Genomic DNA, 56897 nt, shown 5'->3' with positions numbered 1-56897 from the left:
GGGCGACGACCCGCTTCGTCGCCTCCGACGACCTGCGCCACGACATGCACGTCAACATCGTCAGCATGCGCCCGGGCGCCTCGATCCCATTCGAGGAGACCCACGTCATGGAGCACGGACTGTTCGTGCTGGAGGGCAAGGCGGTCTACCGGCTCAACCGCGACTGGGTCGAGGTCGAGGCGGGCGACTTCATGTGGCTGCGCGCCTTCTGCCCCCAGGCCTGCTACGCGGGCGGGCCGGGCCCGTTCCGGTACCTGCTGTACAAGGACGTCAACCGCCACCCGGCGCTGGCGCCGCGCGGGCTCGGCCGGTGAGCGCGGGCGCCCGCACGGTCGTCGCCCGGCCGCTGACGGCCGAGGCGTTCGCGCCGTTCGGCACGGTGATCGACGCCGCCGCGGTGGCGCCGCGGCCGATGAACGGCGGGATGGCGCGGCGCTTCCACGATCTGGCGGCGGTCGAGGTCGTGGGCGAGGAGTCGCGGGTGGTGATCGGGCTGGTCGAGGCGCAGCCCTACCCGGTGCCGCTGCGGCTCGGCCTAGTCGAGCGGCACCCGCTGGGCGCGCAGGCGTTCCTGCCGCTGAGCGCGGCGCCGTTCTTGGTGGTGGTCTGCCCGGACGCGGAGGGCCGTCCCGGCCCGCCCCAGGCCTTCGTGACGGCGCCGGAGCAGGGGGTCTGCTACGCGCGCAACACGTGGCACGGGGTGCTGACGCCCTACGGCCAGCCGCAGGACTTCGTCGTGGTCGACCGCGGCGGCCCGGGCGTGAACCTCGAGGAACACACCTTCGAGGAACCCTGGACGGTGCATCTGCCCGGCCGGGACTGACACGGGCCGCGCCGTTGCCGCGTCGCCACGGTCTCGCGCGGAGGGGGCCGCCTCAGGCCGCCCCGTATCAGCGGCGGCCGGATGCAATCATTCCCGGGGACGCGGCCGCGAAAGTCCGTTGACTGGCACCGGTCAGCGGCTATCGAGGCCGCAATCAGGAGTCCGCACCAACGCGGACCCGAGGAAACGCCGGGCCCCGCGCCCGCACCGGAAAGGCCGCCATGTCCCCGTACCGCACGCCCCTGTCCCGCCGCCGATTCCTGGCGACCGGCTCGACGGCCCTCATCGCCGGTACCGTGGCGGCACCGCACGTGGCGCGGGCGCAGAAGGCGGAATTCACGTACAAGTACGCCAACAACCTGCCCGACACGCATCCGATGAATATCCGCGCCCGCGAGATGGCGGAGGCGCTGCGCACGGAGACCGGCGGCCGGTTCGACCTCAAGATCTTCCCGACGAGCCAGCTCGGCTCCGACACCGACACGCTCAGCCAGCTGCGCTCGGGCAGCGTCGAGTTCTTCACGATGTCGCCGCTGATCCTCTCGACGTTGGTGCCGAACGCGTCGATCAACGGTATCGGCTACGCCTTCCCGAGCTACGACGCCGTCTGGCCGGCCATGGACGGCGAGCTCGGCGCTTGGGTCCGCCAGCAGATCGCCAAGGCCGGCCTCGTCGCCATGGAGAAGATCTGGGACAACGGCTACCGCCAGACCACCTCGTCGACCAAGCCGATCGCCACGCCCGACGACTTCAAGGGCTTCCGGATCCGCGTCCCGGTCTCGCCGCTCTGGACCTCGATGTTCAAGGCTTTCGACGCCGCCCCCGCGTCGATCAACCTGAACGAGACCTACTCGGCCCTGCAGACCAAGATCGTCGAGGGCCAGGAGAACCCGCTGGCGGTGATCTCCACGACGAAGTTCTACGAGGTGCAGAAGTACTGCTCGCTCACCAACCACATGTGGGACGGGTACTGGTTCCTGGCGAACCGCCGCGCCTGGGAGCGCCTGCCGGCGGACCTGCGCGAGACGGTGGCCCGCCACATCAACGCCGCCAGCATGAAGGAGCGGGCGGACGTCGCCCAGCTCAACGCAAACCTGCAGGCGGACCTGTCGAAGAACGGGATGGTCTTCAACAAGCCCGACCCGGAGCCGTTCCGCGACAAGCTGCGCAAGGCCGGTTTCTACGCCGAGTGGAAGGGCCGGTACGGCGACGAGGGCTGGTCGCTGCTCGAGAAGGCCTGCGGGAAGCTCACCTGATGAGCGCCGCGGGGGCGCCGCGCGGCGGGGTCGCGCCGTGCTCCCGGCGGGTGATGAATCTCGCCCATTTCCTGCGCCGCGCCGCGCGCCGGTTTCCGGACGCGGTGGGGCTCGCCTGGGGCGAGCGGCGCTGGACCTGGGCCGAGCTCGACGCCAGGGTCGACGCGATGGCGGCGGCGCTCGCCGCCCGTGGCGTGACCAAGGGTGATCGCGTCCTGGTCCAGGCGCGCAACAGCAACCAGCTGTTCGAGTCGATGTTCGTCTGCTTCCGGCTCGGCGCCGTCTGGGTGCCGGCCAATTTCCGGCAGACGCCCGCGGAGATCGCCTATCTTGCCCGTGCCAGCGGCGCCTCGACGCTGATCTGCGGCGCGGGTTTCCCGGAGCACGCCGCCGCGGTGCGCGAGGCCTGCCCGGATCTGGACCGCATCGTGGCGATCGGCGACGCGGCCTTCGGGGCCGGCTACGACGCGCTCGTCGCCGACCATCTGGGCGCGGCCGCGCCCGTTGCCGATGTCGAGCACGACGATCCGTGCTGGTTCTTCTTCACCTCCGGCACGACGGGCCGCCCCAAGGCGGCGGTCCTGACCCACGGCCAGATGGCCTTCGTCATCACCAATCACCTCTGCGACCTGATGCCGGGCACGACGGAGGCCGACGCGTCCCTGGTCGTGGCGCCGCTCTCGCACGGCGCCGGCATCCACCAGCTCGCGCAGGTCGCGGCCGGCACCAAGACGGTGCTGACCGCCGGCGAGCGGCTCGATCCCGAGGAGGTTTGGGCCCTCGTGGAGGCGTGGCGCGTCACGAACCTCTTCACCGTGCCGACCATCGTCAAGCTGCTGACCGAGCACCCCGCGGTGTCGACGCACGACCATTCCAGCCTGCGCCACGTCATCTACGCGGGCGCGCCGATGTACCGGGCGGACCAGCAGCACGCGCTGCGGGTGCTCGGGCCGGTGCTGGTGCAATACTTCGGCCTCGGCGAGGTGACGGGCAACATCACGGTGCTGCCGCCCCGCCTGCACGCGGCCGAGGACGGGCCGGACGTCAAGGTCGGCACCTGCGGATTCGAGCGCACCGGCATGCAGGTCCAGATCCAGGACATGCAGGGCCGCGAGTGTCCGCCGGGCGTCACCGGCGAGATCTGCGTCTGCGGCCCGGCCGTGTTCGCGGGCTACTACGACAATCCGGAGGCCAACGCGGCGGCGTTCCGCGACGGCTGGTTCCGGACCGGCGATCTCGGCCATCTCGATTCCGAGGGCTTCCTGTTCATCACCGGCCGCGCCTCGGACATGTACATCTCCGGCGGCTCCAACGTGTATCCGCGCGAGATCGAGGAGAAGCTCCTCACGCATCCGGCGATCACCGAGGCCGCGATTCTCGGCGTCCCGGATCCCGCCTGGGGCGAGGTCGGCGTCGCGGTCTGCGTCGCGCGTCCCGGGGCCGCGGTGCAGGAGGGAGAGCTGATCGCGTGGCTGTCCGCGACTGTCGCCCGCTACAAGTTGCCTCGGCGCGTGTTCTTCTGGGAGGCCCTGCCGAAATCCGGCTACGGCAAGGTGACGAAGCGCGCGATCCGCGAGGGACTTGAGGCGCGGGGCGACCTGCCCTTCGACGGGCAGGCGAGGCCGCAAACCCGATAGGGCTGTCGCGATCCCATCCGGTTGATGCGGCGCCCCGTCTTGGCGAGCGGAGCGAAGCAATTTAGTCGGCGCCCCGATCTCAGTGGACGCGCCGCCCTGAATCGCTTCACTTCGCTCTCGAGGACGCCAGCGGTGGAATCGGCCTCCATATGCGGGATGCAGTTTCAGGGAGCCGCGTCGACCTAAGGGGGTCCGATTGGTGGCAGACATTCCGAGCGGAAAGTCGGGGTCGGTCCACATCCCTCCGCGCACATCATGATCTCGTTGCATGACAGCTCCGAGATGCAGACCCTGACATGTCCCCGGAGCTGCGCGCATATTGCAGTGCAGCACGCCGGGCCCCCGCCCGGCCACGACCGGGATCTCGGCACCATGACAACCCTCGCGAATTTCGTCAGCCGGCTCGAGGGTGCAGTGCGGCGCGCCGCGGCCGAACGCTACGCCGAGCAGCGCGAGCGGATCGCGCGGACCGGCGGCGCCGGCATGATCTGATCGCGCGCGGCGCGTCCCCGCGGTAGAGATCGTCAGAGGAAGCCGATCGAGAACCAGGGGACGAGGATGATGGCGAGCAGCCCGACCAGCAGGGCCACGATGTAGCCGACGATCGGGCGCATCCCGGCATCGGGATGGATCCGGCTGATGGCGCAGGCCGCGTAATAGCCGACGCCGAAGGGCGGAGCGAACAGGCCGATGCCCATCGCGAGGATGACCACCATGGCGTAGTGGACCTCGTGCACGCCCACCGCCCGCGCGATCGGGAACAGCAGCGGCCCGAACAGCACGATCGCCGGTATGCCTTCCAGCACCGAGCCCAGGATGATGAAGGCGAAGGCCGAGACGAACAGGAACCCGAGCGCGCCGCCCGGGAGGCTCTTCATCACCTCGGCGAGCGTCTGCGAGAAGCCCGACTGCGTGAGCGCCCAGGCCATCCCGGTGGCCGCGCCGATGATCAGCAGGATCGCCCCCGACAGGGTCGCGGTGGTCACCAGCATCGGGTAGAGCCGCCGCCACTCGAACTGACGGTAGATCAGCAGGCCCGCGAGCGCCGCGTAGACGATACCGATGGTCGAGACCTCGGTGGCGGTGGCGATGCCCTCGACGACCGCGAAGCGGATCACGAAGGGCAGCGCCAGCGCCGGGATCGCCACCAGGAAGGCGCGGCCGATGACGCGGCCGGACGGGCGGGCGACGTGGCTCAGGTCCTCGCGGCGGTAGCGCCACCAGACCAGCGCGCAGAGCGTCGCGGCGAGGACGAGGCCCGGCACCAGGCCGCCGGTGAACAGGGCGGTGATCGACACGCCGGTGACCGAGCCGATGGTGATCAGCACGATCGAGGGCGGGATCGTCTCGGTCTGCGCGCCGGTGGTGGCGAGCAGCGCCACGAGGTCGCCCTCCTTGGCGCCGCGGGCCTTCATCTCGGGGAACAGCACGGGGGCGACGGCGGCCATGTCGGCGGCCTTGGAGCCGGAGATGCCCGAGACGAGGTACATGGCCCCGACCAGCACGTAGTGCAGGCCGCCGCGGACGTGGCCGAGCAGCGAGGCCAGGAAGCCGACCATGGCTTTCGCCATGCCGGTCATCTCGATCAGCAGGCCGAGGAACACGAACAGCGGCACGGCGAGCAGGATGAGGTGGCTCATGCCCTCGTCCATGCGACCGACCACCACCATGGAGGGCGCGTCGGTGGTCAGCGTGATGTAGGCGAAGGTCGACAGGCCGAACGCGAAGGCGATCGGCACGCCGGAGAAGACCAGCGCGCCGACACCGACGACGAAGAACAGCAGCAGGTTGAGGTTGCCGAGGTTGGCGAGCCACGGCTGCAGCGCCAGGAGCGCGGCGGCAACACCGCCTCCCAGGATCAGCGCCCCCGCGGTCAGTTTCCAGTCGGCGGTCTCCAGGAGTCGGGTTAGCGCCACGATCAGCATGAGGCCGAGGCCGATCGGCAGGGCGGCGGCGCGCCACGCGTTGTTCAGCTCCAGCGCCGGCGTCTGCACGAAGGTCTCCTCGCTGGCGAACTCGAAGGCCGGCTCCAGCAGCAGGGCGACGAAGATCAGGCCGGCGACCAGGGCGACCGTCTCCAGGAAGGCGCGCAGGCGCGGGCCGCTCATGGCCACGAAAGCGGTCATGCGCATGTGCTCGGCGCGCCGGAAGGCGACCACGGCGCCGAGCATGGCGAGCCACAGGAACAGGATCGAGGCGAGCTCGTCCGACCAGATGATGGGATCGCGGAACACGTAGCGGCTGACGACACCGGCGAGCAGCACCGCGATCTCGGCCAGGACGAGCAGTGCCGCCGGGATCTCCACGAGGTGGCCGAGCCAGGCATCCACCCGGCGCAGCCAGCCCCGGGCGCGCAGCGGCGGTCCCGAATATTCAATCCCCGCCGTCGACTCGACGGCCGCAACATCGATCTGCATGGCGCCCCTCCGTCGGGGCCGCTCCCGATGCCGCTGGCGGCGGGATCGACCCCACATGCGTCTTCGCGTGTGTCTTGCGGTGCGTCTCGGCGCGCCTTCGTTCTCCGATACCGTTATCCGATCCTGCGGAAAACGCTCCCGGTCAGTTTGCCCGACGCATCCTCACGATGCGACCGCGCCCCGTCGCCGTACTTCGTTTTCCAGTCCTTGTGGAATCTCTGCCGTTCAGCGGCGCGCGAATCCGCGCCAGCAGGTCGGCCGGCTCGCGGATGCGGGCCGCCCGAGCGGGTCGCGGAGCGGCGTGACAGTTTCCGGACCCTGCGGCATCCGCACCGGACCTTCGCCGCGGGGCAGTCCTGAGACGTTGTCGGCGTCGAACGCGTCGGTGATGAGGCGGGCATAGTCCATGCGGGCGGCGAGCCGCACCCCGAAATCCGGATGGGCGCTCAGGAATCGCGCCAGCCGCAGCGCCACGAGGTCGAAGACGCGGTTCGACTCGGCGGAGGCGCGCCCGACATGGTCGCACAACGCCTCTCCGGCAGGGGTCCGCGGGATGCCCTGACCCACCTGCTCGAACAGAAGTACGCCCAGCGTCTCTTCCGTCCTGCGCGATGCCCGACTGACCGCGCTCGGGGGAGAGGTTGAACGGCGGAGAGGGGTACGGACGGCCTTATCCGGAACAGGATAGGCCGCGACCGGTGCCGCTGGGATCGGGCCCGGGCCGGCGATACGCCGGTCGCGGCGCGCCGGGATCAGGCCGACCGGTGGCCGCGGACCCGGACCGGCGCGGCGACCGGGACGATCTTGCCCTGCTGGGCAACCTCGCAGAGGACCGCCACCATCGCGTCGGCCTGCGTCTCGAGGTCGGGCGGCCCGACATCGTCGCGCGTGTTGCGCCACGCGATGAAGATGCAGGCGAGGATGGCCGACGCGCTGGCTGCCAGGGGTGCGATGATCAGCGCGGCGAGGGCGCTCACCGGCGCCAGGATCGTGGCTGTCGCGAGACCGCTGACGATGGCTGCGGCTATCAAGACGATCATCGGAGCCTCGCCCGATCTGCGTGGCCGGATCCCGTGCCCGCCCACCGTCCTAGGATCACGTCACAAAGGTTTACGCTTCGTTAACGGAAAGCTTCCATCCGCTAATTCCGTGGCATCTGTCCCGCCGATTGCTTGACGATCGCCCGTTCAGCGCCCGCGAGGACAGGTCGGGGCGCGGATTCGTGCCCCCGGCTCCGGTCAGCCGGGTCGCGCAACACGACGAGCTGCGCCGTGGCCGGCCCGATCGCGGACGCCGGCACGCCGGTGGCGCCGGACTGTGCGGAGACTGTTCACGCCTTCGTGAGGTTACGCGCTGCAATCCGCTCGCGCAGCGTGTCGACCACATGCCCAGAAATGTTCAAACTGATACGATCGGATCAGGCCTAGTACAGGGCGATCCCTTGCTGCTCAGGGTTGGGCAATGATAGCCCTTGCGCGTCCGGCGTGTAGGAATTCTGTCTCCAATGGCCATCGATGTTCGAGCTGTCGCGCGCCTGCGCGAGATCGCAGCCGTCATTGGCTGTCCGGTCGAGGCCTTCTACGGACCGGATGGCGAGGCCGTCGACCTCGGCATGACGCACGAACTCTTTCACCTCTGGCACGCGATACAGGATCCGAATGCGCGTCAGCGGGTCCTGAACAGCGCGCGGCGTGAGGCTCTCGGCGACGCGGTCCCCGGGACGGCCGCCGAATAGCCGCCGCGCCGTCAGCGTCCCTGTGCGATCCAGCCCAGGACCGTCGCGCAGCGCTCGGCCTGCTCGCGGGTCAATCCCGACGCGACGGCGGCGCCGTTGCGGTAGACCACGAAGGTCCCGTCGTCGGTCGCGCGGATCTTGACCGACGCCATCACTCGGCTCCCGACGTGAGAGCCCGGAGCTGGGAGAGTCCTGCCACGGTGATCTGCCAGACCGCCACCGGACCACCCGGATCCTCGAGCGGGTCGATCCGCCGGAGATGGCCGGTGCTCTCGAGCGCCGTCAGCCGGCTGTGGTCGCCGGGCCAGGACGCGTCCGCCCTCTGACGGATCGTGATCTGGTAATCCCGTGCCTCCGCTGCCTTGTTGAGGAGACGGCGCTGGTGGTTCACTCGCATCGGCACTCCGGCTCAGCTCGGGTCGGTACGCAGTAACTACGGACAGGCTGGCCGATACGGTTAAGCTTGGCAACCCCGCGGTCGCAACGGGCTCTGGATCGTCCTGTTCAGAATGCGTGCGGCGCGAGGGCCGCCTTGCCGCGTGGATTCTCCGCGGCGCTCCCTCGAGCCGGGGCGGTTGCCGGCGCGACGTCGGCTTCGGATGCCGGGCTCCACGATCGCGGGCGCGGACATAGAGAGAGGCCGACCGGGTTGCCCCGGCCGGCCTCTGTCGCTTCGCGGTGCGTGTCGCTTACCGCAGGAGCTGGAGGACGCCCTGCTGGGCGGAGTTGGCCAGCGACAGGGCCGAGATGCCCATCGACTGGCGGGTCGACAGCACGTTGATCAGCTGCTTGGAGAAGTCCTGGCGGTTCTGAACCACCGACAGGTTCGAGCCCAGGGAGCTCGCCGCGGAGGTCAGCGAGTTGCCGGCGCTGGTCAGGGTCGCCAGGGTCTTGTTGACGTCGGCGTTCAGCAGGAAGTTGCCGAGGCCGTTCTGGCTCGACGAGTTGTTCGAGCTGGTGATCGACGACAGGCCCAGGCCGCTCGCCGTGGCGTCGACCGAGGCGACGTTGAGGGTCGAGCTGCCGGTGTCGTTGAACTTGATGTTCAKGTCATTGCCCTTGCCGGCAATGAGGTTGACGCCGTTGTAGCTGGCGTCGCYGGCGAGCTGCGTGATCTGGTTGAGCAGGTTGTTGTACTGGTTGGCCAGCGAGGCGCGCTGCGTCACGCCCGAGATCGACAGGTCGCTGGACACGACGGGGTGCTGGCGGCGGTGCCGTAGGTCGAGGCRGTGGTGGCCGAGGCGGTGAAGCCGAGCGCCGTCTGGCTGCCSGAGTTCTGGAATTCCACGTCCGCCTGGGCGTTCAGGACGATCTTGGTGCCGGTGCTGTCGGCCGAGAAGATCGCGCCGGCGCCGAAGGCACCGCTCGACGCGGTCGAGGCCGAGCTGACCGCGGCGTTGAGGGCGGCCACCGTGGCGCTGATGCTCGAGGAGGCGGCGACCGTGGCCGAGACCGAGCTGCCGTTGATGGTCAGGAGCACGGTCTGGGAGGCGGTGCTGGCGCTGTAGGCGTTGGCGGCGGTGCCGGTGGTGGAGAGCTGGGTCGAGAGCGCCTGGCTGGCGATCGACTTGGCCTGGCTGACCAGCTTCTGGATCGAGGTGATGCCCTGGTTAGCGGCCTGGATCGACTGGATGCCGTTGGAGATGCCGTCGAGGAGCGAGTTCAGGCTCGAGGAGCGACCGTCGAGGGCCTGGGAGGTGAAGAAGTTGGTCGGGTTGTCGAGGGCGGAGTTGACGGTCTTGCCGGTCGCGAGCCGATTCTGGGTGGTCGACATCAGCTGGGCGGTGTCCTGCAGCGAGAGCAGGTTCTGGCGCGTCGCGGCCGACAGGGTGATCGAAGACATGGATCGCTATCTTTCTGACTCAACGCGCCGCTTTTTCGGCGGGCTCATGGACAACGGCGCTCGAGCCGGGCGACGTCGCCGACGATCAGGTCCGAATTGATCAAGCTCGACTCGGAAACAATGCAGAAATTAAATTACCGAAGTGAACAGAAATATAACGACGCGCGTTGCCGGCGACTATACTTTTCATGGAACTGAGACACGTCGAGTCGCCCAAGGGTTGATTCTGAAGTGACGTGCCGCGTCAGGAGAGGGCCGAGGGTTTCCACCGCCATGCGCAGCATCGAGCCCTTCTCGCGCTTGGCCCCATTGTAGCCCGCTCGTTCGCCGCTCTCGGGCGAGGAGCGCGAGGTCCGGCCGTCGAGCATGGTTGCGGTCGGCTCCGGCGCCCGACCCGCGGCGAGGTGCAGCACCGCGCGCGGATCCTCGGCCCGTTGCTCGAAGCAGCCACCTGATAGTCCGCGCTGCGCCTGCCGATACACGGCAAACCAGGGCGGCAGGTCGTGCGGCCTCAGCCGCCACGGGCAGCCGGTCCTGACGATGTGGCGCAGCGCGCTGAACACCTCCCGCAACGCATGCTCGCGCTGACCGGCATCCTCGCGCAGCAGCGTCAGTTCGGGCGCGACCGGCGCCCGCTCCTCATCGGAAACGTCGGACTGATACGGCTCGCGGGCAGGGCTCATCCCCACCCATCCGAGCATCAGCCCCAATCAGGACCCTAACAGCCTGAGAGCGCGTCTGAAGAGCAGAACGCACAATAGCCCCGCGCGGCGGTGTCGGCGGGGCAGAAGATGATGCTCTGGAAGAGCCGGAGCGGGTGTCGCATACCGCGGACTAGATTGCCAAACCTGATGTGTTGGGTCCAGCAGTTGCCGGCGCCAGCGGCTGAGCTATTCTCATTCTTATGCGCACAGTCTTCGCTGTACTTAGTCTCGTCGCTGTCGGACCGGCCGCTGCTGCGGACGTCTACCTGTTCGATCTGCTGCGCCGACCCGACTACAGGCACGCCTATAATGCGATGTTGAGAAGTGGTCCTTCAGTGACGAAGTGGATGACCGCCTATAGCCGCACGACGAACGGACCGTCCCAACCTTCCAGAGAAATCAAAGCGGACGGCGAAACCTGCCTGCTCGCTGACGTGTGCAAGGTCCACGACTGCCTCGACCATAAGCTTCAGGTGATATTCGCGCCGGGCGGGCGGCGCGCGTGGGGCCGGCTGTACGAGAACGGCAGCACCAGCTGGATAGGCAGCCCATCGCCGGCGCTCAGGAAGGCGGCCGATCGGATCGGATTCTGAGGCGGTCGCATAGGCTAAGTCGCGACGTCCCGATCGGCTCACCGGGCGGAGGGCCGGCTGTTCAGCCTCAGGCGCGCTCGGCGGTCTTCTGCACCAGTTCCAGGAGCCTGCGTCGATCCTCAGGATCACGGACCAGGTTGAAAGCGGCCAGCAACTCCGCGCACTCAGCGTCGCTGGCGACCGGGGCCACCGGAATGGCCGCGGCGGACGCTCCCGCATCGACGGCGTTCGGTGGCCTGTAGAACGCAGAGGGCGGCACCTGCACCGCTTCCGCGATACGACTCAGGAGCCGTTCCGTTCTCTGTTGCCGAAGCGTCGAGACCCAGCATTCCTCCTCATGATGAAGGGCGCTGGGGGGCGGCGTCTTGCTGCTCATAGGCCTCCGTCTCGGCGTCCCGGACGCGCCGTGTACACTGTTATACCGTTTCAAATTCTATTTGATTGCGTGTGAAGCGCAACGGTTGTGCTAGCGCAAAGCTTGCCCTTTGTGGTTGTGTCGTGCGACAGGTCACACGGGTGTGAGCGAACAGCGAGAGCAGGTACGGCGTGCCGAAGCCCCGATCCCTTGGCGGTCAGACGTGTCCGAAGGCATTTCAGTCGGCGCTCGATGAACTCGACGTCATCGGCCAGTGGGAGTGGGACGCGGCGACGGACTGCGCGCGCTCGGACGCCTTCGTGGCGCTGCTCTTCGATGTCGACCCGCAGCAGGCGGAGGCGGGCGTTCCACTGACCCAATACGTCGAAGCCATACACCCCGAGGATCGGGTGCGGGTTCTCGATCTGATCCGGCGCAGCGCCGGCGAAGGTAGCACCTTCCTGACCGAGTACAGGGTCATCTCGGTCGACCGTCAGACCCGCTGGGTTCTGGCGCGAGGCCGCTTCACCGCTGATCATCAGGGGCGACCGGTCGGCGGTGGCGGCATCCTCGTGGACATCACCTCACTGCGGATGAGCGAGGGCACTTTCGCGGAGGTCACGCGCTGCCCCGATGAAACCGCGCTCGACCGGGCCGCCGATCGCGCCATCGCCGCACAGGAGGCGATTGTGGAGTTGCGAGATCCGGCTCTGAAAGCGCTGGCCGACGCGCTCTTGATATCGCTGGGCCGGAAGCTTGCGCAGCAAGAGGTGCAGGACCGGCGCCGGAAGATGAACTGATCGAGCGGCGCTCTTGCCCCCTCACGACGCGGAGGCGCGCCCGACGTCACCAGCATGTGAGCCGCGACGCGAGGCCGCTCATCGGCAGGATGGCCGGCGGCTACCACGCCATCTCCACTGACGGGTGAGCCGACGATCGATAGACTCGCGGCCGATGTACCGAATCTCGCCTGCAAGCCTCTGCCGGCTCCGCACGCTCGCTCAGACCGACGCCGCTTCTATCAGGTGAGCGGTTACCTGCGTGGCCTGTAGGTGGTCGGCTTGGTCGTCGCCACCGGGTCGTCTGATCCCGAGAACGTCGAGTACGGCGTCACCGATACCGGTCGAGCCGAGTTCGAGGGGCAGCCCGGTCTATCCTCGTCCAGCTTGTACGGCCTCATGGATTTTCGCGCGACCCGTCCCCGGATCCGCAACGCGTCCAGAAGGGTGGGCGTGCGAGGAACGCGACGACCGTGTCGGGCTGCCGGAGCCGGTCCTGATTGTCCGCTCAGGATGGCAATCGGATGTCGCGCTTTCGTCTCGAAGCGGACGTGCTGCCTCCGGTTCGATCCTGCTGATTGGACCGATGCGCGCTGGTTCCCGGCGGACAGAAGGGGGAGCGGTCCGATAGGTGTTGCTTCGACCAAACACTGGCGCATCATCTCATGCGGGAGGTGCCCCTATGGAATGCCTAGACCCTCAACCCAGAAGGCGACCGGTCATAAGGCGAGTAGGGCATCGTGACGCGTTATTCATTGTCGCGGATGCAGTCAGCGCAATAAGATCAAGCATCGTGAGGAAACTGCTCGCAAATGGGCGATATGATACTCTCATCAAATGGGAGACTTTAAGATAGCGTCATGGCTTCGGATCTTCCTTTGTCCGCGTTCCGCATCTTCGAGGCAGCGGCGCGACGTCGCTCTTTCAAGGAGGCTGCCGGCGAGCTGAACCTCTCGGCCAGCGCTGTCAGCCACGCCATGAGCAAGCTCGAGGAGTCGCTCGGCGTGCCTCTCTTCGAGCGCGTCGGGCAGGGTATCGCGCCAACGACAGCGGGAGAGGCGCTCCTCGACCACGTCAGCCGGGCTTTCGCCGAGCTGCATCGCGGGCTCGACATGATCTCGACGCGCGGCTCGCAATTGCTGCGCCTGCATTGCGCCCCGAGCTTTGCCGCACAGTGGCTGACGCCCAGGCTGGCGGGTTTTCTGCGCGACCATCCTGGGATGGAGGTGCGACTAGCCGCAGGCATGGACTACGCGCGCTTCACCAACGACGAGTTCGATGCCGATATCGTCTATGGCCCCCCGCGCGGCGAGGGCTTGCTGCGCATGCCTCTCGGCGTTGAAACGGTGACGCCGCTCTGCGACCCGTCGCGAGCAGAGCAGATCAAGAAGCCGTCCGATCTGTTCCGGCACCCCTTGATCCAGAGCGACACGAAACTGGTGCGCTGGCCGCACTGGTTCGACAAGAACGGCCTGACGGCGCCCGCATCCGCAGCCCTGCGCTTCGACCGCAGCTTCCTGGCATTGACCGGAGCGGCCGACGGCCTCGGCGTCGCCCTGGAGTCGACGCGTCTCGCGGAACGGGAAATGACGATCGGACGCCTCGTGGCACCGCTTGCAGGTCGTTCAGTGGATATCCACTACACCGGTCACCATCTCGTCTTTCCGCCATCATCGCGACGGCGCGAACCTCTGAGGATCTTCGCGCGCTGGCTCGCTAGAGAACTTTCTGTATCGCCGAGCTCGGAGCTGGAATAGCGTTTAATGAATTTCATTCATGTTTGAATGCAATCTTCGCGTTTGTTCATTGCCTCTCGGGCAGCCATAAGGGCGTCAACGATAGGACGCGAGGAAACGGCTCGGACGCTGACGCCCGTCAGAGCGCGGCCCAAGAGGGTGAGCTGGCTTCATGCCACGCTTTCTCCGCCTCCCATCGCAGAAGAAGCCGGGTTCGGCCGGTTTGCAGGGAGGGTCTACATGCTTCTCGAGAACAAGGTCTGCGTGATCACCGGGGCGGCCTCCGCCCGCGGCATCGGCAAGGCCACCGCCCGGCTCTTCGCGAAGCAGGGCGCCCGCGTCGTTATCCTCGACCTCGACGCCGGCCAGGCCGAGGCGGCCGCCCGCGACCTCGGTGACGGCCATCTCGGCCTCGCCTGCAACGTCACCGACCGGGGCGCATGCCAAGCTGCCGCCGATGAGACGATCGCCCGCCTCGGCTCGATCGACGTGCTGATTAACAACGCCGGCATCACCCAGCCGCTCAAGCTGATGGATGTGGGACCAGAGAACTACGACGCGGTCACCGACGTCAACCTGCGCGGCACGCTCTACATGAGCCAAGCCGTGGTCCCGCAGATGCGGAAGCAGAAATCCGGCTCGATCGTCTGCATGTCGTCGGTCTCGGCCCAGCGCGGCGGCGGCATCTTCGGCGGTCCGCACTATTCCGCGGCGAAGGCCGGCGTCCTCGGCCTGCAGAAGGCCATGGCCCGCGAACTGGGCGCTGACAGCATCCGGGTCAATTCCGTCACTCCCGGTCTGATCCAGACCGACATCACCGGCGACAAGCTCACCCCCGAGCTCAAGGTCGAGATCGCCAAGGGCATCCCGCTCGGCCGCCTCGGCGTCGCCGACGACATCGCCAATGCCTGCCTGTTCCTGGCCTCCGACCTGTCCGCGTACATCACCGGCGCGGTGATCGACGTGAACGGCGGCATGCTGATCCACTGAGAGGGAGGACCTCATGTCAACCGAACGGCCCCACGAGGGTTCGAACATCTCGCTGGCCGACCGGGCCTACAATATCCGCCGCCACGCCCTGCTGATGGGCGAGGTCCAGGGCCAGGGCTACATCGCCCAGGCGCTGGGGATCTCCGATGTGCTGGCGGTGAGCTACTTCCACGCGATGACCTACCGTCCGGAGGATCCGGAATGGGAGGGCCGCGACCGCTTCTGCCTCTCCATCGGCCACTACGCCATCGCCCTCTACGCGGCGCTGATCGAGGCCGGGATCATCCCGGAGGACGAGCTGACAAGCTACGGCGGCGACGACAGCCGCCTGCCGATGTCCGGCATGGCCGCCTACACGCCCGGCATGGAGATCACCGGCGGGTCGCTCGGCCACGGGCTCGGGATCGCGGTCGGCATGGCGCTGGGCCTGAAGCGGAAGAACGCGAAGAGCTTCGTCTACAACCTGTTCTCCGACGGCGAGCTCGACGAGGGCTCGACCTGGGAGGCCGCCATGTCGGCCGGGTCGTTCAAGCTCGACAACCTGATCGGCATCGTCGACGTGAACGGCATGCAGGCAGACGGCCCCTCGCACGGGGTTCTCAACTTCGAGCCGCTGGCGCCGAAGTTCGAGGCGTTCAACTGGTTCGTTCAGCGGGTCGACGGCAACGACCTCGACGCGCTCGTGAAGGCCTTCGATGCCGCCCGGCACCATCCGGGTCCCGAACCCCGGGTGATCATCTGCGACACGAAGATGGCCAAGGGCGTGCCGTTCCTCGAGGAGCGCGAGCGCAACCACTTCCTGCGGGTCGAGCCGGCCGAGTGGACGCAGGCGCTGGAGATCCTGGACGAGGGGAGGGTGCAGTGAGACGCTCGAAATATGAGAGGCCCGCGCCGCGCGTCGGCGGCGGCGCCAAGACCTCGGCGATGATCGCCTCGCTGGCCGCCCCTGGGCAGCGCACGAAGCCCGCCCCGTTCGGCCACGCCCTCGTGGAGCTCGCCAAGACCCGGCCCGACATCGTCGGCCTCTCGGCGGATCTGGCCAAGTACACGGACCTGCACATCTTCGCGCAGGCCCACCCTGACCGATTCTACCAGATGGGGATGGCCGAGCAGCTCCTGATGAGCGCGGCCGCCGGCCTCGCCCGCGAGGGGTTCGTCTCGGTCGCCACCACCTACGCGGTGTTCGCGGCGCGGCGCGCCTACGACTTCATCTGCCTCGCGATCGCGGAGGAGAACCTCAACGTCAAGATCGCCTGCGCGCTGCCCGGCCTGACCACCGGCTACGGGCCCAGCCATCAGGCGACCGAGGATGTCGCGATCTTCCGCGGCATGCCGAACATGACGATCCTCGACCCGTGCGACGCGCAAGAGATCGAGCAGATGGTCCCGGCGATGGTCGCCCACCAGGGCCCGGTCTACCTGCGGCTGCTGCGCGGCAACGTCCCGCTGGTGCTCGACGAGTACGGCTACCGGTTCGAGTGGGGCAAGGCCAAGACGATCCGCGATGGCCGCGACGTGCTGGTGATCTCGTCGGGCCTGATGACGATGCGCGCCCTGGAGGTGGCCGAGGCCCTGCGCGAGGATCGGGTCGACGTGGCGGTGCTGCACGTGCCGACGATCAAGCCGCTCGACGCGGCGACGATCCTGGCCGAGGCCCGTCGCGGTGGGCGCCTCGTGGTCGTTGCCGAGAACCACTCGGTGGTCGGCGGCCTCGGCGAGGCGGTGGCGGGATTGTTGATGCGCGACGGTACCCTGCCGGAGCGCGGCTTCCGTCAAGTCGGCCTGCCGGACGAGTTCCTCGACGCCGGAGCGCTGCCGACCCTTCACGACCGCTACGGCATCTCGACCGAGGCGATGGCTCGAAGCATCCGCGGTTGGCTGTAGGCGCAGCCGTCGCTCGCGACAACAAGCGACTACTCGCACCCACAACTGAGCTGAATTGAGATGATCGCGGATCTCCGCGTCCGCGATCATGCTGTGCCGTAGAAAGATTTCTCTATTCATTCGGTCGCATCGCGCGCTCTGAGCGATGATGCGTGCCTGAAAACAATTAACGACTTCAATAATCGATCAAAATAATAAAAACGCTCAGCAAAAGGGCGACCTGCACGCATGGGCAGAGGCCGGCGATCTCAAAGACCGTAGCAGGCGGGATCGCGCCACCGAGCATCATCAGGGAGTGAAATCGTGAGCACATTCAACATAAGCCGTCGGACACTTCTTGCCGGCGCCGCGGCTGTCCCGATCTTCGGCATCATCACGCGCCGGGGCGAGGCCGCCGAATTCGGCTACAAGCTCGCCACCGGGCAGGACCCGACCCATCCGGTCAACGTCCGGGCGCAGGAAGCGTGCGACCGGATCCGCGAGGCGACGAGCGGGCGCGTCGACATCAAGTTGTTCCCGGCCAATCAACTCGGCTCGGACACCGACCTGCTGTCGCAGGTGCGGAACGGCTCGGTCGAGTTCTTCAACCTCTCACACTCGATCCTGTCGACCTTCGTGCCGGCGTCCAGCCTGCCCAACACCGGCTTCGCCTTCAAGGATTACGATGCCGTCTGGAAGGCCATGGACGGGGCGCTCGGCGACTATGTCCGCGCCGAGATCGCCAAGACGCCGATCACGACCATCTGCAAGAGCTGGGACAACGGCTTCCGTCAGATCACCTCCTCGACCCGTGAGATCAGGACGCCCGAGGATCTGAAGGGCTTCAAGATTCGCGTGCCCCAAGCACCGATGTTGACCTCGCTCTTCAAGGCCCTCGAAGCCGGGGCCGCGCCCATCAATTTCAACGAGCTGTACTCGGCGCTCCAAACGAAGGTCGTGGAGGGCGAAGAGAACCCGCTGCCGATCATCGCCACGACGCGCCTCTACGAGGTGCAGAAGTCCTGCAGCCTGACCGGCCACGTCTGGGACGGCTACTGGATCCTCGGAAACAAGCGCGCTTGGCAGAAGCTGCCCGAGGACCTGCGCGCGATCGTGACCAGGGAGTTCGACCGCTCGGGTCAGGATCAGCGTGCGGACGTGGCCAGGCTCAGCGACTCTCTGCGCACGACCCTGTCAGAGAAAGGGATCAGGTTCATCAATGTCGACCGCGAGCCTTTCCGTGCCGCTCTCGCCAAGACGAGTTTCTACAAGGACTGGAAGGCGAAGTTCGGTGAAGTCGGCTGGAGCCACCTCGAAGCCGTATCCGGCAAGCTCGGTTGAGGGTGGGGTGTCATGCACGTCGATATCGCTGCCGCCGCCTCTGTCGAGGCAACGCCCAGTCACGGCCTGCACGGGCCCCCGCTGAGCGGTCACCCATGGCTCGGGACCGCCGATCGGTTCCTCGGTCATCTCGTCGAGATCCCGGCCGCCCTGCTGGTGCTGGTCGAGATCGGGGTGCTGCTCGCCGGCGTCGTGAGCCGCTACGTCTTCCATGAGCCGCTCGTCTGGTCGGACGAACTCGCCGGCATCCTGTTCCTGTGGCTCGCCATGCTGGGCGCCGTGGTCGCCTTCCGCCGCGCCGAGCACATGCGCATGACGGCGATCGTCGCCATGACCGGACCCCGCACCCGCGCCTTTCTGGAAACAGTCGCGCTGGTGGCCGGCCTGATCTTCGTGAGCCTCGTCCTGCACCCGGCCTACGAGTTCGCGGCCGAGGAGATCTACGTCCAGACGCCGGCCCTCGATCTCAACAATGCGTGGCGCGCCGCTGCCTTGCCGATCGGCCTCGGCCTGATGCTGCTGGTCGCCGTCATCCGCCTCTTCGAAACGGCCGATTGGCGGATGACGGCCGGCGCGCTGGGGCTCGGCGTTGCGGTCGCGGGTGGGCTCGTCGCCCTCCAGCCTTGGCTGGCGGGGCTCGGCAACCTCAACCTGCTGCTGTTCTTCGTCCTCGGCGTCGGCGCGCTGGTCTTCTCCGGCGTGCCGATCGCCTTCGCGTTCGGCCTGTCGACCTTCGCCTACATCACGCTGACCACCAACGCGCCCTCCATGGTGGTGGTCGGCCGCATGGACGAGGGCATGAGCCACCTCATCCTGCTCGCCGTGCCGCTGTTCGTGTTCCTCGGCCTGCTGATCGAGATGACCGGCATGGCGAAAGCCATGGTCGGCTTCCTGGCCTCGCTGCTCGGCCACGTCCGCGGCGGCCTGCNTGTTCGTGTTCCTCGGCCTGCTGATCGAGATGACCGGCATGGCGAAAGCCATGGTCGGCTTCCTGGCCTCGCTGCTCGGCCACGTCCGCGGCGGCCTGCATTACGTGCTGGTCGGGGCCATGTACCTCGTCTCGGGCATCTCCGGCTCCAAGGCCGCCGACATGGCCGCCGTGGCGCCCGTGCTGTTTCCCGAGATGAAGGCCCGCGGCGCCAAGGAGGGCGACCTCGTGGCCCTGCTCGCCACCACGGGCGCGCAGACCGAGACGATCCCGCCCTCGATCGTGCTGATCACCATCGGCTCGGTCACCGGCGTGTCGATCACCGCCCTGTTCACCGGCGGCCTGATGCCGGGCCTCGTCCTCGCCGCGACGCTCTGCGCGCTGGTCTGGTGGCGCTACCGCCGCGAGGACCTGAGCCACGTCGCCCGGCCGTCCGGCCGCGTCATCGGTCGCGCCTTCCTGGTGGCGATCCCGGCGCTGGCGCTGCCGTTCGTGATCCGCTTCGCCGTGGTCGAGGGCATCGCCACCGCCACCGAGGTCTCGACCATCGGCATCGTCTACGCGGCGCTGGCCGGCCTGCTGATCTACCGCCAGTTCGAGTGGCGGCGGCTCTACCCGATGCTGGTGACCACCGCCGCGCTGTCCGGCGCGATCCTGCTGATCATCGGCGCGGCCACCGGGATGGCCTGGGCGCTCACGCAGTCGGGCTTCTCGGAGACGCTCGCCGAGGTGATGAAGGGCCTTCCGGGCGGTGCGCTCGGGTTCCTGTTCGTCTCGGCCTTCGCCTTCATCATCCTGGGCTCGGTGCTGGAGGGCATACCGGCGATCGTGCTGTTCGGGCCGCTGCTGTTCCCGATCGCGCGGGCGGTGGGCGTGCACGAGGTGCACTATTCGATGGTGGTCATCCTCGCGATGGGCATCGGCCTGTTCGCCCCGCCCTTCGGCGTCGGCTATTACGCGGCCTGCGCCATCAGCCGGATCAATCCCGATGCCGGGATGCGCCCGATCGTCGGCTACATCGTGGCCCTGCTGGTCGGGCTGCTCGCCATCATCCTCGTCCCCTGGTTCTCGATCGGGTTCCTCTGAGGCGATGCAACGCGATCCGGGGCGCGACTGCATCCACTGGGATGCAGCCGCTTCCTCGTCGGGGGACTGTCCGATCAGCGCATCCTGTGAGGTACCGCCGACCCGCGAGGCCGCACGGCCCGACCGAAGAGGGCAGTGAGCGCGGCCTGTCGCTCATCGGTCGCCCTGGACAAGGCCACGTGCTGGATCGGATCGCCGCTTGCCCCCGCGATCGCGCGCGACTGCGCCGGCTCCTTCCAATGCACGCGCGTTCTGGCCCGGAAGATCGGAGCCGAAATGGCTTGCGGGCCGGCACCGATCGCCTGCCTGAACAGCCTCTACGGCGACAGCAGGGGCGGACCCGAGGCTCATCGCGCGGCGACGTCCGAGCATCCGGTCGAGCATCACCCAGCGTTCCGATCCGCTGGCCGCGATGACGCGGTAGAGGCCCCCGCCGTCACCGGGCCTCCAGCCCGTCTCGGCCGTTCCGCGCGGCGCCTCGATTGATCGTCAGCCAGTTCGGCCGCAGCTGCGCGGCGGCGTGACTGATTTGCGCCACGTGGCCGATACGGTTAGTCAGCCTTAACCGTGTCGTCTTTCCCTGCTCGATGGCGCGACGCGACCGGCGGACGTTCAGGCGACGGCCTGTCGCCGCCGATGCTCACTTCGTCCGCGCGACACGCAGGACATTATTAACTATTCGCGGATTGCTTGTTGGCAATCTTGATTTGACAGCGCGCCACGTCCGGCGAACCAGAATGGTGATGAGACGGCGTCGATGCTTGATCTGACGGGCTATCGCCTGACCTACGACGACGAGTTCAACGCGCGCAGCATCTCGCAGAACGGCGTCGGGACGACCTACCGCGATATTCGCGCCGAGTGGCGGTACGACGCCAACTCCGACATCGGCTTCGGTCGGTCGTCGTTCCTCGATTCCGGGTCCGGTTACGATCCCTTCAGCGTCCAGAACGGTGTTCTGACGATCACGGCGGCGCCGCCCGGGACGAGCGCGTCCGGCTATCCGGGGAGCTGGCAGTCCGGCCTCATCAGCACGCAGGGCAACTTCTCGCAGACTTACGGCTACTTCGAGATCCGCGCGGATTTCTCCAACAATCCCGATGCCTGGGACGCCTTCTGGCTGCTGCCGAATCAGCAGAGCCCGCAGTCGAGCAGCGCCAACGGGCACCAGGAGCTCGACGTCGTCGAGCATTACGGAAACAACGACCGCGGCGTCTACAGCACGATCCACACGACCGACCCGCAGCCGCCCGGAACGACCTGGCAGCAGACCCGCCAAGTCTACAGCGAGATGCCCAATCCCAACGGGTATCACACCTACGGCATGAACTGGCAGGCCGATCGCATCAGCTTCTACGTGGACGGTCAGCTCGTCGGTTCGCAGGCGACGCCGTCCGACCTGCACAGCCCCATGTATCTGCTGGCCAACCTGGCCGTGCAGAGCACGGCGACGACGGGCACCCGCTTCAGCTCGAGCATCGACTATATCCGCGTCTACTCGAACAACCCCAACGCGGTCGCGGTGCCGCAGGACCGCGTGTCGTCGCCGGATGGCCGAGACCCGGGTCTGTACGGGGCGACGGCCGGTCTCCGGTCGGGCGCCGGCGCGGCCGGAGCGCAGCCGGGCGCGGCCGGGTCGAACTCCGGTTCGACGGCGCCTGCATCGGGCGCCAACGGGTCGAATGGATCTTCTCAATCGTCCTCGGGGACGGCTCAAGGGACCGCGGCGCCGGGAAACGCCCCGTGCTACTGCACCGGCACGTCCATCAGGACCGACCGCGGCGACGTCGCTGTCGAGCGGCTCGCGGTGGGCGACAGGGTCGTCACGGCCGCGGGCCTGCATCGGCCGATCCGGTGGATCGGTCGCCGCACCTATCCCGGATCGTCGGCCCCGCCGACCGAGCGGCCCGTGCGCATCCGGGCCGGCGCGCTCGACGACGGTGTCCCCGCCCGCGACCTGCTCGTCTCGCCGGACCACGCCGTTTGGCTGGACGGGCTGTTCGTCGCCGCCGGCCACCTCGTCAACGGAACCAGCATCACCCGCGGTGAGCGCGTGATCGATCTCACCTACTGGCATATCGAGCTCGACAGCCACGACCTGCTGCTGGCGGAGGGCGCGCCGGCCGAGAGCTTCCTGCCCGCTCCAGGCCTCCGGCGGCTCTTCGACGGCCGCGATCCGGACGACAGCGCGATCGGTCCGCAGGCCTACGCGCCGCGCACCGCGCTCGGTCCCCAGCTCGCCGCCCTGCGCAGGCGGCTGATCCGTCGGGCCGGCGCGACGTCGCGTCCGGGCGCCGTGCGGGCGTGGCTGGATCGCTGCGCGCTGCGCGCGGACGGCGCGCTGCGCGTGGCCGGCTGGGCCCACGACGCCGCGCAGCCCGACGCCCCCGTATGCCTGGACATCGTGGTCGACGGGACAATCGTGGCGGTGACGGTGGCGGCGGAGTACCGCGCCGACATCGCGGCGGCGGGCGTGGGCGACGGCCGGCACGGATTCGACCTCGGCGTCGAGGCGCCCCTCGCTCCCGGTGTGCCGCACGTGGTCGAGGTGCGCCGCTCGATCGACGAGGCGGTCATCTGCGCCATGGCCGCGGACGCGGCGGGCGTGTGGCGGCCCCTGCTGGCCGCCTGACGCGCCACCGCGGCGGGCGTCAGGCGCGCCGCATCAGGCTGGACGCGCGGAGGTCCGACGCACGCAGGTCCGACGCGCGGCCGCGCGCGGCCGGACCGCGCGACCCGGCCATGCGCGGCGGCTCGGCCTGCCGGATCTGGTCGAGCAGCAGCGGGCGCGCGAAGTAGTAGCCCTGGGCGCAGCGGATCTGCGTGGCGCCGAGCAGGTAGGCGACCTCCTCGAAGGTCTCGACGCCTTCGGCCACCACCGTCATGCCCAGCGCCGCACCGAGCGACTCGATCGCCTTCAGGACGATCTGGCTGCGCGGCCGCTTGTCGATGTCGGTGATGAACGAGCGATCGATCTTGAGCTCGTCCGCGGTGATGTCCGCCAGGGCCGCGAGGGACGAGTAGCCGACGCCGAAATCGTCGATCGAGACGCGCGCGCCGATCGCCCGGATCTTCGGCAGGACCTCGCGCTGGAAGCGGCCCGTCGTGAAGAAGGCCTCCTCGGTCAGTTCGAGCACGAAGCGCTCCGCGAGTCCCGTCTCGCCGAGCGCCGCGCAGAAGGCGGTCATGAACGGCACGTCGCAGGCCTGTTTGGCGGCGATGTTGAGGCTCACGGTGACGTCGGGTCCGAAAACCTCGTCGATGTCGGGCATCGCCCGCACCGTCTCGGCCAGGAGCTGCAGGGTGATCTCGTTGATCAGCCCGAGCTCGATGGCGAGGGCGATGAAATCGCCGGGCGCCTGGATCATGCCGACCTCGTCGCGCCAGCGCAGGAGCACCTCGACGCCCGTGACCGCGTGGGAGCGCATGTCGACCTTGGGCTGGAAGGCGCAGCAGAAGCAGCGGTCGCGGATCGCCAGCCGGAGGCGCTGCTCCACGGCCATGCGGGCCGTGGCGGCCTGGCTCATCGCGTCGTCGAAGACGCTGACGCCGCCCTTCAGCTCGCCCTTCACCCGGTACATCGCGTTGTCGGCCTGTCGGGCGAGGGTCTCGTAGCTGTCGCCGTGCTCCGGGAAGAGGCTGACGCCGATGGAGGCGGAGGCGAAGATCTCGTGCCCGTCGATGAAGAACGGCTGCTTCAGGCGCTCCGAGATGGCGCGCACGGCGGCCAGCGCCGCGTCCCCGTCGGTGACGGGAGCGAGGAGCAGCACGAACTCGTCGCCGCCGATCCGCGCCAGGAGGTCGCTCGGGCGCAGCGCGCCGCCGATCCGGTCGGACACCTTGCGCAGCAGGGCATCGCCCGCGGCGTGGCTGTAGTAGTCGTTGATGTGCTTGAAGTTGTCGAGATCGATGAAGGCCAGGGCGAACCGGTCTCCCGGCGCGGACCCAGCCAGGACATCCGCGATGCTCTGCTCGAACATCGTCCGGTTTGGCAGGCCGGTCAGGGCGTCGATGAAGGCCTTGGTGATCAGCTCCCGCTGGATCCGATGATGGTGCGTGACGTCGATCAGGGTCGTCAGCGTGAAACCGTCCCGGTCCTCGGCGACCGGCCGCGTCCGCACCTCGAGCATCCGGTCGTCGACTGCCTCGACGGTCCCGGCGTCCCGGGCGCCGGCCGCCGCGGCGTGAAGCGCCTGGACGGCCCTGTCCCCGAGGGCGCTTGCGGCGGCGTTGGCGAGGACGCAGTGACCCTGGGTGTCATGGACCACGACCCCGACAGGGAGCGCCTGGAGGGTGGCCTCGAGCAGGGTTCGACGCTCCGGGAAAGCGGGCTCGCTCATGCCCCGCCCTGCTGCCACAGGGGCTTGGCAGGCTGGGGTCCCGTTTGGGCACCGGTCTGAGCTTGGTCGCCGCCCTCCAGGGGGCGGCGGAGGAGACGGCGATGCACCTGCTCGAGGGCGGCGCCGTGCGGGCTGTCCGAGCCCGCCTCGCGCCCGAGGCGCGCCGCCGCGGCCGGATCGCCGTCGTACCCGGCGACCTTGTTCATGGTTGCCCCGCGCCAGCGCTCGACGACGGCGCCGACGAAGGCCGCGCCGGCGACGGTCGCGTCGTCCTCGGCGGCCCTGCCGCTCGCGTCGTTGCGCGGGTGACGGGCCGACGGCAGCGGCCGGAAGGTCATCCGCGCCGGGATCGGGACGCCCTCGCCGAAGGCGATGACCTCGCCGGTGCCCAGCGACGGCACGAAGGTGAGGAGGTTGGCGGCGTCCGACACGGCCGCGGCCAGGAAGGCCTGGTCGCGCGCGTTGGTCATGCGCATGGCGAACAGGGTGCTGCACTGCGACATGATCGTCGCGTCGAGCTCGGCCGGGCGCTGGGTGACCAGCCCGAGATGGACACCGTGCTTGCGGCCTTCTCGGGCGATCCGCGCCAGGGCGCGCCGCGTCGGCGTGAAGCCCACCGACCGGTCGGCCGAGGCGAAGCGGTGGGCCTCCTCGCAGACGAACAGCAGCGGGACGGCGCCCTCGCTCCAGATGCCGAACTCGAAGGCGAGGCGGCACAGCACGCACACGACGGCGTCGACGACCTCCATCGGCAGACCGGCGAGCTGCATGATCGTCATCGGCCGCCCGTCGGGATCGAGCCGGAACAGGTGCGCCAAAATCTCGCCCATCATGTCGCCGCCGACATTGGCGTTGTCGAACATGAAACCGTGCCGGGGATCGTTCCGGATCGCCTCGATCCGGGTGATCAGCCGGTGATAGTGCATCCGGGAGACGCGGTTCTCGAGCCGACCCATCCGCTCGTCGATGAGCGCGAGCAGATCCTGCAGCATGTAGGGGACCGGCGTGTCGACCGTGTAGCCGGCGCCCTTGCCGAAGGGCCGCTTCACGATCTGGCGGTCGCTCGCCTCCTTGTACTGCCCGTACTTGCTCTTCGCGAGGGGGATCACCTCGGCCAGGATCTCGATTTCCTCGTCCACGGCCGGCCTGCCGCCGTAGATGACGTCGGCGATCTCCTCGAGGTTGAACAGCCAGAACGGCAGCTTGAGGGTCCGCGGGCTGATGACGCTCGCGCGGTCGCCGAAGCTGGCGGCGTACTCGTTGTGCACGTCCAGCAGGAAGACCCGCACGGACGGTCGCGCCCGCATCACCTCGTCGAGGATGACGGTGACGCCGCTTGACTTCCCGACACCGGTCGCGCCGAGTACCGCGAAGTGCTTGGAGAGCAGGTCGTCGATCTTGATGCAGGCCGGGGTCTCGGGATCCTGGTAGAGCGCGCCCACGGCCGCCGTGCCGGTCGCCGAGACCTGATGGACGATCCGGAGGTCGGTGGCGGACAGGAGTTCCACATCGTCGCCGATCGCCGGGTAGCAGCTCACGCCGCGGCTGAAGCGGCGCGCGCCCTGCGCCGCGTGAATCTCGCCGAGCAGGTCGAGGCTCGCGTAGGCGCCCGGCCGGTGCCCGCGCTCGCTGCCCGAGGACAGCGTGGTGACGATGCCGACGAGGATCGCCTCTCCGGCACGGATCCGGACCAGATTGCCGACGGTGACGCGCACCCTGGGCCGGCCGCCCTGCACGCTGAGTTCGAGATGGACCTTGGATCCCTCGATCGACGTCACCGCGCCCATGGGCGACGCGGCATCGTCGTGCCGGACCGTTCCGTCGCCGCTCAGCATCGTTCGCACCCTGGTCAGAAACAGAATCGGCGCGATACTGGTCGGGCGTGATTAAAGTTCTGACAAAGAAATATGGCCAGCGAAACAATGCTTAACCGATGCCTTACGGTTCGTAAGCATCGTCAAGGTTGTATTTGATGGCCGCCGCGACGGTCGCGCGGGAGGACGCGGACCGGTCGGCGCATGATCCAGCGGGATCGTCTGCCGTCGACATGCCGGCGCGGCGCGGAAACACCCGCGCAAATTCCACATGGAAGGTCGTGTCCGCCCCTGCCGGTTGCGGCCGCAGCCTACGCGACCTGACCGTCGCCGAAATGCTCGCGCATCCAGCACTCTCCGGAGATCCGCGCTCCGTTCTGCGTCACGAACGCGTAGGGCGAGTGCTCCACAACTGCGCCGCCGCGGCTGCGGATGATCCAGCGAAAACACCGCGGATCGTCCAGGCACGGGACGATCTCGACGGTATGAGAGCGCGTGATTTCGGTCGTCATGACGGGTAAACGCTCGAGCGCGGGACTCCGCTCCACGGATCGTGTGTGGAGGGTTACCGAGCGGTGTGGGCGCGCACGCCAGTTGGACCTGTCCGTCAGGTTCCATGGCCGGAACCTTCCCCACCGCGGCCCGGTTCGGGCCGAGCCCTCCGGCCGGGCGCGACCCGGCTCCGCGCGACAAGGATGCTGCATGCCGATCAAGGCCCTCAACGACCGCAAGAAGCTGTCGAACGACTTCAACGAGGCCAACGACGCCTTCATCGACGAGGTGCTGAGCGCGCTCCAGGGCGGCCGGATTCCGGTCGATCTTGCCAGGGCCTACCTCGCGCATCCGGTCGCGATGATGCACACGGACGGGGCGCAGGCCGTCGCCAACTACTTCGAGCGCATGCTGGCCCAGCGCCCGAACATCGACTGGACGCCGGGCGCCTGAGCGCGGCGAGGCACCCCGACGAGAAGGAGCGCGGATGACCGCCGACGAGATCGAGGATCTGAACCGGGCGCGCGCCGCCCTGGCCCGCCAGCGGAACGCCATCGCGCGGCGACTGGGCGGCCTCGACCTGGCGCCGATCTCCATGGCCGAGGACCTGACCCGGACCCTGCTCGCCATCGAGGCCGTGGACCGTGCCCTGGTCGACGCGGGCCAGCCGCATATCGACATCGGCCACCGGCCGGACGCCTAGGGATTGCGAAGCGCTCGGTCGCGCCCGAGTCTTCGCGCCCGAGTCTTGCGCCGCACTCCCAGGCGTGCGTACAGGCTCGGGTGCTCTGAGGAGACCCGACGATGTCCGACCGCATGCCCGGCTTCAACACGCTGGCGATCCACGCGGGCGCCGCCCCCGACGCGGCCACCGGCGCGCGGGCGACGCCGATCTACCAGACCACCAGCTTCGTGTTCGACGACGTCGACCACGCCGCGTCGCTGTTCGGGCTCCAGGCCTTCGGCAACATCTACACGCGGATCACCAACCCGACGAACGCTGTCCTCGAGGAGCGCATCGCCGCGCTCGAAGGTGGGACCGCAGCTTTGGCGGTGGCCTCCGGCCACGCGGCCGAGTTCCTGACCATGCACGCCCTGATGCAGCCGGGCGACGAGTTCGTGGCGTCCAACAAGCTCTACGGCGGCTCGATCAACCAGTTCAACCACTCGTACAAGAACTTCGGCTGGTCGGTGGCCTGGGCCGACAACGACGACCCCGCCTCCTTCGAGGCGGCGATCACGCCGCGCACCAAGGCGATCTTCTGCGAATCGATCGCCAATCCCGGCGGCGTCATCACCGACCTGGCAGCGCTGTCGCAGATCGCCAAGAAGCACAACATCCCGCTCGTCGTCGACAACACCATGGCGACGCCGTACCTGATCCGGCCGTTCGAGCACGGCGCCGACATCGTGGTGCACTCGGCAACCAAGTTCCTCGGCGGCCACGGCAACTCGATCGGTGGCCTGATCGTCGACGGCGGCTCGTTCCAGTGGGCCGGCGACGCGCGCTACCCGATGATGAGCCAGCCGCGGCCGGAATATTCCGGCATGGTTCTGGCCGAGACCTTCGGCAATTTCGGCTTCGCCATCGCCTGCCGGGTGCTGGGCCTGCGCGATCTCGGACCGGCGCTGTCGCCGTTCAACGCCTTCCTGATCCTGAACGGGATCGAAACGCTGCCGCTGCGCATGCAGCGCCACTCCGACAACGCGCTGACGGTGGCCAAGCACCTGTCGACGCATCCGGCGGTGTCGTGGGTCAGCTATCCCGGCCTGGAGACCGACCGGTACCATCAGCTCGCCCGGCGCTACACGCCGAACGGCGCGGGGGCCGTCTTCACCTTCGGGCTCAAGGGCGGCTACGACGCGGGCGTCAAGCTGGTGTCGAGCCTGCAGCTGTTCTCGCACCTCGCCAATATCGGCGACACGCGCTCCCTGATCATTCACCCGGCCTCGACGACTCACCGCCAGCTCACCGACGCGCAGAAGACCGCCGCGGGCGCGGGACCCGACGTGGTGCGGCTGTCGATCGGCCTGGAGGATCCGGCCGACCTGATCGAGGATCTGGACGCGGCGCTCGGTGCGTGAGCCCGGCGTCATCGCGAGCGCGGTGAAGCGACCCTGGATTGCTTCGCTCCGCTCGCAAGGACGGCGGTGCTTCCAGCGATCTGACCAGAAGCCGCCGGCTGGCGCGAGGCGCACAGCCGGCGGGCTGCTCAGAACGCTTCCGCCTCCAGCGCCATGGTGCTCTCGGCCCCGGCCTTGATCCGGTTGAGGCGCAGGGCGGTCTCCGGCAGCATCCGCTCCATGAAGAACCGGCCGCTCGTGAGCTTCGACTCCCAGCGGGGGGAGGGGGCCTCGGCGTGCTTGGCCTGGGCGGCCTTGGCGATCTTCGCCCACATGTAGCCGAGGGCCACGAGGCCGAAGAGGTGCATGAAGTCGGTCGCGCCGGCGCCGGCATTGTCGGGCTTGCTGAACGCGTTCTGCATCAGCCACATCACGGCACCCTGGAGGTCGTTCAGCCCGGCCTGGAGCGGCTTGGTGAACGGCGCCATGGCGGGATCCTCGCCGTGGTCCTTCAGGAAGGTCTGGACCTCGCCCAGGAACGTCATCATCGCCCGGCCGCCGTCCTTCGGCAGCTTGCGGCCGATCAGGTCCATGGCCTGGATGCCGTTGGCGCCCTCGTAGATCATGGCGATGCGGGCATCGCGCACGAACTGCGACATGCCCCATTCCTCGATGTAGCCGTGGCCGCCGAGGAGCTGCTGGGCCTCGACCGCGTTGGCGAAGCCGCGGTCGGTGAATACGCCCTTCACCACCGGGGTCATCAGGCCGAGATGGTCGTCGGCGGCCTGCCGCTCCTTGGCATCCTCGGAGCGGTGCAGGATGTCGGCCTGGAGCGCGGTCCAGAGCATGAGGGCCCGGGCCGCCTCGTTGAAGGCGCGGATCTGCATCAGCGTGCGGCGCACGTCCGGATGGACGATGATCGGGTCGGCGGCCTTCTCGGGCGCCTTGGCGCCGGTCAGCGCCCGGCCCTGGAGCCGGTCCTTCGCGTAGGCGGCGGCGTTCTGGTAGGCGACCTCGGACTGGCCGAGGCCCTGGACGCCGACGGCGAGCCGCGCCTCGTTCATCATCACGAACATGGCGTTGAGGCCGCGATTCTCCTGGCCCACGAGCCAGCCCGTAGCCCCGTCGTAGTTCATCACGCAGGTGGCGTTGCCGTGGATGCCCATCTTGTGCTCGAGGGAGCCGCAGGACACGCCGTTGCGCGCCCCGAGGGACCCGTCGGCGTTCACCAGGAATTTCGGCACCACGAACAGCGAGATGCCCTTTGTGCCGGCGGGCGCGCCCTCGATCCGCGCGATGACGAGGTGCACGATGTTCTCGGCGAGGTCGTGCTCGCCGGCCGAGATGAAGATCTTGGTGCCGGTGATGCTGTAGGAGCCGTCGCCGTTCGGCACGGCCTTGGTCTTGAGCAGCCCGAGATCCGTGCCGCAATGCGGCTCGGTCAGGTTCATGGTCCCGGTCCAGGCGCCCTCGACCATCTTGGGCAGGTACAGCGCCTTCTGCTCCTCCGAGCCGTGGACCAGCAGCGCCGCCATCGCGCCCTGCGTCAGGCCGGGATACATGCCGAAGGCGAGGTTCGCGCCCGAGGCGAATTCCTGGATCGCCGTGTTAAGGGTGTGCGGCAGGCCCTGGCCGCCATAGGCCTCCGGCACCGACAGGCCCATCCAGCCGCCGTTGGCGTAGGTGTCGTAGGCGGCCTTGAAGCCGGTCGGCGTGCGCACCGTCCCGTCGGCCTCGCGGCGGCAGCCCTCGACGTCGCCGGTGCGGTTGAGCGGGGCGAGCACCTCCTCGGCGAGCTTCGCGCCCTCGCGCAGGACGGCCTCGACCACGTCGGGCGAGGCGTCGGCGAAGCCCGCCAGGTTGTCCCGGGCATGGAAGCCGAGGACATCGGTGAGCAAGAACAGCGTATCTTCGACCGGAGCGCGATACTGCGGCATCTCTGGCTTCCCCCGTCTGGTGCGGGCCTCTCGGAACGGCCCGCCGCGTTGGCCGCATGTAAACGCCGCGCCGCTCCCGGAGCAACGGCTCCGCCCGCCCATCGCGCGACAGGCGCGGCCGTTCCACAGCGGCGCGTTGGTCGCGGCCATTACCGGGCCCTGCAAACCTTAACTTCGTGTTTACCAAGAAAGTTAATGGTCACGCTCGAACGATCCGACGCGTGCGTCCGTGGATACCGAATTCCGGTCCCGCTCTGCGCCGAGGAAACGGACGCCGAACGCTGCCGACGACAGGCCACCGATGACCCGCAACGCGATGCCGCAGCTCGACAGTTTCGATCCCGAGGTGCTCGACGCGGCCCGCGACGTGGCGGCGCGGGCCGGGGTCCCGCTCGAGACCTGGATCGCGTCGGTGGTGCCGCAGCAGCAATCGGCCGGTCAGGGAAATCGCCGGCACCGGCGGCGCCACCGCGCCGAGCAGCTCGCCCTCGGCGGCAACCGGCCCGAGGTCTCGGCCGAGCGCGCCCTCCCGCCGGCCTCGCCCGACCAGCGGGCCCACGGGACCGCGCCGCGCGCCGAGGGCTACGGCGACGGTATCGCCGCTCTGATGGACCGCCTCGACGGTCTCGACCGCGCCCTGGACCACGAGCGCCGCGCCGCCCAAGACGCCGAGGCGCGCCGCCTCGCGGAAATCGAGGCCCGCATCGAGCGCGCCCTGAAGGCGGCCCCCGTCCAGCAGGTCACCGAGCGGCTCGGCGACATCGAGCGCCGCATGTCCCAGCTCGGGGAGCAAGTCGCCGCGACCCGGCCGCCCGGCCGTCGCCCGCGTCCCGCCGCCGCCGACATCCGCAGCGCCGTCCAGGACATTCGCCAACGCCAGCGCGAGCTGGCACAGGGCGCCGAGCCGGCGCTCGCCGCGTCCCCGGCCGATGGCGGCGTCGTCGCCAGCATGCGCCTGGACCTCGCCCGCCGCCTGGAGGCGCGGATCGAGGAGGGCGTCGCCCCGTCGACCGCCCTGATCGAGCTTCAGGAGGAGACCACGCGCCTGCGCATGGCGATCAACGAGCTCGCGACGAGCCGGGACATCGGCGCCCTCGAGCAGGCCGTCGTCACCCTGGCGAGCGGCATCGAGCGCGCCCAGGCGGGGACCGATCTCACCGCCATCGCGGTGCCGATCGAGCAGGTCCGGGCCCAGGTCGAGCGCCTCGCCGAGGAGGTGGCCGAGAACGTCCACAGCCGCGTCGCGGAGGACGTCCGGCGCCTCGCCGAGCGCCTCGACACCGCCGCCGCGACCGGCGCCGCCGGTCCGGACGACCGGACCCTCGCGGGCCTGTTCGCCGAACTCGAGGAGATCCGCCGTCAGATCGCCGCGCTCGCCGGCCCGGAGCGCATCCAGGGTCTCGCGCAGAGCCTGCAGGCGGTGAGCGCGCAGATCGCCCAGCTGCAGCGGACGGCCGCCGGCCCCGACCTACGGCCGATCCTGGAGGAGATCCGCAGCGACGTGAAGATCGCCGCGCCGGCGGCGCTGGCGGAGCAGATCCAGGCACTCGCCGAGAAGGTCGACGTGCTCTGCGAGCGGGACGACTGGTCCGAGCGCACCGGCGACGTGAACGTGGCCCGCTCGGGCGACATGGCCTCCATCCACGCCATGCTCCGCAGCCTCGCCGAGAAGGTCGATCAGGTCGGCACCCGGTCCGAGCACGAGGGCCTCGACGCCCTGGAGCGGCAGGTGGTCTCGCTGGCCGGCCGCCTCGACGCGCCGCACAGCGCCGATCCGGCGCTGGCCGGGCTGGAGCGCACGATGGGCGACCTGCTGCGGCAGGTCACGGCGCTCCGGGAATCGGCGCCGAGCGAGGCCGTGGTGGAGCGTGCCGCCCGCAACGCGGTCGCCCAGACCCTTCAGACATCCGGCCTCGGTGCCGCCGAGTCCGGCGAGATCGGCCTCCTGCGCGCCAGCCTCGCGGACATGCAGGCCCGGCAGGTAGCCTCCGATCAGCGCCTCGGCGCGACCCTCGACGGGGTTCAGTCGGCCCTGGAGCGGCTCCTCGTCCGGCTCGGGCCCGCCGAGGCCGTCCCGGCGCGGGGGCCGTCCCTCGACGAGCGCCTGATGTCGTCGACGAGCCCGGATGTGGCCCTCGCGCCCGTCGAGGCGCGCGCAAGGTCGCGGCGCGACGGTGCCGAGGCATCTCGCCTGGCCGACGATCTTCTGGAGCCCGGCAGCGGCCGGCCGCCGCGCGAGCCGCGCGCTGCCCGCGAGCCCTCCGCCCGCCGGGCCGCGCAGGAGCGCCTCGGCGACGTCGTCGCCGCGCGATCCGCGGCCGACTCCAAGTCCGAGACCGACATCAAGACCAGCTTCATCGCGGCCGCGCGCCGGGCGGCCCAGGCTGCCCAGGCGGAGCTGGCCGCCGAGGCGCCCGCCGAGCGCCGGGAAGCCCGGAGTGACCGGGTCGCCGCTCTCCAGGGGGCAGCGACCGGCCGCCTCGGACGGTTGCGCGCCGAGATCGATCGCCGGCGCCGGCCGTTGCTGCTCGGCCTCGCGGCCATCGTGCTGGCACTCGGCGCGCTCCAGGCGATCACCATGCGCGGCACGGACGAGCCGCGGCCTGCGGCTCCGACGAGCCAGGTCGCGCCGTCCCGCGGCGATGCCGCGGAGGTCCAGAAGGACAATGCGGACGTCTCTAAGGACGCTTCGAAGGACGCCGCCAAGGAGAGCGCGGAGTCGAAGCCGGCGCCGGCTGATCCGACGACGACCCAGTCTCTGCCCAACTCCGTTCCCTCGGACGCCCGGCCCAATGCCAAGGCGGCGGTGCCGCAGGTCTCGGGGATGAACAGCCTGCAGGCCGAGTTCGGCAACCTGCCGCCGGCGCTGGCAAAGGTGAAGCTCGCCGCCCTCGACGGTGACGGCGCGTCGATCTGGGACCTCGCGACGCGGGAGGCCGATGGCCGCGGCATGCCGCGCGATCTGTCGATCGCCGCCAAGCTCTTCGAGAAGCTGGCCGCGGCCGGCTACGCGCCCGCTCAGTACAAGGTCGCGGGCCATTACGAGAAGGGCTCGGGCGTCGTCCGTGACCTCGACAAGGCGAAGCTCTGGTACGGCCGCGCCGCCGAGCAGGGCCACGCCCGTTCCATGCACAATCTGGCGGTGCTCTACGCCGAGAACCCGGCCGCCAACGGCAAGCCGGATTTCGCCTCCGCGGCCTCGTGGTTCCGGCAGGGCGCCGAGTTCGGCGTCCGCGACAGCCAGTACAATCTCGGCGTCCTCTACGCGCGCGGTCTCGGCCTGACGCAGGACCTGATCCAGTCCTACGCGTGGTTCTCCGCCGCCGCGAGCCAAGGCGACGACGATGCCGGCAAGAAGCGCGACGACGTGGCCAACAAGCTCAGCCCTGCCGACCTCGCCAGCGCCAAGAGCCTCGCTGCGAACTTCAAGCCGCGAAAGATCGACGCGGCGGTCAACGAGCCGCCCGCGCCGAAGATGCCGGCGAGCGCGCCGATGTCCCTCCTCGGCGCGCCGATGCCCGGCGCTGTCCCGTTCACGGCGCCGCCGCGCCGGAGCTGACGCCGCTTCGGGCCCGCGGCCCGGCCGCGGGTCCGACCTTGACCGCCACGCCGCGATGCGGGAACGCTGCGGCAGGGCGGCGTCGGACCGGGGTCGGATCGCGCGGGTCGCCAACCCTTGCCGATGCCCGGAGGATGGATGGCGCACCGGAACTCTGTCCCGATCGGCGCAATCGTTCTCGGCGTGGCCGGACTCATCCCGTTCCTGGGCTTCGCTGCCCTGGCGGTGTCGGGCACGGACGGCGGCCTGAGCAGCATCGGCCTGTCGCCGCGCACCATCCTGTCGGCCTACGGCGCCGTGATCGCCTCGTTCCTCGGCGGGATCCGCTGGGGCGCCGCCGCGGCGCGCAATGGCGGCAACGGCGATTATCTCGTGGCCATCGTGCCGTCCCTGGTCGCATGGGCCGCGATGGCCGCCCCCGCACCGTGGGACCTGCGCATCCTCGGCGGCCTCGTGCTCGCCTGGGGCCTCATCGATCAGGATCTGCCCCGCCGCGGGCTCACGCCCCTCTGGCTCGGCCGCCTGCGCCTGGTCCTCTCGGGCGTCGCCGGGGCCGCGCTCCTCGTGGCGGCCTGACCGCGGAGCGGCGGCCGTGCGGCACGCGCCGTCAGGTCTCGCGGCTCATCTCGCGCAGCAGGTTCAGGACGGCGGTGCGCCGCGCCGGCGACTTGATCGCCTGGAACAGCGCGGCGACCTCCGCGCAGTCGCGCGCGTCCTGGTCCGCCGCGGTCTCGTCGGGCCGCTCCGTCTGGAGGAAGTAGGTCGGACAGACATTCAGCGTGGCTGCGATCCGTTCCAGTAGCCAGCGCGTCGTCGGCGGGGTCGCGTCGTCAGTCATACCGTTGAAACTCGCACTCCGCCCGCTGGACCGATTCAAACGGCAGAGCTTTCCGCGGCTACCCTAGCCTTTCAGCGGCGGCGATGCCATCCTCAGGTTGCGTTCGACTCATCATTTGTCGCAGTGCGTGCATCAAATTCGAGCTAGGGCATGCCGCATTCGAAGCACCTCGATAGGACCTTCAGCGTGTTGCGCGATCTGGAACGGGCCGCCTCGCCCGACGAGATCGCGCGGCTCCTGGTCGACGCCTTCACCCGCTACGGGGTCTCGTACATCATGGCCGGGATCGTCCCGGAACCCGGCCTGCCGAAGCGGCGGCATGCCGGGTTCGTGCTCGCAAGCACCATGCCGGAAGGCTGGGCCCGCCGGTACGTGACGCAGGGCTACGCGCTCCACGACCCCACGGTCCGGCGGCTGTGCACCACGGCGACGCCCTTCGACTGGAGCGCCGTGCTGCCGGATACCCCGACGGCCGGGCGCGTCATGAACGAGGCCGGCGATTTCGGCATACGCGCGGGCATCACGATCCCGTTCGTGACCCTCGACGGCGAGCCGGGCGGGATCAGCGTCTCGGGGGAGCGGATCGAGATCGATCCGGCCGAGCGCGTCGCCCTCAACCTCGTCGCGACCTACGCGGTCGGTCAACTGCTGCTGATGAACAGCCGGCCGACGGGGCGCGCGCCGGTGCGCCTCTCGCCGCGGGAGCGCGAGACCCTGCAATGGGCGGCGGAGGGCAAGACCGACGTCGAGATCGGCATCGTCATGGGCATCACCGCCGCCGGCGTCGACTACCATCTGCGCTCGGCCCGGGCGAAGCTCGACACCGTCAACCGCGCCCACACCGTGGCGCAGGCGCTTCGAGCGGGTCTGATAACCTAGAGAACGCGCCACGCGGTCCGCACATTCCGCGGCCCGGCATCGGTGAACGCGGTTCGGACCGCGGCAAGTCCTTGGCGCCGCTGCCGGCTGCGCGCGCGGACCCTACGGTTTCTCGTAGTACACAGCCCCCGGTGAAACGACGAAAATCCACGCCAGACCAACGTGAGGTTTGCTCGTGATCCACATCGTCACCCCCGCCAACGCGGATCGCTACGCCGACGCGATGGAGCAGGCCTGGCGCCTGCGCCACGACATCTTCGTTGCCGAGAAGGGCTGGAGCGAGCTGGCCAGGCCGGACGGCCGCGAGATCGACCAGTTCGACACGCCGCACGCGATCCACTTCCTCGCCATGGAGGACGACACCGTCGTCGGCTACAGCCGGCTCCTGCCGACCACGCGCCCGCATCTCCTGTCGGACGTCCTGCCGCAGCTCTGCGAGGGCGAGCGGCCGGTCGGCCCCCAGATCTGGGAATGGACCCGCCAGGGCGTCGCTCGCTCGCACCGGGCCAAGGGCCGCGTCGTCAATCCGGTCTCGATCGCGCTGCTCACCGGGATCGTGGAGTGGGGCCTCGCCCACGGGGTCAACAGCCTGCTGCTGCAGATGCCGACCCTCTACATGATCCACGTCATCCAGCTGCATTTCCGCCCGCAGCCGCTCGGTCTGCCCGTCCTGATCGCCGGCGAGGAGATCATGGCCGCGACCGCCCGGTTCGACGCCCGCACCCTGGCCAAGCTCCGCGCCGTCCGCGGCGACAGTCGCTCGGTCCTCGTCTCCGAACCCGCTTACCTGGTGGCCTGAACATGATCTTCGACAGCAAGGATACCGCACTGGACGCGCTCGCCGCGCAGTGCCTGCGGGTTCGCGAACTCATCGACTCGGTCGGCGATCCGCTGATGCGGGCCGCCATCGACCTCCTGCTTCTCGAGGTCGCCCGGGCCCTCGCCCAGACGGGTCCGCAGGACCAGGCGAGCGGCGCCTAAGGCGCCGGCGGCACGCGGATGTGAAAGCGGCGGGCGTCCCGGAGGACGCCCGCCGCTTTTCGCGTCGAGGCTGGAGCCTCAGGCGCCCATCGCGGTCTTCAGGTTCTGGTCGACCTTGTCGAGGAAGCCGGTGGTCGAAAGCCACTTCTGGTCCGGTCCGACGAGGAGGGCGAGGTCCTTGGTCATGTGGCCGGCCTCGACCGTGTCGACGCAGACCTTCTCCAGGGTGGCGGAGAACTTCGCCAGATCGTCGTTGCCGTCGAGCTTGGCGCGGTGCGAAAGGCCCCGGGTCCAGGCGAAGATCGACGCGATCGAGTTGGTCGAGGTCTCGCGGCCCTTCTGGTGCTCGCGGTAGTGGCGGGTGACGGTGCCGTGCGCGGCCTCGGCCTCGACGGTCCGGCCGTCCGGCGTCATCAGCACGGAGGTCATCAGGCCGAGGGAGCCGAAGCCCTGCGCGGCCGTGTCGGACTGCACGTCGCCGTCGTAGTTCTTGCAGGCCCAGACGTAGCCGCCCGACCACTTCAGGCAGGAGGCCACCATGTCGTCGATCAGGCGGTGCTCGTAGGTGATGCCGAGCGGCTTGAACTTCGACTCGAACTCCTCCTCGTAGACCTTCTGGAACAGGTCCTTGAACCGGCCGTCATAGGCCTTGAGGATCGTGTTCTTGGTCGACAGGTAGACCGGGTACTTGCGCGCGAGGCCGTAGTTCATCGAGGCGCGGGCGAAGTCGATGATCGACTGGTCGAGGTTGTACATCGACATCGCGACGCCGGCCTCGGGAAACTTGAACACCTCCTTCTCGATGACCGTGCCGTCATCGCCCTCGAACTTGATGGTCAGGCGGCCCTTGCCGGGCACCTTGAAGTCCGTGGCGCGGTACTGGTCGCCGTAGGCGTGGCGGCCGATCACGAAGGGCTGGGTCCAGCCGGGCACCAGGCGGGGCACGTTCTTGCAGATGATCGGCTCGCGGAAGATCACGCCGCCCAGGATGTTGCGGATCGTGCCGTTGGGCGAGCGCCACATCTCCTTGAGGCCGAATTCCTGCACCCGCTGCTCGTCGGGGGTGATGGTGGCGCACTTCACGCCGACGCCGTGGCGCTTGATCGCCTCGGCGGCGTCGACCGTCACCTTGTCGTTGGTGGCGTCGCGGTGCTCGACGCCGAGGTCGTAATACTCGAGATCGACGTCGAGATAGGGATGGATGAGCTTGTTCTTGATCTCGGCCCAGATGATCCGGGTCATCTCGTCGCCGTCGAGCTCGACGACGGGGTTCGCTACCTTGATCTTCGCCATGGACCGATGCCTTCCCGCGTTGTCCCCGCGCACGGCATGCAAGGGCCGTGCGGTCGTTGTCCCGGGTGGCCTGACGGGCGCCCCGGGCCGGAATCGCCCCGCGACATAGCGCGGCCCTTCCGGCGACGGAAGGCGCGCGCTGTCATCCGGGCGGCATCGTCACTCGGCCCTCGACGGGTGCGGGCCCGCCGTGCCAGACGGCCGCCATGACGAGCCGAGACGCACAGGGCGACGCCCCCGAGGTTTCCCCGAGGAAGGTCACCGAACTGCCGCCCGGGATCGCCCCTACGGTGATCTTGGTGGAGCCGCAACTCGCCGAGAACATCGGCATGACAGCCCGTGCCATGGCGAATTTCGGCCTCTCGGAGCTGCGCCTCGTCAACCCGAAGAACGGCTGGCCCAAGAAGGGCGTGCGCGAGGCGGCCTCGGGCGCGACACACGTCCTCGACGCGGCCACGATCTACGGCAGCGTCGCCGAGGCCGTCGCCGACTGCCGGTACGTGCTGGCGACCACGGCGCGGGAGCGCGGGCAGATGAAGCGGGTGTTCGCACCCGAGGAGGCCATGGGCGAGCTCGCGGCCCGCGAGGGCCAGCGCACCGCGGTGATGTTCGGCCGCGAGCGGGTCGGCCTCACCAACGACGAGGTGTCGCTCGCCGACGCGATCGTCACCTTCCCGGTCTCCCCGGACTTTCCCTCGCTCAACCTCGCCCAGGCGGTGCTGCTGATCGGCTACGCGTGGCGGCAGGCGAGCGGCCGGGCGCGCCTGCCCTTCACGGGCGAACTCCTGTCGCCGCCGGCGACCCGCGAGGCGCTGATCGCGCTGTTCGGAAGCCTGGAGTCGGCGCTCGACGGGGCCGGCTTCTACCCGCCGGAGAAGAAGGAGATCATCGCCCGCAACATGCGCGACATGCTCCACCGCATGTGCCTGACCGAGCAGGATGTGCGGACGTTTCGCGGGGCGCTGCGGGCCCTGGCGCGGAAGGGCGGCTGATCAGCCGGAGGCCGGCGTCATCTCCGGCGGCTTGCCGCCGCCGAAGCAGCGGCCGACCGCCTCCCAGAACGCCGTCTGCTCCTCGGGGGTGCACTGCGCCATGCGCGCCTCGACCTTGGCGCGTCCGGCCACCGCGTCGGGCGTCGCGGCGACCTCGGTCTCGCTCGGGTTCCTCGCCTCGGCCATGGGCAATCCTCCGTTGCAGAACGAAAGCGCAGCTGGGCCGTGCAGTTCCGTTCCGCGGCGCAATCGGGCATGGAGTCGGCGATTCGCGGAGCGGCCGCGCGGTGGCGGGACGAGGGCGGGGTATCGGGTGCGGCTCAGCGTGGACAATCTGGCCTGCCGCCGCTCCGGCCGCCGCATCTTCGCCAACCTGTCCTTCGCCCTCGGACCCGGCGACGCCCTGGCGATCACCGGGCGGAACGGCGCGGGCAAGTCGAGCCTCCTCGCCATCCTGTCGGGCCGGCTGCGGGCCGATGCCGGGCGGGTCGACGTCTCCGACGTCGGCGAGGCGAGCCTGCCCGAGTGCCTCCACGCGGTCGGCCATCGCGACGGGCTGAAGAGTTCGCTCACTGCGGGAGAGAACCTCCTGTTCGCCCAGCGGCTCCTGGGCGCGCCGCGCCTGAACCCGCGCGCCGCGCTGGAGCGGCTCGGCCTCGGCCACGCGCACGACCTGCCGGTGGCCTATCTCTCGGCGGGCCAGCGGCGGCGCGTGGCCCTGGCGCGGCTCCTCGTCTGCGCCCGTCCGCTCTGGCTCCTGGACGAGCCGACCGCCGCCCTCGACACGGCCTCGCAGGCGGTGCTCGCCGCGCTGATGGAGGGCCATCGGGCCGGCGGTGGCCTCGTGATCGCCGCCACCCACCAGTCCCTCGGCCTCGCCGAGGCGGCGGAGCTGCGCATCGAGACCGCGGCCGCGGCACCGGTCGCGGACGCACTGGAGGAGTGGGCGTGATTCGCGCGGTCCTCGCCCTCGTCGCCCGCGACCTGCGCCTCGCCGGCCGGGTCGGCGGTTCCGGCGCCCTGTCGCTGGTCTTCTTCCTGATGATCGTCGCGCTGGTGCCCTTCGCCCTCGGGCCCGATCTCAACCTGCTGTCGCGGATCGGCCCGGCGATCCTGTGGCTCGCCGCCGTGCTGGCGACGCTGATCGGCCTCGACCGCCTGTTCCAGGCCGACGAGGAGGACGGCTCCCTCGACCTGATGACCGCCGCGCCGGTGCCCCTCGAGCTGGTCGTGCTCGGCAAGGTCGCGGCGCACTGGCTGACGACCGGGCTTCCGCTGGCGCTGGCCGCGCCGCTCTTCGGCCTGCTGGTGGCCCTCGACGGCACCGCCATGGGCGCGACGTCCCTGACGCTGCTCGCCGGCACCCCGGCCCTGAGCTTCATCGGCGCGGTGGGCGCGGCGCTCACCGCCTCGATTCGCCGGGGCGGCCTGATCCTGGCCGTGCTGGTCCTGCCGCTGATGATCCCGACGCTGATCTTCGGCGTCTCGGCCGCGCAGGCGGCGAGCGGCGGCACGGTGCCGTTCCTCGTGCCGCTGGCGGTGCTGGCGGCGCTGACGCTGATCGCCGCCGTGGTCGGGACGCTGGCGGCGGCGGCGGCCCTGCGCTGGCCCGAATAGCCGGAGCGCTCCTGCGAGAGCCGGCCGGCGCCCGTCATCGTCGCGGCGATGCGGCCTCCCGCGATCCGACGTCTTCAAAGAAGCCTGCCGGATGCGTCCCGGCGCCCGGACTGAGGCCGAGGCCCGCGATCCGGTTTCGCCTCCGAGCGCGTTGACGCGCGGCGCCCCCCTGACTATAGAAGCCGCTTCGCCGAGGGGCCGCGCTTTCGCGCGCGTTGCGTCTCGGCCATCGCCAGACAACCTGACGCGACGACCGATTTCCGGCACAGCCGGCCCGTCGGCATCGCCCGACGAGAAACACGAGGACGTACATGGCCAACACCGCTTCGGCCAAGAAGATGACCCGCAAGATCGCCAAGCGCACGGCGATCAACCGCTCGCGCCGCTCGCGCATGCGGACCTTCGTCCGCAAGGTCGAGGAGGCCATCGCCACCGGTAACCAGCAGGACGCGCTGGCCGCCCTCCGCGCCGCCGAGCCCGAGATGATGCGCGCTGCACAGCACGGCATCGTTCACAAGAACAATGCCTCGCGGAAGGTCTCGCGCCTCGCCGCCCGCGTGAAGGCGCTCGCCGCCTAAGACGCCACGCACCACCGAGACGGTCTCGAGCCCGGCCTTCGCGCCGGGCTTTTTCGTGCGCGCTGTCTGGATCGGGCCGCGCGCTGCCGGCGGCGCCATGAGTCGAAAGCGTTAACCCTATCCAAGAATCAGCACGATTGCGGTTCCCGGAAACGGCGTGTAGCTTAACAGAAACTGACACCGGGCAAGCAAAACACGACGATTTTGGGACTCCAGCGAATCGATCTGATTCGCCAAGACTCTAGCCGCCGTGTTCAGCTCCCGCGGGAACACTTGCGAATGGGAATCGGCTCCGTCCCCACAAGTCCCACTGTTAAAGGAACCGTAGGTAATTGTTGATAGGCTCTCCCAATCGGCAAAAGTTCCTCGCGGTGGGGTTGACTCCGTCCAGAGGACTCTGTCCCGCCCGTTCTTGCGGGACGCTGAGGGCGTAATTCGTGCGTACGCGCCGCCTGCGGGATTCCGTGGGCAGCGTCGGGAGAGCCAGTGATGCGTGTCGACGGAACGGTGGCGAGCGACGACGACGGGGGCCGCAACGGCGGTGGCAACACGGATTACGGGTCTGCCTGGGCCCGGGTGAAGCGCCGGCTGCGGGCCGAACTCGGCGAGGACGTGTTCGCCAGCTGGTTCGCCCGGCTGGAGCTGGAGGCCGTGGCCGGCGGAACGGCCCGCCTGACGGTCCCGACCCGCTTCCTGAAGAGCTGGATCGAGTCGCACTACCTCGACCGCGTCCTCAATACCTTCAAGGCCGAGGTCGAGGAGATCGCGCGGATCGAGGTCGGCGTGCGCGGGACCGGGGCGCCGGTCCGTCCGGTCGCCGTCGGAGCCGCGAAGGCAGGCCCGGTCAGCGGCCCGCTCGCCCGCCTCCACGCGACCAGCGCGCCGATGCCGGTCGCCGCGGTCGCGCCGACGCCCGAGGCGCGCGGCGCCGAGGCCGGCGGTGACCTGAGCGGCACGCCGCTCGACGCGCGGCTGACCTTCGCGAGCTTCGTGATCGGGCGCTCGAACGCGCTGGCGCACGCAGCCGCCGAGCGGGTCGCCAATCACCAGGGGGAGGGCGCGCTCTACAACCCGCTCTACCTCCACGCGGGCGTCGGGCTGGGCAAGACCCACCTGCTGCACGGGATCGGCCACGCCGCCCGCGAGGCCGGCCGCCGGGTCATCTACCTGACCGCCGACCGCTTTATGTACGGCTTCGTCAACGCCCTGAAGACCCAGTCGGCGCTCGCCTACAAGGAGCGGCTGCGGGGCATCGACCTGCTGATCCTGGACGACGTCCAGTTCATCCAGGGCAAGTCGATCCAGGCCGAGTTCGGCCACACGATCAACGCGCTCATCGATGCCGGCCGTCAGGTCGTGGTCGCCTCCGACCGGCCCCCGACCGAACTCGAGGCCCTGGACGAGCGGGTGCGCTCGCGGCTCGGCGGTGGCCTCGTGGTCGAGATCACGGCCCTCGACGAGGCCCTGCGCGTCTCGATCCTGTCGGCACGCCTCGCCGCCGTGCGGGCCGCGCATCCGGGCTTCGACGTCTCGCCGCAGGTGGCGGCCTACGTGGCCCGCGCGATCACCGCCAACGGCCGCGACCTCGAGGGCGCGGTCAACCGCCTGCTGGCCCACGCCACGCTCACCGGCACCGCCGTGACGATGGAGACGGCCGAGAGCGCGATCCGCGACCTCGTGAAGAACCGCGAGCCGAAGCGGATCAAGATCGAGGACATCCAGAAGCTGGTCGCCTCGCGCTACAACGTCTCGCGGTCCGACATCCTGTCGGAACGGCGCACCGCCGCGGTGGTGAAGCCGCGCCAGATCGCCATGTACCTGTCGAAGGTCCTGACGCTGCGCTCGCTGCCGGAGATCGGCCGCCGCTTCGGAGGCCGCGACCACACCACGGTGCTGCACGCTGTGCGCAAGATCGAGAAGCAGATCGGCGAAGATTCGGTGCTCGGCGACGAGGTCGAGCTGCTGAAGCGGATGCTTCAGGACTAGTCGAACGCGCGAGATTTCCCGCATCGCGTCCGGGCTGAGTTTGCTCTTTCAGGAGCAGGTTCGATCCGGGCGGGTGCGGGGACGGCCGGGCACCCGGCTGATCTGGCCGAGCCCGCACGAGCACGACCAAACCACCCCCGCTGTCACGCGCCCTTCGCCAGCTCCCCGCTATCGGGGCTGGCCGAGGGCGCGCGCGCCGTGGCAGACTGGCGCGAACCGAGACGGCCCTGTAAGGCCGCGTCGCCGACCGGCGAAGATCGACGCCCCGGGGGAGTGCTGATGACGGACGCCTTCATCTACGACCACGTTCGCACGCCGCGCGGGCGCGGCAAGGCGGACGGCTCCCTCCACGAAGTCACCGCCCTGCGGCTCGCCGAGACCGCGCTCCGCGCCCTCAAGGACCGCAACGGACTCGATACCGGCCTCGTCGACGACGTGGTGCTGGGCTGCGTCGATCCGGTGGGCGAGGCGGGGGGCGACATCGCCCGCGCCGCCGCCCTCGTGGCGGATTACGGCGCGCACGTCCCGGGCGTGCAGATCAACCGCTTCTGCGCCTCCGGCCTCGACGCGGTGAACTTCGCCGCCGCGCAGGTCATGAGCGGCCAGCACGAGATGGCGGTGGGCGGCGGCGTCGAATCGATGAGTCGCATCGGCATCGGCGCCTCGGGCGGCGCCTGGCCGGTCGACCCGGCGATCGCCATCAAGTCCTACTTCATGCCGCAGGGCGTCTCGGCCGACCTGATCGCCACCAAGTACGGCTTCACACGGGACGATTGCGACGCCTACGCGGTCCGCTCCCAGGAGCGCGCCGCGAAATCCTGGGGTGAGGGGCTGTTCGACCGCTCGGTGGTTCCGGTCCGCGACGTGAACGGCATCACGCTGCTCGACCGCGACGAGCACATGCGTCCAGGCACCGACATGCAGTCGCTCGCCGCGCTGAAGGCCTCGTTCGTGCAGATGGGCCAGATGGGCGGCTTCGACGCCGTCGCGACGGACGCGCATCCGGACGTGGAGAGCGTTGAGCACGTCCACCACGCCGGCAACTCCTCCGGCATCGTCGACGGCGCCGCCGCCGTGCTGATCGGTTCCCGCGCTGCCGGCGAGGCCGCGGGCCTGCGCCCGCGCGCCCGGATCCGCGCCTTCGCCAATATCGGGTCCGACCCGGCCCTGATGCTCACCGGGCCGGTGGACGTCACCCGCAAGGTGCTGGCGAAGTCGGGCCTGAGCCTGTCGGACATCGACCTGTTCGAGGTCAACGAGGCCTTCGCGGCCGTGGTCCTGCGCTTCTGCCAGGCCTTCGACCTCGATCCGGAGGCGGTCAACGTGAACGGCGGCGCCATCGCCCTCGGCCACCCGCTCGGCGCCACCGGCGCGATGATCCTCGGAATAGTGCTCGACGAGCTGGAGCGGACCGGCAAGGAGCGCGCGCTGGTCACGCTGTGCATCGGCGCCGGCATGGGCACCGCGACTATCATCGAGCGGGTGTGAACCCCCGCGCGGCCGGGAGCGGCGCCGCGCCGCTCCCCAAAGTCCGGGAACGCTGCTAGAGGCGCGGGCGACGCTCGGCCCTTTCGTGGTCCGGACGATAAAACAACGGGAGACAAGCCCTTGAACCGCCTGATTGCGACGCTCTGTCTGGGCGTCACCCTGAGCCTGCCGGTGGCCGCTCGCGCCGATGACGCGGCGGACCGCGTCGCCGCGGCCACCAACCTCGTCAACAAGACCCTGATCAAGAACCTCCAGACCGGGTTCAACGTCGCCCTCGAGAAGACCGTGGCGCCGATGCCGGAGGCCCGCGCCGAGGCCGTGCGCAAGGAGCTGCTGGACGAGTTCGAGAAGCAGCGGACCCTCATGGTCCAGGGGCTCTCGAAGGACTACGCCGAGAAGTTCAGCCTCGCCGAGCTCAAGCACCTCGACGAGATCTACTCGGACCCGACCTACCTCAAGTTCCAGACGATGAACGCCGACCCGAACTCGTCGGTCACGGCGATCTCGCAGAACTCCGTCACCAAGCTGCTCAACATGCTGGCGGTGGCCGCGGCGACCGACAACGGACCGAAGCCCGGCGCCCCGCCGGCGCCGACGGTTCCGCCGGCCGCAGCTCCGGCCCCGGCGCCGAAGTAGTCGATGAACGCCGCGCGCGTCGGTCGGGTGTCAGGCCGCGCGCGCGGCCACCATGGGGGTGAAGCCCGCGACCGGGGGCAGCCCCTCCAGGAGGGGCTTGGCGAAGTGATAGCCCTGGACGAGCGTGATCCCGATGCTGCGCAGGGCGTCGAGCTCCGCCGCGGTCTCCACGCCCTCGGCGAGCACCGCCACGTCGAGGGCTCGGGCGATGGCGACCACGCCCGAGACGATGGCGTAGCGTCCGGAATCGCTGTCGAGGCCGCGCAGCACGTCCATGTCGATCTTGATCAGGTCGGGGCGGAAATTGGCGAGCAGGCTCAGGCCCGCGAAGCCGGCGCCGAAATCGTCGAGCGCCGTCAGGAAGCCCTGCTTCCGGTAGGCGGCGACGATGCCCTTGACGTGATCGATGTCCCGGAAGCGCTCCTGCTCGGTGAACTCGAACATGATCCGCCGGTGTGCGAAGTCGATGCGCCGCGCCGCCTCGAGCGAGGCGCGGATGCAGGCGTTCGGCTCGTAGACCGCGTTGGGCATGAAGTTGATGGACAGCCGGGTGGCGCTGTCGCGGGGAAACAGCGTGCCGGCGAGCTCGATCGCCTTGACGCGGGCGGCCTGGTCGAACTGGTAGCGGGTCTCGTCGGTCACCCGGTCGAGGATCGTAAAGGCCGGCTCACCCTTCGGGCCGCGCACCAGCGCCTCGTAGGCCCAGACGCTGCCGTCCGCGAGGTCAAGGATCGGCTGGAACGCCATCGTGAAGTCGAAGTCGAGCTTGGTGCCGGCGCGACAGGCGCGGCAGCCGGAATCCTTCGTCATGTGCGGCTTTCGGTGAGTGACCCCGGCCGGCAGACAATGGCCGGACGCGCTCAACACCACCTTAACGCAAATGCGCCGGCGGATCGTCGGCGGAACCCAGGGAGGACGGCACCGTGACGCTGACCGATTTCCGCTTCGAGACCGATCCCGACGGCGTCGCTCTGGCGATCTGGGACATGCCCGGCCGCTCGATGAACGTGATCACCGAAGGCGTGATGGACCAGCTCGAGCAGATCATCGAGCAGGTCGCGTCCGACCCGGCGATCAAGGGCTGCGTCATCGCCACCGGCAAGGACAATTTCTCCGGCGGCGCCGATCTCACCATGCTCCAGGGCCTGGGCCGGGCCTACGAGCAGCTGAAGGCCGAGCAGGGCGAGGAAGTGGCGATGCGCCACTTCTTCGAGGCCTCCCGACGCCTGTCGCTGCTGTTCCGGCGGCTGGAGACCTGCGGCAAGCCCTTCGCGGCGGCGATCCAGGGCCTGTGCCTGGGCGGCGCCTTTGAGCTGGCGCTGTCGTGCCATCACCGCGTCGCCTCCGACGACGGGAAGACCCGGGTCGGCCTGCCGGAGATCAAGGTCGGCCTGTTCCCGGGCGGCGGCGGCACGCAGCGGGTCGCCCGCCTGATGCAGACCGGCGACGCCCTGCAGATGCTGTTCAAGGGCGAGCAGATCCGCGCGCCCATGGCCAAGGGCATGGGGCTGATCCACGCGGTGGCGCCGCAGGCCGAGATCGTGGAGCGCGCCAAGGCCTGGATCCGCGAGGGCGGCTCGGCTGTGGCGCCCTGGGATGTGCCGAAGTTCAAAGCGCCGTCCGGCAAGGTCTACTCGCCGGCCGGCATGATGATCTGGCCTCCGGCCAACGCCATCTACCGCCGCGAAACGCACGACAATTACCCGGCCGCCAAGGCGATCCTGGCCTCCGTGTACGAGGGCCTGCAGCTGCCGATGGACCTCGCCCTGCGGGTCGAGAGCCGGTACTTCGCGCATATCCTGCGCTCGACCGAGGCGGCGGCGATGATCCGCACGCTGTTCATCTCCATGGGCGAGCTGAACAAGGGCGCGCGCCGCCCGAAGGACGTGCCGGCCACCAACCTGCGCAAGGTCGGCGTGATCGGCGCCGGCTTCATGGGCGCGGGCGTCGCCTACGTCACTGCCCAGGCCGGGATCGAGGTGGTGCTGGTCGACCAGTCGGTCGAGGCCGCCGAGAAGGGCAAGGCCTACGCCCACACGCTCATCACCGGCCAGATCAACAAGGGCCGCGCCAAGACCGCCGACCGGGAGGCGCTGCTCGGCCGGATCCAGGCCACGGCGGATTACGGCGCCCTCGCGGAGTGTGACCTCGTGATCGAGGCCGTCTTCGAGGATCCGCGGGTGAAGGCCGAGGTGATCCAGAAGGTCGAGGCGGTGATCCGCCCCGACGCGATCTTCGCGTCCAACACCTCGACCCTGCCGATCACCGGCCTGGCCAAGGCGTCGCAGCGGCCCGCGCAGTTCGTCGGCATCCACTTCTTCTCGCCCGTGGAGAAGATGATGCTCGTCGAGATCATCAAGGGCGAGGCGACCGGGGACGCGGCGCTCGCCACCGCCCTCGACTACGTGCGGCTGATCAAGAAGACCCCGATCGTCGTCAACGACGCCCGCGGCTTCTTCGCCAACCGCTGCGTCGGCGCCTACATCCTCGAAGGCCACAAGATGCTCTTCGAGGGCGTGCCGCCGGCGATGATCGAGAGCGCCGGCCGCCAGGCGGGCATGCCGGTCGGGCCGCTGTCGCTCAACGACGAGGTCGCCCTCGACCTCGTGCTCAAGATCGCCAAGGCCACCGAGGCGCAGGTCGGGCAGGGCGCCGTCGACCCGGCGCAGAAGGCGATCCTCGCCGAGATGGTCGAGAACCAGGGCCGGCTCGGCCGCAAGAACCGCAAGGGCTTCTACGACTATCCCGAGGGCGCGCCGAAGCGCCTCTGGCCCGGCCTGAAGGACCTGCAGCCGAACCGCCTCGACCCCGACGCCGTCGATTTCACCGAGCTGAAGCAGCGGCTCCTCGTGGTCCAGGCGCTGGAGGCCGCCCGCACGGTCGGCGAGGGCGTGGTCACCGACCCGCGCGAGGCCGATGTCGGCTCGATCCTCGGTTTCGGCTTCGCGCCGTTCACCGGCGGGACCCTGTCGTACATCGACTTCATGGGCGCGGCGGCCTTCGTCGACCTCGCGCGGACGCTCGAGGCCAAGCACGGGCCCCGGTTCCACGTGCCCGACAACCTGGCCGCGATGGCCGAGAACGGGGGCACCTTCTACGCCGGCGCCGAGAAGCGCGCCGCCTGAGCGACGTCGGCCGGACGCCCGCCCGCGGCGTCCGGCAGCTGAGCGAGCTCCTCCAGCAGGACCGTCCGCGCGCAGGCGCCGAAGGCCCGCATCAGCCGCCCCCGGGCGTGGTCCGGGGGGAACAGCAGCGCGAAGTGCACCGGGAGCGCGGGGGCGAAGGGACGGATCGCGATCGGCGAGACCTTCGCCTCCTCGTGGGCGGCCAGCGGGTTCATGACGCTGATCCCGAGCCCGGCCGAGACGAGGGTGCAGATCGAGGCGCCGAGGCCGGCCTCGGCGGTGATGGTCAGGCCGATGCCGGCGGCCTCGAAGACGGCCTCGGTCCGGTCGCGCAGGGCGCTCCCGAGCGACGCGGCGACGAAGGGCACGCCCTGAAAATCCGCGGGCGCGAGCGATTCCCGCGCGGCGAGGGCGTGGTCCCGCGGCAGGACGGCGACGCAGGCGCGCGTCTCGACATGCTCGGCGCGCGCCTCCGGGGCGTCGCCGTACAGCATCGTCAGCGCGGCGTCGCAGGAGCCGGTGGCGAGCCAGTGGTTCACGGTCTCGTCGTCGCCGGAATGGATCGCCACGATCACGTCCGGATGCGCGGCCCGGAAGCGGACGACCGCGCGCGCGAGGAGCCCGCCCGCCAGTCGCGGCATCGCCGCCACCCGCAGCCGCTCCGCCCCGAAGGCGCGGATCCGCGCGGCCGCCGATTCCAGGCTCGTGAGGCCCACGAAGGCGCGCTCGACCTCCGCGTGGAACCGCGTCCCGTCGAGGGAGGGGACGACCCGGCTCCCGCTGCGGTCGAACAGGGGCAGGCCGGTGATCAACTCCAGCTGCGCGATCAGCCGGCTGACCTGCGGCTGCGAGGTATGGAGCCGGCGGCTCGCCTCGGTCATGGACCCGGTGGCCACCACGGCCCGGAAGGCCTCGATGTGCCGGAAGGTCATGCGTCGCTCGGCCATATCAGATCCGTATGCTCGGCAGGTGAATCGGCATTGGACGCCCGCGCGCGGCCGCTCCTAGGATCGGTCGGCAAAGCTTCGGGCCGACTCCCCGTCGGGGCGGCCGGGCGCTGCGCCGGTTCAGACATAGCGAGGGGGTTCGGATCGTGTCGAGGACGCTGCCGCTTCTGTTGGCCACTCTGTGCTGGGCCGGCCTCGCCGCGCCGTCGGTCGCCGAAGGGCGCCTCGACAAGATCCGCGCGACCGGACAGATCAGCCTCGGCTTCCCGGACGCGTCGCCGCCCTTCGGCTTCCTCGACCAGAACGCCAAGCCGGTGGGCTATTCGCTGGAGATATGCGAGCACGTCGCGCAGAAGCTCAAGGCCGCGCTCGGCCTGCCCAAGCTCGAGGTGCGCCACGTGCCGGTGATGTCGGCGACCCGGATCCCGCTGATCAACAACGGCACGATCGACCTGGAATGCGGCACCGCCAGCAACCTGCCCGAGCGGCACAAGCTGGTCTCGTTCGCGCCGACAACCTTCGTGGCGCAGGTGGTGCTGGTGGCCAAGAAGGACACGCCGGTGGATGTCGACGACATCGCGTCGTTCCGCGGCAAGGCCATCTCGGCGCAGGCCGGCGGCGAGACCCAGCGCGTCGCCACCCGGATCAACGTCCGCGACAAGCTCGACATCCAGGTGATGCCGGCCAAGGACACCGCCGAGGTGTTCCTGCTCGTGGAGACCGGCCGCGCGGCGGGTGCCATCAACGACGACGCCCTGGCCCACGCCACGGTTGCGGGGGCCAAGCGGCCGGCGGATTACAAGATCGGCACCAAGGGCCTGGAATTCGCCCCCTACGGGATCCTGGAGCCGAAGGACGACGCGGCCTTCAAGGCTGCGGTCGACAAGGCGGTGGTCGAGCTGATCCAGGACGGGACCGTGGCGCGGCTCTACGGCAAGTATTTCGAGCAGCCGATTCCGCCGAAGGGTATCAACTTGGAGTTGCCGATGAGCGACGTGCTCAAGCGGGCGCTCGCCAACCCGACCGATTCCGGCGACGAGGCGGCCTACCGGTAGGGCGGCGAGACCGACATGCGAGACGATCACGGCGAAGCCACGGACGCGCCGTCCGCGGTCGACCTGCGGAGCGACACCGTCACCCGGCCGACCGAGGCGATGTACGCCCGGATGCGGTCGGCGCCGCTGGGCGACGACGGGCTCGATGCCGACCCGACCGCCCGCGCGCTCGAGGAGACCGCCGCCGCGATGCTCGGCAAGGCGGCGGCCCTGTTCGTGCCGAGCTGCACGATGGGCAACCTGCTGGCGATCCTGGCCCAGGTTCAGCGCAGCGAGCAGGTCCTGCTCGAGGCCCAGGCCCACATGCTCCACACCGAGCGCGGGGCCGCCACCCTGACCGGGGTGTTCCTGGACGGGATCGCCGGGACCGACGGTGCCATGGATCTCGACCGGCTCGAGGACGCCCTCTGGCCGGGCGCGAGCCCGCTGTCGACGGCCATGATTGCGCTGGAGACCTCGCACAACGCCGCCGGCGGCACCGTGCTGCCGCCGGACCATATGGCCGCGGTGGCGGAGATCGCCCGCGCGCGCGACATAAAGGTCCATCTCGACGGGGCCCGCCTGTTCAATGCCGCCACCCATCTCGGGGTCGCGCCGGCGGACCTCGCGGCCCATGTCGACACCGTGTCGCTGTGCCTGTCGAAGGGCCTCAGCGCTCCGGTCGGCGCCGTGCTCGCCGGCGACGGGCCGGTGATCGCGGCGGCGCGTCGCTTGCGGAAGATGATCGGCGGAACGCAGCGGCAGGTCGGGATCGTGGCCGCCGCCGGCCTGGAGGCGATCACCGTCATGGGCGCGCGCCTCGCCGAGGACCACGACCGGGCCCGGCAGCTGAGCGCCGGGCTGAACGCCCTGCCGCGCCTCGCGGCGAGCCTGCCGCAGACCAACATCGTGCAGGTCGACCTCACTCGGACCGGGCGGGACAGCGCGCGCTGGGTCGCCGATCTCGACGCGGCCGGTATTCGCACGCGCCCGCTCGGCGCGCGGCGGCTGCGGCTCGTCACGCACCGGCACATCGCGGCGACCGACATCGATCGCGCCGTCGCGGCCTTCCGCGCCTGCCTCAACGCGACCTGAGCCCGGTCAGGCCGCGCCCGCGACCCGGGTCTTCGCGTTGAGCATGCGGGCGAGGAGCACGACGTCGCCGGCATTGTCCGAGAGCAGATCGGTGATGTCGCCGACCTCCAGCGCCTTCACGTGGCGGCAGCGCATGCCGTAGCGGCCGGCCGTGCAGGTGCAGCGCAGCTCCGGGCCCCCCGGCCGTTCCTCCAGGCTGACGTGGTAGCGGTTGCCGGTCGAGCCGCGCATGGCGAACCGCAGGGCCGCCGGCGCGTCGGGGAAGCTTGCCACGGCCCGGGCGCTGATCGCACCCGGCACGCGGCGCGGCACGGCGGGACCGCCGACCGCCCGCGCGACCGGGAGGCCGAGCGCGGCCGCGAGGGCGTGCACGTCCGCGACCGCCCGCTCGCGCATCGCGGCGAGCGCGATCTCCGCGCAGGCGAAGGCGTCCTCGCCGGCGTCGTGGTGCTCGAAGCGGATGCCGAGGCGCCGCGCGACCTTGCCGAGCCCGCAGCCCTCCGGCGCCGGGAAGACCCGGCGTGCCACCTGGACCGTGCAGAGATAGGCGAGATCGGGGACCGGCAGGCCGGCCCGTGTCAGCCCGGCGCGCAGGACGCCGATATCGAAGCTCGCGTTGTGCGCCAGGATCAGCCCCCGCCCGAGATCGCCGAGATAGGGCGCCATGACGGCGGCGAAGTCGGGCTTGTCGGCGACGTCGGCCGGCAGGATCCCGTGGACGCGGATGTTGCCCGGTGCGAACCGCATCTCGGGCGGCCGGATCAGGTGGCTCTCGCGGCGCACGACGCGGCCGTCGGCGATCCAGGCCAGACCCACCGCGCAGGCGCTGTCACGCCGCTCGTTGGCCGTCTCGAAGTCGAGGGCCAGGACCGTCATCGAGGCTCAACCATGCCGGGTGGAAGTTCTCGGGGTGTTCCCCGAGAGGTCTAGGCCGCCCGGACTCGGGCTTCAACCCTGCGCCACCATCGCCAGCCAGTCGTCCTCCGAGACGACCCGGACGCCGTGCTTCTCCGCGTCCTTCAGTTTCGAGCCCGCACCGGGGCCGGCCACGACCAGGTCGGTCTTGGCCGAGACCGAGCCCGAGACCTTCGCCCCCAGGCGCTCGGCTACCGCCTTGGCCTCGTTGCGGGTCATCTTCTCCAGGGTGCCGGTGAAGACCACGGTCTTTCCCGCGAAGGTGGAGGCCGCGGCGGCCCGCTCCATCGGCTGCACCGCCACCGCGTCGAGCAGGGCCGCGACGGCGTCGGCATTGTGCGGCTCGGCGAAGAACAGGAGCAGCGCGTCGGTCGCCACCGGGCCGATCTCGCCGTCGTCGGCGAAGACCCGGTAGGCGTCGCCGGGACGCTGCGCCGCAGCCCGCGCGATCGCCGCGCGCACTGCGTCGACGTCGCCGTAATGGGCGAGGAGGTTCTCGCGCTGGACGGCGCTCAGGCGCGCCCGCTCCTTGGCCGGCGCCGCGTCGTCCTCCGGGAAGCCGAGATCGAGGAGCCGGTCCCGGGTCGTGCCCCCGACCCGCGGCACCGCGGTGAGCTCGACCCAGTCGGGACCGGGCTGCGCCGCCGCGGCCTCGCGGATCGCCGCGATCAGCGTCGGCATGTCGGCGAAGCGCTTCGCCAGCGCCTTGGCGGTCGCCTCGCCGATCTGCGGGATGCCGAGGGCGAAGAGCAGGCGGTTCATCGGCACGGCGCGCCGCGCCTCGACGGCGGCGAGCAGGTTCCGGATCGCCTTGTCGTCCTCGTCGCCCTTCTTCTTGGCGGCCTTCTTGGGCGGCTCGCCCGTCCCAGAGTCCGCGCGCCGCTCGGCCGAGAGCGCCTCGCGCCGCGCCACGATGGCGGCCTTCAGTTCCGCGAAGTCGAGGCGGAACAGGTCGGCGGGCTGGCGCACGAGCCCGGCCTCGAACAGGACCTCGATATAGGTCTCGCCGAAGCCCTCGATGTCGAAACCGTTGCGCGACACGAAGTGCTTCATCCGCTCGACGCCCTGCGCCGGGCAGATCAGCCCGCCGGTGCAGCGGCGCACCGCGTCGGGCCGGCCGGTGCGGGGGTTGACGGCGCGGACGGCGCGGCTGCCGCAGGCCGGGCAGGTCTCCGGGAAGGCGTAGGGCCGCGAGTCGGCCGGGCGCTTCGTGAGGTCGACATCCATGACCTTCGGGATGACGTCGCCGGCCCGGACCACCGTGACCGTGTCGCCGACGCGGATGTCGCGGCCGTCGCGGATCGGCTCGCCGTCGGCGCCGACGCCCTTCACGTAGCCCTCGTTGTGCAGGGTGGCGTTCGACACGACGACGCCGCCGACCGTCACGGGACGGAGCTTGGCGAGCGGGTTCAGCGAGCCTGTGCGGCCGACATTGATGACGATGTCCTCGACGACCGTGGTGGCTTCCTGGGCGGCGAATTTGTGGGCGAGCGCCCAGCGGGGCGAGCGCGAGACGAAGCCCAGCCGCTTCTGGAGCGCGAGGTCGTCGACCTTGTAGACGACGCCGTCGATGTCGTAGCCGAGCCCGGCCCGGTCGGCCTCGATGCCGCGGTAATGGGCGAGCATCGCCTCCGTGTCGGTGAAGGTCTGGGTCCGCGGGTTCACCGGCAGGCCCCAGGCCGCGAAGTGCTCCAGCACGCCGGTCTGCGTGTCGGCGATCGGCGCCGACAGCTCGCCCCAGGCATAGGCGAAGAATCGCAGCGGCCGGGACGCGGTGATCGCGGGATCGAGCTGGCGCAGGCTGCCGGCGGCGGCGTTGCGCGGGTTGGCGAAGAGCGGCTTGCCGGCCGCCTCCTGCCGGGCGTTGATGGCGGCGAAGTCGGCGTGGGACAGGTAGACCTCCCCGCGCACCTCGCAGATCTCCGGCCAGCCGGACCCCGCGAGCACCGCCGGGATGTCCTGCACCGTGCGGGCGTTGGCCGTGACGTTCTCGCCCACCTCGCCGTCGCCGCGGGTGGCGGCGGTGTCGAGCCGGCCGTTCACGTAGCGCAGGGACAGGGACAGGCCGTCGATCTTCGGCTCGGCCGTGAAGGCGAGGGGGGCGTCGTCCGGCCAGCCGAGGAAGCGGCGCACGCGCGCGACGAACTCGGCCACCTCCGCGTCGTCGAAGGCGTTGCCCAGCGAGAGCATCGGCACGGCGTGCCGCACCTTGGCGAACTTCTCCGAGGGCTTGGCGCCGACCGACGTGCTGGCGGCGCCCGTGCCGGCGAGGTCCGGGAAGCGGGCCTCGATGTCTTCCAGGCGGCGGCGCAGCCGGTCGTACTCGGCGTCCGATATCTCGGGCGCGTCCTCCTGGTAGTAGAGGCGGTCGGCCTCCAGGATCGCGTCCGACAGCCGCGCGTACTCGGCGCGCGCTTCCTCGGCGGTGAGGTCGAGATCGAGCGGTTCGGATTTCGTGGCGGCCATGCCGGGGTTCTAACGCATCGGCGGCCGGCTTGGAGTCAGCCGCGGCGCGAAGTCCCCGATTCCATCACGGGCGGGGGCCGAGCAGATCGCCGCGCCCCGCCATCCGGAAGGCCGCGAAGAACGTCGCGGCGACGAGGGCGGCGACCGCCTGGAGGGGCAGGACCGGGGCCAGCCAGCCCGCGACCGCCGTCCCGGCGACCGAGCCGAGATTCATGGCCGCCATGTAGACCTCGAACTGCGTGGCCGCGCCCGGGCGGCCCCGGCTCGCGGCGAGCAGGGCCGGCATCAGGGCGACGATCAGCAGGCCGGGCAGCACGCTGGTGAGCGCCAGGATGGCCGGCGCCGCGGCCCCGACGAGGCCGGCGCCGATCAGGATCCCGGCCAGCACGAAGGTGACGGCACTGCCGAGGAGCAGGGCGCGCAGCGGCGACGCCGCGCCCGCGCGGTCCGACCAGAGTCCCACCGCGACGGCGCCGGCCGTGCCGCTCGCCAGGGTCAGGACCGCCTGGAGGCGCGACAGGCTCGCGGCCTCCCAGCCCTGACGCTGGAGGAGGTCGATCGAGAAGGGCAGCTCGAACAGGCCGAGGGCCGCGTCGAGGCCGAAGCACAGGGCGAGCAGCCGCAGGGCGCGCGGGCGGCGCAGGGCGATCACGGTGCGGCGCAGGAAGCGGCGGAACGGGAGGCGCCGCGGCGCCGGTCCCCGGCGCTCGAGCGACCAGAGCGGATCGGCCGGCGCCTCGCGGACCAGCAGCATCGGCAGGCTCGCGACGATCGCGGCGACGAGCAGCCAGCGGGCGCTCGCGGCGAAACCCCAGCTCGCGAGCGTCCATCCGAAGACAGCGGCGCTGAGGCTCGTTCCGGCCACGAAGCCCGCGCGGGTGCAGGCGCTGACCCGGCCGAGTTCCCGGGTGGGGACGTGGTCCATGATCATCCGGTCGCAGGCGGTATCGAGGAGCGAGGCGAACAGGCTGTGGACGAGGAAGACCGGACCGAGCGCGCCGACGGCGTCGCCCCCGGCGACGAGGAGCAGCGCCAGCGTCGCGTGGCATCCGACCAGCGCGGCGACCGCGAAGGGCCGGCGCCGTCCGATCCGCGTGTCCCCGGCCCGGTCCACCCAGGGCCCCCACAGCAGCGGCTGCAGCGTCCAGGGCAGCCCGGCCAGGGCGAAGTGCAGCCCGACCTCGGTCGCCGGGACGCCCCTGGCCGCGAGGTGGTTGGCGAGCGCCGTCAGCGAGAAACCCGCGATGAGGCCCTGGTAGAGGTAGGTGGCGAAGAACACCCCGTAGCGGACGGACCGGCGGCCGAGGCTCGGTCTGCCCAGGAGGCCGACGCGGAGATCCGCGCTGGACCGCGTCACCGCGCGCGGCGCTTCTTGCAGGAGACGGGCCGCGATCCGATGCTGCTCATTCCTGCCCCATCGGATCGTCGCCCGTGCCGTTTCGCTCTCCCGACGCTAGCGCTCCAGCTCCCGCCTCGCGAGGTGTCGCGTGAGCGCGGTGCAGGTCTGGATCGTCGAGCTCGCTCTGTCTCCGAGCCAGGTCGACCGGTGCGATGCCGTCCTCGACGCCGCGGAGCGCGCGCGGGCTGACCGTTTCCTGCGCCCGGCGGATCGGGCCCGGTTCCGCGCCAGCCACGCCGCGCTGCGGCTGGTCCTCGGCGACGCGCTCGGTCTCGCGCCGGCCGACGTCGAGTTCGCCGCCGGAGCCGGCGGCAAGCCGGAGCTCGCGGGCCCGGC

Annotated in this window: 50 protein-coding genes and 4 pseudogenes (2 of these 54 only partly in view); 34 read left to right on the top strand and 20 right to left on the bottom strand. The window is 70.0% G+C overall.

Going from position 1 to position 56897, the window contains the following annotated elements; genetic code table 11:
* The 4 genes from ASG32_RS02635 to ASG32_RS02620 form a co-directional block, all read left to right on the top strand.
* Positions 1-314 carry the 3' end of a bifunctional allantoicase/(S)-ureidoglycine aminohydrolase gene (locus ASG32_RS02635; RefSeq protein ID WP_056522164.1) on the top strand. Its footprint begins 526 nt before the window's first position, so 314 of the gene's 840 nt are visible here — the last part of the coding sequence; its start codon lies off the left edge, out of view; its stop codon occupies positions 312-314.
* The gene (locus ASG32_RS02630; protein ID WP_056522163.1) at positions 311-823 is read left to right on the top strand and encodes an ureidoglycolate lyase; all 513 of its coding nucleotides are present in this window, start codon (positions 311-313) and stop codon (positions 821-823) included. Before ASG32_RS02635 ends, ASG32_RS02630 begins: the two co-directional genes overlap by 4 nt.
* Positions 824-1044: 221 nt before the next feature.
* Entirely contained in the window at positions 1045-2079 is a 1035-nt protein-coding gene (locus ASG32_RS02625; protein ID WP_056522162.1) for a TRAP transporter substrate-binding protein, read from the top strand.
* Positions 2079-3716 carry an acyl-CoA synthetase gene (locus ASG32_RS02620; protein ID WP_056522161.1) on the top strand — a complete coding sequence of 546 codons (1638 nt, stop codon included), beginning with the start codon at positions 2079-2081 and terminating at the stop codon, positions 3714-3716. The genes ASG32_RS02625 and ASG32_RS02620 overlap by 1 nt, the downstream gene beginning before the upstream one ends.
* Before the next feature lie 524 nt (positions 3717-4240).
* On the opposite strand, the gene ASG32_RS02615 is transcribed toward ASG32_RS02620, so the two are convergent.
* From ASG32_RS02615 to ASG32_RS02605, 3 genes and pseudogenes are all read right to left on the bottom strand, one after another.
* Positions 4241-6133, bottom strand: a complete 1893-nt coding sequence (locus tag ASG32_RS02615; RefSeq protein ID WP_056522160.1) for a TRAP transporter large permease subunit — start codon at positions 6131-6133, stop codon at positions 4241-4243.
* Between the two features lie 250 nt (positions 6134-6383).
* A pseudogene (locus ASG32_RS02610) lies at positions 6384-6763 on the bottom strand (LysR family transcriptional regulator); the annotation flags it as partial.
* Positions 6764-6885: 122 nt separating this feature from the next.
* Entirely contained in the window at positions 6886-7173 is a 288-nt protein-coding gene (locus ASG32_RS02605) for a hypothetical protein (protein WP_020093581.1), read from the bottom strand.
* Between the two features lie 464 nt (positions 7174-7637).
* Here ASG32_RS02605 and ASG32_RS02600 point away from each other — a divergent pair, with 464 nt between their 5' ends.
* Positions 7638-7868, top strand: coding sequence for a hypothetical protein (locus ASG32_RS02600; RefSeq protein ID WP_020093582.1), 231 nt, complete (start codon positions 7638-7640; stop codon positions 7866-7868).
* A gap of 11 nt (positions 7869-7879) precedes the next feature.
* On the opposite strand, the gene ASG32_RS34330 is transcribed toward ASG32_RS02600, so the two are convergent.
* The 4 genes and pseudogenes from ASG32_RS34330 to ASG32_RS02585 all read right to left on the bottom strand — a co-directional run.
* Positions 7880-8020, bottom strand: a complete 141-nt coding sequence (locus ASG32_RS34330) for a hypothetical protein (RefSeq protein WP_012319948.1) — start codon at positions 8018-8020, stop codon at positions 7880-7882.
* On the bottom strand, positions 8020-8265 hold the full coding sequence (locus ASG32_RS02595) for a hypothetical protein (protein ID WP_056522156.1): 246 nt from the start codon (positions 8263-8265) through the stop codon (positions 8020-8022). Before ASG32_RS02595 ends, ASG32_RS34330 begins: the two co-directional genes overlap by 1 nt.
* Before the next feature lie 292 nt (positions 8266-8557).
* Positions 8558-9711, bottom strand: a pseudogene (locus tag ASG32_RS02590) (flagellar protein).
* A gap of 230 nt (positions 9712-9941) precedes the next feature.
* Positions 9942-10394: pseudogene (locus tag ASG32_RS02585) on the bottom strand (transposase); the annotation flags it as partial.
* Between the two features lie 221 nt (positions 10395-10615).
* Between ASG32_RS02585 and ASG32_RS32075 the strand changes: the two are divergent.
* Positions 10616-11008 carry an Ivy family c-type lysozyme inhibitor gene (locus ASG32_RS32075; RefSeq protein WP_082557718.1) on the top strand — a complete coding sequence of 131 codons (393 nt, stop codon included), beginning with the start codon at positions 10616-10618 and terminating at the stop codon, positions 11006-11008.
* 67 nt (positions 11009-11075) lie between these two features.
* Here ASG32_RS32075 and ASG32_RS02580 read toward each other — a convergent pair whose 3' ends face one another.
* Positions 11076-11384: a hypothetical protein gene (locus tag ASG32_RS02580; protein ID WP_056522154.1), complete on the bottom strand. Its 309-nt coding sequence runs from the start codon at positions 11382-11384 to the stop codon at positions 11076-11078.
* A 170-nt stretch (positions 11385-11554) separates the two neighbouring features.
* Between ASG32_RS02580 and ASG32_RS02575 the strand changes: the two genes are divergently transcribed.
* From ASG32_RS02575 to ASG32_RS02540, 9 genes and pseudogenes are all read left to right on the top strand, one after another.
* Positions 11555-12163 carry a PAS domain-containing protein gene (locus tag ASG32_RS02575; protein WP_056522151.1) on the top strand — a complete coding sequence of 203 codons (609 nt, stop codon included), beginning with the start codon at positions 11555-11557 and terminating at the stop codon, positions 12161-12163.
* Positions 12164-13002: 839 nt separating this feature from the next.
* Positions 13003-13899 carry a LysR substrate-binding domain-containing protein gene (locus tag ASG32_RS02570; RefSeq protein ID WP_056522147.1) on the top strand — a complete coding sequence of 299 codons (897 nt, stop codon included), beginning with the start codon at positions 13003-13005 and terminating at the stop codon, positions 13897-13899.
* A 219-nt stretch (positions 13900-14118) separates the two neighbouring features.
* A complete protein-coding gene (locus ASG32_RS02565; protein ID WP_056522144.1) occupies positions 14119-14868 on the top strand; it encodes a glucose 1-dehydrogenase in 750 nt (249 codons plus the stop codon).
* 13 nt (positions 14869-14881) lie between these two features.
* Entirely contained in the window at positions 14882-15733 is an 852-nt protein-coding gene (locus ASG32_RS02560; protein WP_056522141.1) for a transketolase, read from the top strand.
* Positions 15730-16752: a transketolase family protein gene (locus ASG32_RS02555; RefSeq protein ID WP_056522138.1), complete on the top strand. Its 1023-nt coding sequence runs from the start codon at positions 15730-15732 to the stop codon at positions 16750-16752. The genes ASG32_RS02560 and ASG32_RS02555 overlap by 4 nt, the downstream gene beginning before the upstream one ends.
* Before the next feature lie 303 nt (positions 16753-17055).
* Complete coding sequence (locus tag ASG32_RS02550; protein WP_056522136.1) at positions 17056-18072, top strand: TRAP transporter substrate-binding protein; 1017 nt, start codon at positions 17056-17058, stop codon at positions 18070-18072.
* 12 nt (positions 18073-18084) lie between these two features.
* Positions 18085-19000, top strand: a pseudogene (locus ASG32_RS34855) (TRAP transporter small permease subunit); the annotation flags it as partial.
* Position 19001: 1 nt separating this feature from the next.
* Positions 19002-20086: TRAP transporter large permease (locus ASG32_RS34850; RefSeq protein WP_244491770.1), on the top strand; the 1085-nt coding region annotated here is incomplete at its 5' end.
* A 757-nt stretch (positions 20087-20843) separates the two neighbouring features.
* Positions 20844-22718: a Hint domain-containing protein gene (locus ASG32_RS02540; RefSeq protein ID WP_020091363.1), complete on the top strand. Its 1875-nt coding sequence runs from the start codon at positions 20844-20846 to the stop codon at positions 22716-22718.
* A gap of 19 nt (positions 22719-22737) precedes the next feature.
* Here ASG32_RS02540 and ASG32_RS02535 read toward each other — a convergent pair whose 3' ends face one another.
* The 3 genes from ASG32_RS02535 to ASG32_RS02525 form a co-directional block, all read right to left on the bottom strand.
* The gene (locus tag ASG32_RS02535; protein ID WP_056522135.1) at positions 22738-24426 is read right to left on the bottom strand and encodes an EAL domain-containing protein; all 1689 of its coding nucleotides are present in this window, start codon (positions 24424-24426) and stop codon (positions 22738-22740) included.
* Positions 24423-26261: an ATP-binding protein gene (locus ASG32_RS02530; protein WP_056522132.1), complete on the bottom strand. Its 1839-nt coding sequence runs from the start codon at positions 26259-26261 to the stop codon at positions 24423-24425. The genes ASG32_RS02535 and ASG32_RS02530 overlap by 4 nt, the downstream gene beginning before the upstream one ends.
* A gap of 290 nt (positions 26262-26551) precedes the next feature.
* Positions 26552-26752: a hypothetical protein gene (locus tag ASG32_RS02525; protein ID WP_056522129.1), complete on the bottom strand. Its 201-nt coding sequence runs from the start codon at positions 26750-26752 to the stop codon at positions 26552-26554.
* Positions 26753-26942: 190 nt separating this feature from the next.
* Between ASG32_RS02525 and ASG32_RS02520 the strand changes: the two genes are divergently transcribed.
* The 3 genes from ASG32_RS02520 (at position 26943) to ASG32_RS02510 (ending at position 28817) form a co-directional block, all read left to right on the top strand.
* Positions 26943-27185, top strand: a complete 243-nt coding sequence (locus tag ASG32_RS02520; RefSeq protein WP_020091367.1) for a hypothetical protein — start codon at positions 26943-26945, stop codon at positions 27183-27185.
* A gap of 34 nt (positions 27186-27219) precedes the next feature.
* The gene (locus tag ASG32_RS02515; RefSeq protein ID WP_056522126.1) at positions 27220-27435 is read left to right on the top strand and encodes a hypothetical protein; all 216 of its coding nucleotides are present in this window, start codon (positions 27220-27222) and stop codon (positions 27433-27435) included.
* Between the two features lie 101 nt (positions 27436-27536).
* Positions 27537-28817 (top strand): O-acetylhomoserine aminocarboxypropyltransferase, encoded by a 1281-nt coding sequence (locus ASG32_RS02510; RefSeq protein WP_020091369.1) that lies wholly within the window; start codon positions 27537-27539, stop codon positions 28815-28817.
* 128 nt (positions 28818-28945) lie between these two features.
* On the opposite strand, the gene ASG32_RS02505 is transcribed toward ASG32_RS02510, so the two are convergent.
* Positions 28946-30733 carry an acyl-CoA dehydrogenase C-terminal domain-containing protein gene (locus ASG32_RS02505; protein ID WP_056522123.1) on the bottom strand — a complete coding sequence of 596 codons (1788 nt, stop codon included), beginning with the start codon at positions 30731-30733 and terminating at the stop codon, positions 28946-28948.
* Positions 30734-31034: 301 nt separating this feature from the next.
* Between ASG32_RS02505 and ASG32_RS02500 the strand changes: the two genes are divergently transcribed.
* Entirely contained in the window at positions 31035-34292 is a 3258-nt protein-coding gene (locus ASG32_RS02500; protein ID WP_056522120.1) for an SEL1-like repeat protein, read from the top strand.
* A 138-nt stretch (positions 34293-34430) separates the two neighbouring features.
* A complete protein-coding gene (locus ASG32_RS02495) occupies positions 34431-34868 on the top strand; it encodes a DUF3429 domain-containing protein (RefSeq protein ID WP_020091372.1) in 438 nt (145 codons plus the stop codon).
* Positions 34869-34899: 31 nt separating this feature from the next.
* Here the strand turns inward: ASG32_RS02495 and ASG32_RS02490 are convergent, their stop codons facing one another.
* Positions 34900-35130, bottom strand: coding sequence for a hypothetical protein (locus tag ASG32_RS02490; RefSeq protein WP_020091373.1), 231 nt, complete (start codon positions 35128-35130; stop codon positions 34900-34902).
* Between the two features lie 150 nt (positions 35131-35280).
* On the opposite strand from ASG32_RS02490, the gene ASG32_RS02485 reads away from it, so the two are divergent.
* The 3 genes from ASG32_RS02485 (at position 35281) to ASG32_RS02475 (ending at position 36990) form a co-directional block, all read left to right on the top strand.
* Complete coding sequence (locus ASG32_RS02485) at positions 35281-36009, top strand: autoinducer binding domain-containing protein (RefSeq protein ID WP_056522117.1); 729 nt, start codon at positions 35281-35283, stop codon at positions 36007-36009.
* 175 nt (positions 36010-36184) lie between these two features.
* Positions 36185-36808: an acyl-homoserine-lactone synthase gene (locus tag ASG32_RS02480; protein ID WP_056522302.1), complete on the top strand. Its 624-nt coding sequence runs from the start codon at positions 36185-36187 to the stop codon at positions 36806-36808.
* A gap of 2 nt (positions 36809-36810) precedes the next feature.
* Positions 36811-36990: a hypothetical protein gene (locus ASG32_RS02475; RefSeq protein WP_020091376.1), complete on the top strand. Its 180-nt coding sequence runs from the start codon at positions 36811-36813 to the stop codon at positions 36988-36990.
* Positions 36991-37068: 78 nt separating this feature from the next.
* Here ASG32_RS02475 and ASG32_RS02470 read toward each other — a convergent pair whose 3' ends face one another.
* Entirely contained in the window at positions 37069-38283 is a 1215-nt protein-coding gene (locus tag ASG32_RS02470) for an NADP-dependent isocitrate dehydrogenase (RefSeq protein ID WP_020091377.1), read from the bottom strand.
* A gap of 206 nt (positions 38284-38489) precedes the next feature.
* Here ASG32_RS02470 and ASG32_RS02465 point away from each other — a divergent pair, with 206 nt between their 5' ends.
* Positions 38490-39275, top strand: coding sequence for an RNA methyltransferase (locus ASG32_RS02465; protein WP_056522113.1), 786 nt, complete (start codon positions 38490-38492; stop codon positions 39273-39275).
* Here ASG32_RS02465 and ASG32_RS02460 read toward each other — a convergent pair whose 3' ends face one another.
* Entirely contained in the window at positions 39276-39461 is a 186-nt protein-coding gene (locus tag ASG32_RS02460) for a hypothetical protein (RefSeq protein WP_056522110.1), read from the bottom strand.
* A 127-nt stretch (positions 39462-39588) separates the two neighbouring features.
* Here ASG32_RS02460 and ccmA point away from each other — a divergent pair, with 127 nt between their 5' ends.
* The 6 genes from ccmA (at position 39589) to ASG32_RS02430 (ending at position 45580) form a co-directional block, all read left to right on the top strand.
* On the top strand, positions 39589-40227 hold the full coding sequence (gene ccmA / locus ASG32_RS02455; protein ID WP_056522107.1) for a heme ABC exporter ATP-binding protein CcmA: 639 nt from the start codon (positions 39589-39591) through the stop codon (positions 40225-40227).
* Complete coding sequence (gene ccmB / locus ASG32_RS02450; protein WP_056522298.1) at positions 40224-40892, top strand: heme exporter protein CcmB; 669 nt, start codon at positions 40224-40226, stop codon at positions 40890-40892. Before ccmA ends, ccmB begins: the two co-directional genes overlap by 4 nt.
* A gap of 311 nt (positions 40893-41203) precedes the next feature.
* Positions 41204-41470, top strand: coding sequence for a 30S ribosomal protein S20 (rpsT, locus tag ASG32_RS02445; RefSeq protein WP_007561677.1), 267 nt, complete (start codon positions 41204-41206; stop codon positions 41468-41470).
* Positions 41471-41959: 489 nt separating this feature from the next.
* Positions 41960-43456, top strand: a complete 1497-nt coding sequence (gene dnaA, locus ASG32_RS02440; RefSeq protein WP_020091382.1) for a chromosomal replication initiator protein DnaA — start codon at positions 41960-41962, stop codon at positions 43454-43456.
* Between the two features lie 279 nt (positions 43457-43735).
* Positions 43736-44944: an acetyl-CoA C-acetyltransferase gene (locus tag ASG32_RS02435; RefSeq protein ID WP_056522295.1), complete on the top strand. Its 1209-nt coding sequence runs from the start codon at positions 43736-43738 to the stop codon at positions 44942-44944.
* A 120-nt stretch (positions 44945-45064) separates the two neighbouring features.
* Complete coding sequence (locus ASG32_RS02430; protein WP_056522105.1) at positions 45065-45580, top strand: hypothetical protein; 516 nt, start codon at positions 45065-45067, stop codon at positions 45578-45580.
* Between the two features lie 30 nt (positions 45581-45610).
* Here ASG32_RS02430 and ASG32_RS02425 read toward each other — a convergent pair whose 3' ends face one another.
* Positions 45611-46390 carry an EAL domain-containing protein gene (locus ASG32_RS02425; protein ID WP_056522102.1) on the bottom strand — a complete coding sequence of 260 codons (780 nt, stop codon included), beginning with the start codon at positions 46388-46390 and terminating at the stop codon, positions 45611-45613.
* 113 nt (positions 46391-46503) lie between these two features.
* Here ASG32_RS02425 and ASG32_RS02420 point away from each other — a divergent pair, with 113 nt between their 5' ends.
* Positions 46504-48705 carry a 3-hydroxyacyl-CoA dehydrogenase NAD-binding domain-containing protein gene (locus ASG32_RS02420; protein ID WP_056522100.1) on the top strand — a complete coding sequence of 734 codons (2202 nt, stop codon included), beginning with the start codon at positions 46504-46506 and terminating at the stop codon, positions 48703-48705.
* Here the strand turns inward: ASG32_RS02420 and ASG32_RS02415 are convergent.
* The gene (locus tag ASG32_RS02415) at positions 48675-49637 is read right to left on the bottom strand and encodes a LysR substrate-binding domain-containing protein (RefSeq protein WP_244491769.1); all 963 of its coding nucleotides are present in this window, start codon (positions 49635-49637) and stop codon (positions 48675-48677) included. The two genes, ASG32_RS02420 and ASG32_RS02415, sit on opposite strands and share 31 nt — an antisense overlap.
* 185 nt (positions 49638-49822) lie before the next feature.
* Here ASG32_RS02415 and ASG32_RS02410 point away from each other — a divergent pair, with 185 nt between their 5' ends.
* A complete protein-coding gene (locus tag ASG32_RS02410; protein WP_056522091.1) occupies positions 49823-50707 on the top strand; it encodes an amino acid ABC transporter substrate-binding protein in 885 nt (294 codons plus the stop codon).
* Positions 50708-50722: 15 nt separating this feature from the next.
* Positions 50723-51781: a GntG family PLP-dependent aldolase gene (locus ASG32_RS02405; RefSeq protein ID WP_056522089.1), complete on the top strand. Its 1059-nt coding sequence runs from the start codon at positions 50723-50725 to the stop codon at positions 51779-51781.
* Between the two features lie 6 nt (positions 51782-51787).
* Here the strand turns inward: ASG32_RS02405 and ASG32_RS02400 are convergent, their stop codons facing one another.
* The 3 genes from ASG32_RS02400 to ASG32_RS02390 form a co-directional block, all read right to left on the bottom strand.
* Positions 51788-52657, bottom strand: a complete 870-nt coding sequence (locus ASG32_RS02400; protein WP_056522087.1) for a 3'-5' exonuclease — start codon at positions 52655-52657, stop codon at positions 51788-51790.
* A gap of 72 nt (positions 52658-52729) precedes the next feature.
* On the bottom strand, positions 52730-55162 hold the full coding sequence (gene ligA, locus ASG32_RS02395; RefSeq protein ID WP_056522084.1) for an NAD-dependent DNA ligase LigA: 2433 nt from the start codon (positions 55160-55162) through the stop codon (positions 52730-52732).
* Between the two features lie 64 nt (positions 55163-55226).
* Positions 55227-56519: an MFS transporter gene (locus ASG32_RS02390; RefSeq protein ID WP_056522080.1), complete on the bottom strand. Its 1293-nt coding sequence runs from the start codon at positions 56517-56519 to the stop codon at positions 55227-55229.
* A gap of 130 nt (positions 56520-56649) precedes the next feature.
* On the opposite strand from ASG32_RS02390, the gene ASG32_RS02385 reads away from it, so the two are divergent.
* A protein-coding gene (locus tag ASG32_RS02385; protein ID WP_056522077.1) for a 4'-phosphopantetheinyl transferase superfamily protein crosses the window boundary here: on the top strand, positions 56650-56897 show its 5' end (the start). 469 nt of this gene lie beyond the right edge of the window; 248 of the gene's 717 nt are visible here — the first part of the coding sequence; the start codon lies at positions 56650-56652; its stop codon lies beyond the right edge, outside the window.

The organism is Methylobacterium sp. Leaf361 (assembly GCF_001424445.1).
Lineage (GTDB): Bacteria > Pseudomonadota > Alphaproteobacteria > Rhizobiales > Beijerinckiaceae > Methylobacterium.
The sequence above is the reverse complement of the archived record's forward strand: the minus strand, read 5'-3'. Positions and strand labels throughout refer to the sequence as shown.

Coding starts and splice junctions, on each gene's coding strand:
- ASG32_RS02490 (WP_020091373.1), bottom strand. CDS start 35,130: ATGACTGACGACGCGACCCCGCCGACGACGCGCTGGCTACTGGAACGG.
- ASG32_RS02615 (WP_056522160.1), bottom strand. CDS start 6,133: ATGCAGATCGATGTTGCGGCCGTCGAGTCGACGGCGGGGATTGAATAT.
- ASG32_RS02425 (WP_056522102.1), bottom strand. CDS start 46,390: ATGACGAAGGATTCCGGCTGCCGCGCCTGTCGCGCCGGCACCAAGCTC.
- ASG32_RS02580 (WP_056522154.1), bottom strand. CDS start 11,384: ATGAGCAGCAAGACGCCGCCCCCCAGCGCCCTTCATCATGAGGAGGAA.
- ASG32_RS02605 (WP_020093581.1), bottom strand. CDS start 7,173: ATGATCGTCTTGATAGCCGCAGCCATCGTCAGCGGTCTCGCGACAGCC.
- dnaA (WP_020091382.1), top strand. CDS start 41,960: ATGCGTGTCGACGGAACGGTGGCGAGCGACGACGACGGGGGCCGCAAC.
- ASG32_RS02570 (WP_056522147.1), top strand. CDS start 13,003: ATGGCTTCGGATCTTCCTTTGTCCGCGTTCCGCATCTTCGAGGCAGCG.
- ASG32_RS02600 (WP_020093582.1), top strand. CDS start 7,638: ATGGCCATCGATGTTCGAGCTGTCGCGCGCCTGCGCGAGATCGCAGCC.
- ASG32_RS02595 (WP_056522156.1), bottom strand. CDS start 8,265: ATGCGAGTGAACCACCAGCGCCGTCTCCTCAACAAGGCAGCGGAGGCA.
- ASG32_RS34330 (WP_012319948.1), bottom strand. CDS start 8,020: ATGGCGTCGGTCAAGATCCGCGCGACCGACGACGGGACCTTCGTGGTC.
- ASG32_RS02510 (WP_020091369.1), top strand. CDS start 27,537: ATGTCCGACCGCATGCCCGGCTTCAACACGCTGGCGATCCACGCGGGC.
- ASG32_RS02540 (WP_020091363.1), top strand. CDS start 20,844: ATGCTTGATCTGACGGGCTATCGCCTGACCTACGACGACGAGTTCAAC.
- ASG32_RS02400 (WP_056522087.1), bottom strand. CDS start 52,657: ATGACGGTCCTGGCCCTCGACTTCGAGACGGCCAACGAGCGGCGTGAC.
- ASG32_RS02465 (WP_056522113.1), top strand. CDS start 38,490: ATGACGAGCCGAGACGCACAGGGCGACGCCCCCGAGGTTTCCCCGAGG.
- rpsT (WP_007561677.1), top strand. CDS start 41,204: ATGGCCAACACCGCTTCGGCCAAGAAGATGACCCGCAAGATCGCCAAG.
- ASG32_RS02530 (WP_056522132.1), bottom strand. CDS start 26,261: ATGCTGAGCGGCGACGGAACGGTCCGGCACGACGATGCCGCGTCGCCC.
- ASG32_RS02500 (WP_056522120.1), top strand. CDS start 31,035: ATGACCCGCAACGCGATGCCGCAGCTCGACAGTTTCGATCCCGAGGTG.
- ASG32_RS02520 (WP_020091367.1), top strand. CDS start 26,943: ATGCCGATCAAGGCCCTCAACGACCGCAAGAAGCTGTCGAACGACTTC.
- ASG32_RS02415 (WP_244491769.1), bottom strand. CDS start 49,637: ATGACCTTCCGGCACATCGAGGCCTTCCGGGCCGTGGTGGCCACCGGG.
- ASG32_RS02505 (WP_056522123.1), bottom strand. CDS start 30,733: ATGCCGCAGTATCGCGCTCCGGTCGAAGATACGCTGTTCTTGCTCACC.
- ASG32_RS02565 (WP_056522144.1), top strand. CDS start 14,119: ATGCTTCTCGAGAACAAGGTCTGCGTGATCACCGGGGCGGCCTCCGCC.
- ASG32_RS02495 (WP_020091372.1), top strand. CDS start 34,431: ATGGCGCACCGGAACTCTGTCCCGATCGGCGCAATCGTTCTCGGCGTG.
- ASG32_RS02470 (WP_020091377.1), bottom strand. CDS start 38,283: ATGGCGAAGATCAAGGTAGCGAACCCCGTCGTCGAGCTCGACGGCGAC.
- ASG32_RS02435 (WP_056522295.1), top strand. CDS start 43,736: ATGACGGACGCCTTCATCTACGACCACGTTCGCACGCCGCGCGGGCGC.
- ASG32_RS02460 (WP_056522110.1), bottom strand. CDS start 39,461: ATGGCCGAGGCGAGGAACCCGAGCGAGACCGAGGTCGCCGCGACGCCC.
- ASG32_RS02515 (WP_056522126.1), top strand. CDS start 27,220: ATGACCGCCGACGAGATCGAGGATCTGAACCGGGCGCGCGCCGCCCTG.
- ASG32_RS02620 (WP_056522161.1), top strand. CDS start 2,079: ATGAGCGCCGCGGGGGCGCCGCGCGGCGGGGTCGCGCCGTGCTCCCGG.
- ASG32_RS02535 (WP_056522135.1), bottom strand. CDS start 24,426: ATGAGCGAGCCCGCTTTCCCGGAGCGTCGAACCCTGCTCGAGGCCACC.
- ASG32_RS02560 (WP_056522141.1), top strand. CDS start 14,882: ATGTCAACCGAACGGCCCCACGAGGGTTCGAACATCTCGCTGGCCGAC.
- ligA (WP_056522084.1), bottom strand. CDS start 55,162: ATGGCCGCCACGAAATCCGAACCGCTCGATCTCGACCTCACCGCCGAG.
- ASG32_RS02475 (WP_020091376.1), top strand. CDS start 36,811: ATGATCTTCGACAGCAAGGATACCGCACTGGACGCGCTCGCCGCGCAG.
- ASG32_RS02625 (WP_056522162.1), top strand. CDS start 1,045: ATGTCCCCGTACCGCACGCCCCTGTCCCGCCGCCGATTCCTGGCGACC.
- ASG32_RS02405 (WP_056522089.1), top strand. CDS start 50,723: ATGCGAGACGATCACGGCGAAGCCACGGACGCGCCGTCCGCGGTCGAC.
- ASG32_RS02525 (WP_056522129.1), bottom strand. CDS start 26,752: ATGACGACCGAAATCACGCGCTCTCATACCGTCGAGATCGTCCCGTGC.
- ASG32_RS02485 (WP_056522117.1), top strand. CDS start 35,281: ATGCCGCATTCGAAGCACCTCGATAGGACCTTCAGCGTGTTGCGCGAT.
- ASG32_RS32075 (WP_082557718.1), top strand. CDS start 10,616: ATGCGCACAGTCTTCGCTGTACTTAGTCTCGTCGCTGTCGGACCGGCC.